Source organism: Microbispora sp. H13382, assembly GCF_014161445.1.
Lineage (GTDB): Bacteria > Actinomycetota > Actinomycetes > Streptosporangiales > Streptosporangiaceae > Microbispora.
Genome location: NZ_JABBXA010000020.1, coordinates 109604 through 164125, shown reverse-complemented (window position 1 = coordinate 164125; position 54522 = coordinate 109604). Strand labels below are relative to the sequence as shown.

The 54522-nt window shown below is 69.1% G+C and carries 60 protein-coding genes, 1 tRNA gene and 1 pseudogene (2 of these 62 only partly in view); 34 read left to right on the top strand and 28 right to left on the bottom strand.

Translation table 11 applies throughout. The features are described 5' to 3' along the window. A protein-coding gene (locus HHX41_RS31660; protein ID WP_169987458.1) for an ABC transporter permease crosses the window boundary here: on the top strand, positions 1 to 784 show its 3' portion. The gene continues 65 nt to the left of window position 1, outside the view; only the last 784 of its 849 coding nucleotides appear in the window; the start codon falls outside the window, past its left edge; the stop codon is at positions 782 to 784. A gap of 6 nt (positions 785 to 790) precedes the next feature. Here HHX41_RS31660 and HHX41_RS31655 read toward each other — a convergent pair whose 3' ends face one another. Further along, entirely contained in the window at positions 791 to 3895 is a 3105-nt protein-coding gene (locus HHX41_RS31655; protein ID WP_182908863.1) for a BTAD domain-containing putative transcriptional regulator, read from the bottom strand. A gap of 88 nt (positions 3896 to 3983) precedes the next feature. On the opposite strand from HHX41_RS31655, the gene HHX41_RS31650 reads away from it, so the two are divergent. Together HHX41_RS31650 and HHX41_RS31645 are read left to right on the top strand one after the other, a co-directional pair. Further along, entirely contained in the window at positions 3984 to 4766 is a 783-nt protein-coding gene (locus tag HHX41_RS31650; protein ID WP_182908862.1) for a hypothetical protein, read from the top strand. Between the two features lie 88 nt (positions 4767 to 4854). Further along, positions 4855 to 5439: a dihydrofolate reductase family protein gene (locus tag HHX41_RS31645; RefSeq protein ID WP_182908861.1), complete on the top strand. Its 585-nt coding sequence runs from the start codon at positions 4855 to 4857 to the stop codon at positions 5437 to 5439. Between the two features lie 41 nt (positions 5440 to 5480). Here the strand turns inward: HHX41_RS31645 and HHX41_RS31640 are convergent, their stop codons facing one another. After that, positions 5481 to 6383: an NmrA family NAD(P)-binding protein gene (locus HHX41_RS31640; protein ID WP_182908860.1), complete on the bottom strand. Its 903-nt coding sequence runs from the start codon at positions 6381 to 6383 to the stop codon at positions 5481 to 5483. A 172-nt stretch (positions 6384 to 6555) separates the two neighbouring features. Here HHX41_RS31640 and HHX41_RS31635 point away from each other — a divergent pair, with 172 nt between their 5' ends. Beyond that, positions 6556 to 6873 (top strand): helix-turn-helix domain-containing protein, encoded by a 318-nt coding sequence (locus HHX41_RS31635; protein ID WP_310742277.1) that lies wholly within the window; start codon positions 6556 to 6558, stop codon positions 6871 to 6873. A gap of 720 nt (positions 6874 to 7593) precedes the next feature. Here the strand turns inward: HHX41_RS31635 and HHX41_RS41220 are convergent. Next, complete coding sequence (locus tag HHX41_RS41220; RefSeq protein WP_259401448.1) at positions 7594 to 7719, bottom strand: hypothetical protein; 126 nt, start codon at positions 7717 to 7719, stop codon at positions 7594 to 7596. A 70-nt stretch (positions 7720 to 7789) separates the two neighbouring features. Beyond that, entirely contained in the window at positions 7790 to 8170 is a 381-nt protein-coding gene (locus HHX41_RS31625; protein ID WP_182908858.1) for a PLDc N-terminal domain-containing protein, read from the bottom strand. Positions 8171 to 8586: 416 nt separating this feature from the next. On the opposite strand from HHX41_RS31625, the gene HHX41_RS42435 reads away from it, so the two are divergent. The 7 genes from HHX41_RS42435 (at position 8587) to HHX41_RS31590 (ending at position 12178) form a co-directional block, all read left to right on the top strand. Beyond that, positions 8587 to 8853, top strand: a complete 267-nt coding sequence (locus HHX41_RS42435; RefSeq protein WP_396795472.1) for an alpha/beta fold hydrolase — start codon at positions 8587 to 8589, stop codon at positions 8851 to 8853. Then, positions 8790 to 9014, top strand: coding sequence for an alpha/beta fold hydrolase (locus HHX41_RS31615; protein WP_182908856.1), 225 nt, complete (start codon positions 8790 to 8792; stop codon positions 9012 to 9014). Before HHX41_RS42435 ends, HHX41_RS31615 begins: the two co-directional genes overlap by 64 nt. A gap of 508 nt (positions 9015 to 9522) precedes the next feature. After that, a complete protein-coding gene (locus tag HHX41_RS31610; RefSeq protein WP_182908855.1) occupies positions 9523 to 10242 on the top strand; it encodes a hypothetical protein in 720 nt (239 codons plus the stop codon). A 273-nt stretch (positions 10243 to 10515) separates the two neighbouring features. After that, the gene (locus HHX41_RS31605; protein ID WP_169953045.1) at positions 10516 to 10761 is read left to right on the top strand and encodes a hypothetical protein; all 246 of its coding nucleotides are present in this window, start codon (positions 10516 to 10518) and stop codon (positions 10759 to 10761) included. Continuing rightward, entirely contained in the window at positions 10758 to 11183 is a 426-nt protein-coding gene (locus HHX41_RS31600) for a PIN domain-containing protein (protein ID WP_182908854.1), read from the top strand. Before HHX41_RS31605 ends, HHX41_RS31600 begins: the two co-directional genes overlap by 4 nt. 192 nt (positions 11184 to 11375) lie before the next feature. Then, a complete protein-coding gene (locus tag HHX41_RS31595) occupies positions 11376 to 11777 on the top strand; it encodes a hypothetical protein (protein ID WP_182908853.1) in 402 nt (133 codons plus the stop codon). Continuing rightward, on the top strand, positions 11774 to 12178 hold the full coding sequence (locus HHX41_RS31590) for a hypothetical protein (protein WP_182908852.1): 405 nt from the start codon (positions 11774 to 11776) through the stop codon (positions 12176 to 12178). The genes HHX41_RS31595 and HHX41_RS31590 overlap by 4 nt, the downstream gene beginning before the upstream one ends. 347 nt (positions 12179 to 12525) lie before the next feature. Here the strand turns inward: HHX41_RS31590 and HHX41_RS42430 are convergent. From HHX41_RS42430 to HHX41_RS31525, 15 genes and pseudogenes are all read right to left on the bottom strand, one after another. Next, positions 12526 to 12633 (bottom strand): annotated as a pseudogene (locus tag HHX41_RS42430) (hypothetical protein); the annotation flags it as partial. Between the two features lie 128 nt (positions 12634 to 12761). Next, positions 12762 to 13739, bottom strand: coding sequence for a cyclase family protein (locus HHX41_RS31585; RefSeq protein ID WP_182908851.1), 978 nt, complete (start codon positions 13737 to 13739; stop codon positions 12762 to 12764). Continuing rightward, positions 13726 to 14508 (bottom strand): IclR family transcriptional regulator, encoded by a 783-nt coding sequence (locus HHX41_RS31580; protein ID WP_169987439.1) that lies wholly within the window; start codon positions 14506 to 14508, stop codon positions 13726 to 13728. The genes HHX41_RS31585 and HHX41_RS31580 overlap by 14 nt, the downstream gene beginning before the upstream one ends. Positions 14509 to 14572: 64 nt before the next feature. After that, positions 14573 to 15661 carry an extracellular solute-binding protein gene (locus tag HHX41_RS31575; RefSeq protein WP_182908850.1) on the bottom strand — a complete coding sequence of 363 codons (1089 nt, stop codon included), beginning with the start codon at positions 15659 to 15661 and terminating at the stop codon, positions 14573 to 14575. A 267-nt stretch (positions 15662 to 15928) separates the two neighbouring features. Continuing rightward, a complete protein-coding gene (locus HHX41_RS31570) occupies positions 15929 to 17068 on the bottom strand; it encodes an ABC transporter ATP-binding protein (RefSeq protein ID WP_182908849.1) in 1140 nt (379 codons plus the stop codon). Between the two features lie 7 nt (positions 17069 to 17075). Continuing rightward, entirely contained in the window at positions 17076 to 17936 is an 861-nt protein-coding gene (locus tag HHX41_RS31565) for an ABC transporter permease (protein WP_211593041.1), read from the bottom strand. Further along, positions 17933 to 18793 (bottom strand): ABC transporter permease, encoded by an 861-nt coding sequence (locus HHX41_RS31560; RefSeq protein WP_169987433.1) that lies wholly within the window; start codon positions 18791 to 18793, stop codon positions 17933 to 17935. The genes HHX41_RS31565 and HHX41_RS31560 overlap by 4 nt, the downstream gene beginning before the upstream one ends. A gap of 96 nt (positions 18794 to 18889) precedes the next feature. Beyond that, positions 18890 to 19675: an SDR family NAD(P)-dependent oxidoreductase gene (locus HHX41_RS31555; protein ID WP_182908848.1), complete on the bottom strand. Its 786-nt coding sequence runs from the start codon at positions 19673 to 19675 to the stop codon at positions 18890 to 18892. A 130-nt stretch (positions 19676 to 19805) separates the two neighbouring features. After that, the gene (locus HHX41_RS31550) at positions 19806 to 20594 is read right to left on the bottom strand and encodes an HpcH/HpaI aldolase/citrate lyase family protein (protein ID WP_182908847.1); all 789 of its coding nucleotides are present in this window, start codon (positions 20592 to 20594) and stop codon (positions 19806 to 19808) included. After that, positions 20591 to 21508, bottom strand: a complete 918-nt coding sequence (locus tag HHX41_RS31545) for a hypothetical protein (protein ID WP_220504593.1) — start codon at positions 21506 to 21508, stop codon at positions 20591 to 20593. Before HHX41_RS31545 ends, HHX41_RS31550 begins: the two co-directional genes overlap by 4 nt. 20 nt (positions 21509 to 21528) lie before the next feature. Beyond that, positions 21529 to 22464, bottom strand: a complete 936-nt coding sequence (locus HHX41_RS31540; RefSeq protein ID WP_182908846.1) for a 3-keto-5-aminohexanoate cleavage protein — start codon at positions 22462 to 22464, stop codon at positions 21529 to 21531. Beyond that, on the bottom strand, positions 22461 to 23387 hold the full coding sequence (locus tag HHX41_RS31535) for a DUF6282 family protein (protein ID WP_182908845.1): 927 nt from the start codon (positions 23385 to 23387) through the stop codon (positions 22461 to 22463). The genes HHX41_RS31540 and HHX41_RS31535 overlap by 4 nt, the downstream gene beginning before the upstream one ends. An 868-nt stretch (positions 23388 to 24255) precedes the next feature. Further along, the gene (locus HHX41_RS42425) at positions 24256 to 24444 is read right to left on the bottom strand and encodes a tyrosine-type recombinase/integrase (protein WP_396795470.1); all 189 of its coding nucleotides are present in this window, start codon (positions 24442 to 24444) and stop codon (positions 24256 to 24258) included. A gap of 23 nt (positions 24445 to 24467) precedes the next feature. Beyond that, complete coding sequence (locus tag HHX41_RS42420; RefSeq protein WP_259401460.1) at positions 24468 to 24887, bottom strand: hypothetical protein; 420 nt, start codon at positions 24885 to 24887, stop codon at positions 24468 to 24470. Between the two features lie 202 nt (positions 24888 to 25089). Then, positions 25090 to 25284 carry a hypothetical protein gene (locus tag HHX41_RS31525; protein WP_182908843.1) on the bottom strand — a complete coding sequence of 65 codons (195 nt, stop codon included), beginning with the start codon at positions 25282 to 25284 and terminating at the stop codon, positions 25090 to 25092. A 308-nt stretch (positions 25285 to 25592) separates the two neighbouring features. Here HHX41_RS31525 and HHX41_RS31520 point away from each other — a divergent pair, with 308 nt between their 5' ends. Next, positions 25593 to 26174 carry a DUF6461 domain-containing protein gene (locus HHX41_RS31520; protein WP_182908842.1) on the top strand — a complete coding sequence of 194 codons (582 nt, stop codon included), beginning with the start codon at positions 25593 to 25595 and terminating at the stop codon, positions 26172 to 26174. Between the two features lie 664 nt (positions 26175 to 26838). Here HHX41_RS31520 and HHX41_RS31515 read toward each other — a convergent pair. Then, the gene (locus HHX41_RS31515) at positions 26839 to 27207 is read right to left on the bottom strand and encodes an SCO4225 family membrane protein (protein WP_182908841.1); all 369 of its coding nucleotides are present in this window, start codon (positions 27205 to 27207) and stop codon (positions 26839 to 26841) included. A 181-nt stretch (positions 27208 to 27388) separates the two neighbouring features. On the opposite strand from HHX41_RS31515, the gene HHX41_RS31510 reads away from it, so the two are divergent. Next, positions 27389 to 28381 carry a site-specific integrase gene (locus HHX41_RS31510; protein ID WP_182908840.1) on the top strand — a complete coding sequence of 331 codons (993 nt, stop codon included), beginning with the start codon at positions 27389 to 27391 and terminating at the stop codon, positions 28379 to 28381. 454 nt (positions 28382 to 28835) lie between these two features. On the opposite strand, the gene HHX41_RS39895 is transcribed toward HHX41_RS31510, so the two are convergent. Together HHX41_RS39895 and HHX41_RS31500 are read right to left on the bottom strand one after the other, a co-directional pair. Then, the gene (locus tag HHX41_RS39895) at positions 28836 to 29387 is read right to left on the bottom strand and encodes a hypothetical protein (protein ID WP_220504592.1); all 552 of its coding nucleotides are present in this window, start codon (positions 29385 to 29387) and stop codon (positions 28836 to 28838) included. A gap of 182 nt (positions 29388 to 29569) precedes the next feature. Continuing rightward, a tRNA-Gly gene (locus tag HHX41_RS31500) sits at positions 29570 to 29640 on the bottom strand. Positions 29641 to 29759: 119 nt separating this feature from the next. Between HHX41_RS31500 and dcd the strand changes: the two genes are divergently transcribed. The 3 genes from dcd (at position 29760) to HHX41_RS31485 (ending at position 32108) form a co-directional block, all read left to right on the top strand. After that, the gene (dcd, locus tag HHX41_RS31495) at positions 29760 to 30335 is read left to right on the top strand and encodes a dCTP deaminase (RefSeq protein ID WP_169987388.1); all 576 of its coding nucleotides are present in this window, start codon (positions 29760 to 29762) and stop codon (positions 30333 to 30335) included. A 156-nt stretch (positions 30336 to 30491) separates the two neighbouring features. Beyond that, on the top strand, positions 30492 to 31109 hold the full coding sequence (locus HHX41_RS31490; protein WP_169987386.1) for a DUF47 family protein: 618 nt from the start codon (positions 30492 to 30494) through the stop codon (positions 31107 to 31109). After that, the gene (locus HHX41_RS31485) at positions 31110 to 32108 is read left to right on the top strand and encodes an inorganic phosphate transporter (RefSeq protein ID WP_182908839.1); all 999 of its coding nucleotides are present in this window, start codon (positions 31110 to 31112) and stop codon (positions 32106 to 32108) included. It abuts the gene before it with no gap. Between the two features lie 55 nt (positions 32109 to 32163). On the opposite strand, the gene mshD is transcribed toward HHX41_RS31485, so the two are convergent. Beyond that, a complete protein-coding gene (gene mshD / locus HHX41_RS31480; RefSeq protein ID WP_182908838.1) occupies positions 32164 to 33054 on the bottom strand; it encodes a mycothiol synthase in 891 nt (296 codons plus the stop codon). A 130-nt stretch (positions 33055 to 33184) separates the two neighbouring features. Between mshD and HHX41_RS31475 the strand changes: the two genes are divergently transcribed. Then, complete coding sequence (locus tag HHX41_RS31475) at positions 33185 to 34972, top strand: bifunctional UDP-sugar hydrolase/5'-nucleotidase (RefSeq protein WP_182908837.1); 1788 nt, start codon at positions 33185 to 33187, stop codon at positions 34970 to 34972. 40 nt (positions 34973 to 35012) lie between these two features. On the opposite strand, the gene HHX41_RS31470 is transcribed toward HHX41_RS31475, so the two are convergent. Beyond that, a complete protein-coding gene (locus HHX41_RS31470) occupies positions 35013 to 35726 on the bottom strand; it encodes a response regulator transcription factor (RefSeq protein WP_182908836.1) in 714 nt (237 codons plus the stop codon). 247 nt (positions 35727 to 35973) lie between these two features. On the opposite strand from HHX41_RS31470, the gene HHX41_RS31465 reads away from it, so the two are divergent. The 11 genes from HHX41_RS31465 (at position 35974) to HHX41_RS31420 (ending at position 42922) form a co-directional block, all read left to right on the top strand. Next, positions 35974 to 36222, top strand: a complete 249-nt coding sequence (locus HHX41_RS31465) for a MoaD/ThiS family protein (protein WP_182908881.1) — start codon at positions 35974 to 35976, stop codon at positions 36220 to 36222. Between the two features lie 201 nt (positions 36223 to 36423). After that, positions 36424 to 37104 (top strand): DUF2993 domain-containing protein, encoded by a 681-nt coding sequence (locus HHX41_RS31460; protein WP_182908835.1) that lies wholly within the window; start codon positions 36424 to 36426, stop codon positions 37102 to 37104. Positions 37105 to 37165: 61 nt separating this feature from the next. After that, the gene (locus tag HHX41_RS31455; RefSeq protein WP_256862628.1) at positions 37166 to 37678 is read left to right on the top strand and encodes a sigma-70 family RNA polymerase sigma factor; all 513 of its coding nucleotides are present in this window, start codon (positions 37166 to 37168) and stop codon (positions 37676 to 37678) included. Continuing rightward, positions 37675 to 38580, top strand: a complete 906-nt coding sequence (locus HHX41_RS39890; protein ID WP_220504591.1) for an anti-sigma factor — start codon at positions 37675 to 37677, stop codon at positions 38578 to 38580. Before HHX41_RS31455 ends, HHX41_RS39890 begins: the two co-directional genes overlap by 4 nt. A 138-nt stretch (positions 38581 to 38718) precedes the next feature. Next, positions 38719 to 39084, top strand: coding sequence for a thioredoxin family protein (locus tag HHX41_RS31445; protein ID WP_259401456.1), 366 nt, complete (start codon positions 38719 to 38721; stop codon positions 39082 to 39084). Between the two features lie 26 nt (positions 39085 to 39110). Next, positions 39111 to 39200 carry a putative leader peptide gene (locus HHX41_RS42070; RefSeq protein ID WP_310742276.1) on the top strand — a complete coding sequence of 30 codons (90 nt, stop codon included), beginning with the start codon at positions 39111 to 39113 and terminating at the stop codon, positions 39198 to 39200. 57 nt (positions 39201 to 39257) lie between these two features. Beyond that, complete coding sequence (locus tag HHX41_RS31440; RefSeq protein WP_182908833.1) at positions 39258 to 39668, top strand: DUF4395 domain-containing protein; 411 nt, start codon at positions 39258 to 39260, stop codon at positions 39666 to 39668. Further along, positions 39665 to 40504 (top strand): sulfurtransferase, encoded by an 840-nt coding sequence (locus tag HHX41_RS31435; protein ID WP_182908832.1) that lies wholly within the window; start codon positions 39665 to 39667, stop codon positions 40502 to 40504. The genes HHX41_RS31440 and HHX41_RS31435 overlap by 4 nt, the downstream gene beginning before the upstream one ends. After that, the gene (locus HHX41_RS31430; protein ID WP_169987368.1) at positions 40504 to 40803 is read left to right on the top strand and encodes a DUF1416 domain-containing protein; all 300 of its coding nucleotides are present in this window, start codon (positions 40504 to 40506) and stop codon (positions 40801 to 40803) included. The genes HHX41_RS31435 and HHX41_RS31430 overlap by 1 nt, the downstream gene beginning before the upstream one ends. A gap of 291 nt (positions 40804 to 41094) precedes the next feature. After that, on the top strand, positions 41095 to 41310 hold the full coding sequence (locus HHX41_RS31425) for a hypothetical protein (RefSeq protein ID WP_182908831.1): 216 nt from the start codon (positions 41095 to 41097) through the stop codon (positions 41308 to 41310). A 307-nt stretch (positions 41311 to 41617) separates the two neighbouring features. Beyond that, entirely contained in the window at positions 41618 to 42922 is a 1305-nt protein-coding gene (locus HHX41_RS31420) for a hypothetical protein (protein WP_182908830.1), read from the top strand. Here the strand turns inward: HHX41_RS31420 and HHX41_RS31415 are convergent. From HHX41_RS31415 to HHX41_RS31405, 3 genes are read right to left on the bottom strand one after another with little or no spacing between them, the layout of a single operon-like run. Then, positions 42876 to 43787 (bottom strand): hypothetical protein, encoded by a 912-nt coding sequence (locus HHX41_RS31415; protein ID WP_182908829.1) that lies wholly within the window; start codon positions 43785 to 43787, stop codon positions 42876 to 42878. The genes HHX41_RS31420 and HHX41_RS31415 overlap by 47 nt on opposite strands. After that, a complete protein-coding gene (locus HHX41_RS31410; RefSeq protein WP_182908828.1) occupies positions 43784 to 44461 on the bottom strand; it encodes a DUF4352 domain-containing protein in 678 nt (225 codons plus the stop codon). Before HHX41_RS31410 ends, HHX41_RS31415 begins: the two co-directional genes overlap by 4 nt. After that, positions 44461 to 45120 (bottom strand): hypothetical protein, encoded by a 660-nt coding sequence (locus HHX41_RS31405; RefSeq protein WP_182908827.1) that lies wholly within the window; start codon positions 45118 to 45120, stop codon positions 44461 to 44463. The genes HHX41_RS31410 and HHX41_RS31405 overlap by 1 nt, the downstream gene beginning before the upstream one ends. A gap of 144 nt (positions 45121 to 45264) precedes the next feature. Between HHX41_RS31405 and HHX41_RS31400 the strand changes: the two genes are divergently transcribed. From HHX41_RS31400 to HHX41_RS31385, 4 genes are all read left to right on the top strand, one after another. Continuing rightward, the gene (locus tag HHX41_RS31400) at positions 45265 to 47193 is read left to right on the top strand and encodes a hypothetical protein (RefSeq protein ID WP_182908826.1); all 1929 of its coding nucleotides are present in this window, start codon (positions 45265 to 45267) and stop codon (positions 47191 to 47193) included. Between the two features lie 219 nt (positions 47194 to 47412). Further along, positions 47413 to 50502: an ATP-binding protein gene (locus HHX41_RS31395; RefSeq protein WP_182908825.1), complete on the top strand. Its 3090-nt coding sequence runs from the start codon at positions 47413 to 47415 to the stop codon at positions 50500 to 50502. Between the two features lie 158 nt (positions 50503 to 50660). Continuing rightward, the gene (locus HHX41_RS31390) at positions 50661 to 51935 is read left to right on the top strand and encodes a MurT ligase domain-containing protein (protein WP_182908824.1); all 1275 of its coding nucleotides are present in this window, start codon (positions 50661 to 50663) and stop codon (positions 51933 to 51935) included. After that, complete coding sequence (locus HHX41_RS31385; RefSeq protein ID WP_169987349.1) at positions 51925 to 52632, top strand: type 1 glutamine amidotransferase; 708 nt, start codon at positions 51925 to 51927, stop codon at positions 52630 to 52632. Before HHX41_RS31390 ends, HHX41_RS31385 begins: the two co-directional genes overlap by 11 nt. 59 nt (positions 52633 to 52691) lie before the next feature. Here HHX41_RS31385 and HHX41_RS31380 read toward each other — a convergent pair whose 3' ends face one another. Next, complete coding sequence (locus HHX41_RS31380) at positions 52692 to 53054, bottom strand: DsrE family protein (protein WP_169987347.1); 363 nt, start codon at positions 53052 to 53054, stop codon at positions 52692 to 52694. A gap of 281 nt (positions 53055 to 53335) precedes the next feature. Here HHX41_RS31380 and HHX41_RS31375 point away from each other — a divergent pair, with 281 nt between their 5' ends. Beyond that, on the top strand, positions 53336 to 53827 hold the full coding sequence (locus HHX41_RS31375; protein WP_182908823.1) for an FABP family protein: 492 nt from the start codon (positions 53336 to 53338) through the stop codon (positions 53825 to 53827). A gap of 397 nt (positions 53828 to 54224) precedes the next feature. Further along, positions 54225 to 54522, top strand: partial view of a Fur family transcriptional regulator gene (locus tag HHX41_RS31370; protein ID WP_169987343.1) — the 5' portion only. The gene runs 116 nt beyond the window's last position; the window shows 298 of its 414 coding nt (coding positions 1-298); it begins with the start codon at positions 54225 to 54227; the stop codon falls past the right edge of the window.

The following is a 54522-nucleotide window of genomic DNA, read 5'->3' as shown; positions in this document are numbered from 1 at the left end:
CGCCCGCACGACGTCCCACACTTCACTGCAGGAGACCTGGGTCCAGACCCTGTCCATGGCGTGGCGTGCCCTGAAGAAGATGCGCCGCAAGCCCGAGCAGTTCTTCGACGTCCTCATCCAGCCTCTGCTGTTCACCGCGATGTTCGCGTTCATCTTCGGCGGCGCGATCTCCGGCAGCGTGTCGGACTACCTCCCGGTGCTGATCCCCGGCATCCTCGCCCAGACGGCCCTGACCGTCTGCATGGCGACGGGCGTGCAACTGCGCGAAGACATGGACAAGGGGGTCTTCGACCGCTTCAAGTCCCTGCCGATCGCGAGGATCGCCCCTCTGGCCGGCCCGATGATCGCCGATTTGATCCGTTACGGCATCGCGTCGGTGCTGACGGTCGTCACCGGCCTGCTCATCGGTTACCGCCCCGGCGGCGGTGTGCTCGGCTGCGTCGGCGGGATCGCGCTCACCGTGATCGCGGGCTGGTCGCTGGCGTGGATCTTCACCTGGCTGGGCACGATGGCGCGTTCCGCGCAGAGTGTCCAGGGGATCTCAATGATGATCATGTTCCCGCTCACCTTCCTGTCCAACGCCTTCGTCCCCGCCGAGACGCTGCCCGGCTGGCTGGAGGCGTTCGTGAAGGTCAACCCGGTGTCGCACGTCGTCTCCGCGGTGCGCGACCTGTTCAACGACGGGGCCGTGACGGCCGAGGTCGGCTGGGCGGTCATCGGCTGCGCGGTAGTCGTCGCGGTCTTCGCCCCACTGGCGGTCCGCTCGTACTCCCGCAAGATGTAGCCGGTGTCAGAACAGCCGTTCCAGGACGGCACGCGCCTCGGCCAGCAGGTCGGGGCCGCGTCGTTCGCCGTACTCCGCCTCGATCCGGGACATGACGCCGGGGGCGATCCGTTCGGCGTGCTCGGACAGGACCGACCACTGCAGCGTCGGGACGAACCGGTTGTAGGCGAACCTGTCGGCGAGCACGAGCAGCCGCACCGCCTCCTCGGCGGGCAGCGCTCCCTTCCGCAGGCCCCAGATGCCCAGCCCGGCGAGCACCATCCCCATCACCGGGTAGTCCGTGTGATCCAGCGTGAAGGCGGTCCGGACTTCGGCCCGCAACGACTCGAAGAGGTCCGCGCCGTCGTCGCCCTCGCCGTACAGGGCGAACGCCGAGAGCGCGACGACCTCGCCCAGGGCGCCCCACCGTGTGAAAGCGTCCTCCGCGCCCGGGACGCACAGGTTCCGCAGCGCCTCTGCGGTCTCGCGGTGCCGCCGCAGTCCCTCGGCGACGTCGCCGTCGGCGAGGGTCAGCTGGGCCCTGGCGGCCGCGACCGACAGGACCTCCCCGTAGGTGCCCTGGGAGGCGAGCGCCTCCAGGTCGTCGACCATGCGCGCGGCCTCGTCGCGGCGGCCCTCGGCGAGCGCCGCCATGGCGAGGGCGGCGCGGATCTGGACGGCGTCGTCCACCGCTCCGAGGCGTTCGAGCACCGGGAGCGCCTCGACAGCATGCCCGGAGGCCGACGCGGAGTCACCGAGGTGCGCGTACAGGCTGGCCAACTGCGTGTGCAGCACCGCCCGGTGCCAGGGACCGCCGTCATCGCCGACGAGTTCGAGGGCGGCTCTGGCCGCTTCGATCGCGCCGACCGGGTCGCCGACGTTCTCCCGGCCGTGGCTCAGCCAGTGCAGCGCGATCCGGCGGATCATGGGGTCGGGATCGGCGGTCAGCTTGTCCAGGCCGTGCTCGGGATCCGACGCCGCTGCGAGCAGGGCGGTCACCGTCGCCCGGAGGGCGGGGTTCGCCGAGTCGGCGCCCAGCCCGGACAGCAGCCGCGCCAACGTCCCGGACTCTCCCAGGGGGACGATCATGGTGTTGAACAGCGCGATGCTCAGGGCCGCCCGGGTCCGGTCGAGGAGCCGGGGCGGCGGCGTCCAGCCGCTCAGGGCGGCGGCGACGGCGGGGGTGAGCACGATGCTGCGCGGATGGTCTCCGCGGATCGACCAGAAGCCGCCCAGAGCCGAGAACAGCATCACGACCGCCTCCGGGTCGGGGTCGGCGAGGGCCTCGCGCAGGATGTCGGAGAGGTTCGTCTCCTCCGCACGCAGCCGGTCCATCGCGTCGACCTGCTCCGGTGAGTACAGCCGGGCGCCGTGCCGGCCGGCGTGACCGACGGCCCACGCGCGTACGGCGGCCCGCGCCTCGTCGGTCTCGCCGGCCGAGTCCAGCCGCACCCGGCCGAACTCCCGCACCGTCTCGAGCATGCGGTACCGGACGCCCTCGGCCGTCTCCACGACGGTGAGCAGGGACTGCTCCACGAGCTCCTCGACGTCGCCGAGAGCGCCGTCGCCGAGCACCTCCTCGGCCGCGTCGAGGGCGAAGCCGTCCGGGAAGGCCGAGAGGCGGCGCAGGGCCCGGCGCTCCCGCTCGCCGAGAAGGTTCCAGGACCAGTCGATCACGGCCAGCAGCGTCTGGTGCCGGGAGGGGGCGCTCCGGTCACCGCCGCGCAGCAGCGCGAACCTGTCCTCCAGCCGTCGGGCGATCTCGGCCGGTGACATCACCCGCACCTTCGCGGCGGCCAGTTCGATCGCGAGCGGCAGGCCGTCCAAGCGGGCCACGACGGCGCGTACGTCGTCCTCGTCGAGGTGCACTCCGGGCCGGGCCGCGGTGGCGCGGTCGCGGAACAGCTCGATGGCGTCACCGGTCCCCAGCTGGGGCAGCGGATAGACGCGTTCGGCGGCGATCGCCAGCGGCGAGCGGGTCGTGGTGAGGACGCGCAGCTCTCGTGTGGTCGCGGTCAGATAGGCGACCAGGTCGGCGACCGCCTCCACCAGATGCTCGCAGTTGTCGAGCACCAGCAACGTCGGGGCCGGGTCGAGCTGCTGGGCGATCCGGGCCCGGACGTCGGCGCGTTGCCGCGGGGTGAGCGTGCGGCGTCCGGTCACCGAGTCGCGGACGCCGAGCGCCGACCCGACCTCGCCGACCAGGTCCTCGGGCGCGGTCACGCCGACCAGTTCGACGAAGTGCACCACCGGCTGCGGGGCCTCGCGGGCGACGGCATGGGCGAGCCGGGTCTTCCCGAGCCCGCCCGGACCGAGGATCGAGACCACCCGGGAGGTGGCGAGCAGGGCCCGTATCCGCCGGAGGTCGTCGTCGCGGCCGAGCAGCGGGGTCGTGTCGAAGCGCACACCGACGCGCACGGGGTTGTCGAGGGCCAGCAGCTCACGATGGACCCGCTGCAGCTCCGGGCCGACGTCGGCGCCGACCCGGTCGCGCAGCTCCGACCGATAACGCTCGAAGCGGTCGAGCGCGGCGCCCGTTCCGCGCACCGCGGCCTCGCTGTGCAGGAGATCGGCGAGCAGCCCCTCGTCCCCGGGGTGGGCGCGCGCGGCCTCCTCGAGCTCGGGCAGGGCGATGTCGTGGTCACCACTGCGGCTCCGGGCCCGGGCGAGCACGACCCGCGCGGCCGCCAGATCGCGTGCCGCGCGCCGGCGCACCTCGGCCAGCGGGCCGCCGCCCTCCGGCGGCAGCGCTCCGACGCCCAGCGCGAGCGCCTCCTCGGCCGCCGCGGCCGCGGCGGCCGGGTCCTCGACGAGCAGCGCCCGCGCCCGGTCCGTCAGACCATGCAGTCGGCCCGCGTCGATTCGATCGGGCGGGACATCGAGCCGGTAGCCGCCCCCCTCCGTGACCAGCGCCTCCGGCCCCACGACCGACCTGGTCCGGGACACCAGGACCTGCAGCGCCTTCGCCGGATTGGCCGGTTCGTCGTCCCCCCACACCTCTGAGACGAGGCGGTCCGCGCTCACGGTCCGGGAAGCGGACGCGAGGGTCGCGAGCAGTGCCTGAGCCCTCTCGCCGACCACCGGCTGCCCCCGCCACCGCACCCCGGCGAGCAGGCTCAGGTCGATCGGCATGGCGCCAGTCTAGGCTTCACCGAGCCGTCCACCCGTTCTCGTTTTACCTATCTGGAGGCCGGACCATTACGCGCGGATCATGTCTGCCATGTGGGCTTCGCTCCGATTCTGGGGGACGGCGCTGCTGGGACTGGCTGCCCTCCCCGTCGTCGTCATGCTGATCGCCGATGGTCCCGTCGCCCGTGACGGGACCATAGTGGAGGCCCTCCGCGCGGGTGTGATGCTGCTGGCGGGAGCGTGGGCGGGCGGGCGGGCCCAAAGCCGGAGTATCGGGCGAATCCTCCTGTTCGGCGGACTGCTGGGCGTGGTCCGGCTGGTGTGCGAGCTTCCGGGCCTCGTCATCGCGTCCGACGAATTGGCCGCGAGCTGGGATTCGTGGCTGCACTACTGGATCTTGGTACCGCAGGTCATGACGCCGCTGCTGCTCGCCACCGCCATCTTTCCTGACGGGCGCCCGGCGCTGCCGATCGCCGCGAAGCTCTCGGTGTTCGCCGTCGTGGTGGCATCGCTCACCGCCGCCACCTACAACTGGCCGCGCAGCGACGGCGGCGCCGGCGGCAACCCGGCGGCGCTGCCGCCGCGCCTCGGCGACGTGCTGCTAGTGATCACACTTGCCGCCGTCCTCGTGGCGATCGTCTGCGTGCTCGCCTCCCTGGCCGTCCGATGGAAGAGGGGCGAGGCGGCTTTACGGCGGTCCCTGCTCCATCCTCTCGCCGCGCTGCTCCTCGGCATCGCGTACCAGCTGCTGCGCCCCGTATTGCCCGGGGTGCCCGGCGACACGTGGGAGGTGTTCCTCCCGATCTACTGCGCCGTCCTGGCCCTCGCCGTACGCCCGCTCGCTCTGGGAAGGCCTGGCTACGGCTTCGGCTGACCTCACCGTCGATCCGGCCGTCCGCCGTTCGTGTAGAGGGTGAGACCGGGGGCGTTCCCGGCGAACCCAACCACGGAGGAGAAACGGCATGGGCAAGGTCGTCGCGATCGAGCATCTGACACTCGACGGCGTCATGCAGGCACCGGGGCACCCCGACGAGGACCTCCGCGACGGGTTCCGGCACGGGGGATGGGCCACCCGGCGCCAGGACCCCGCCATGCAGGAGGCGATGGGCGCGCGGATGACGGACGCCTGGTCCCTGCTGGCCGGCCGGACCACCTACGAGCGCTTCGCGGACTACTGGCCCGCTCAGGAGCCGAACCCGTTCACCGACGCGCTCAACCGCGTACGGAAGTACGTCGCCTCCACCACGCTGACCGAGCCGCTGACCTGGCAGAACTCCACCCTTCTCAAGGGCGGCGCCGCGGACGCGGTAGCCGGTCTGAAAGAGGAACTGGACGGCACCCTCGTGGTGTTCGGCAGCGGAGTGCTGGTCAGGTCGCTGCTGCCGCGCCGCCTGGTCGACGAGTTCGTCCTCCTGATCCACCCGGTGGTGCTGGGCTCCGGGCGCCGGCTGTTCGAGGAGACCCCGCCGGAGTCCTTCGAGCTCGTCGACTCCACGACGACCCGGACCGGCGTCGTCATCGCCACCTACCGACCCGGCGCGAGGTAAGAATGATGACGGCGAGGAGACAGGCCCCTGCCGCGCTGCTGTCAGGTTCGGCTGGGGACCGACTGGTGAGCGCTTTCTCCGACAGCCTGGACGAGTTGGTCTCGTACGTCGCGGGGCCCGGCCGGTAGGAGAGTGGTCAGATCGGTGTCGTGGGCCTCAAGGCATCCGGCGCGGATGTTGGAGAAGATCGAGAGCGTGTGGGTGATCTGGTAAGGGTCCTGGCCGCTGCCGGCCAGTGCCTCGCGCGCTGTGGACAGAGAGATCGGCTGGTAACAGACCGGGCGGTTCAGCGTGTCGCTCAGCACCTCGGCGATGTCCTGACCGCCGACCGCCTCGACGCCCTCCAGTTCGTAGGTCTTGCCCGCGTGCCGGCTGCGGCGGCCCGAGGCGAGGTCGCGCTGGGTCTCCGTGGCGACCCGGACGGCGACCTCGGCCAGGTCCTCCTTCGCCACGATGGACACTCGCCCGGCGCCGAACGCGGCGGCGAAGACGCCGGTCTCGGCGGCCGATGCGGCGGCGGCCGTGGCGAGGCCGGCCGCGACCTCGGCGTACAGGCCGTTGCGCAGGATCGTCACATCGAACGGGGCCGCGGCGAGGCGCGCTTCGGTCCAGCGGTGCGGCAGCGCGATCGTCAACAGGTCGCCCGACCTCGCCAGGCTGGTGTAGACGACATGCCGGACGCCCGCCGCGCCGGCCGCGTCCACCACCGCGCCATGGCGGGCCAGCACCACGTCGTCCTCGGCGTATCCGGCCGAGACGAACACCAGGACGTCAACGCCTCGGAAGCCCTCGGTAAGTGAGGTCGGATCGTCGAAGTCGATCCGGCGTGCGGTTGCCCCGTCGCCCGAGCGAGTGCCGCCGGCCACGTCAAGGCCGTCCTCGGCGGACAGACCACGGAAGATCAGGCCGCCGAGCCCGCCGGAGATGCCGGTGACGAGAATCATTCGAAGCTCCTTGATGTTGGTGCAGGCTGGAACAGCACCCGATCATCCGCGCCCCGCTGCGGCATCGTAAGGAGGCACTTTCGTGTCAGTCACGAACACGGCGGTAATCCCACAGGTCAGCGGCCCTGTTCCCACGGGACCGTGCGGTGATGACGACTGTGGGATCCGCGATGTGCTCGACCGGCTCGGTGATCGGTGGACCGTGCTGGTGCTGGTCGAGCTGTCCAAGGGAACGCGCCGCTTCCGGGAACTGGAGCGGGCGATTCCCGGTATCTCGCAGCGGATGCTCACGCTGACGACCAAACGGCTGTGCCGCGACGGGCTCGTCGAACGGACCGTCTACCCGACCACCCCGCCGCAGACCGACTATCGGCTTACTCCGATGGGCAAGAGCCTGGCGGACATGGTGTTCGCCCTGGCCGACTGGTCCCGCGATCACAAGGACGCCGTCGCCGCGGCCCGCGGCCGCTGGGATCAGGAGCACCTGTGAGTCTCGTGGCGCGATGCCGTCCGCGGGCCGATGAACTCCGCCCGCGACGACCGGCTCGCCTGGGCATGGTTCCCGTCCACTGAGGCAGCTAGGACGGGAACACCGGGCTGATCGTCACCGCCAGGGGCGCCTCCGTGAGGCGCTGGCCGTTCGGCTCCGAGCACTACGCGACCACGATGAGCGCCGCTGTTGACGACCTTCTGGCCGGTGGTTACGACTGCTTCTATCCACCTCAGCAGAGCTGCGACCGGCCCCAGTCGAACGGCTACTTCCGGGTCGCCCTCCGTAGTGATCAGATCGTCTCGGCCCAGTTCGGCATCGGCAGCCTCATCGAGTCGGGCCGACAACGACACCCGCTCAGCGAGGAGTTCCCGCACGGCCTCAACTTTCTCACCGAGGCGGTTCGCTCTTACCGAAGCGGTCCGCCGTCCGGTCACCGAGCGCATCGAACAGTCCCGGCGATCCGGCACCAGCTTCACCGGCATCGTGGCCGGAACGGTCGTGATCATCGACGCGCGCCGGGGCACTGCCGAGGGAGATGATCTCGTGGCGTAATTCGACATCCAGATCGGCGCACCGCTGGCCGCGACTTTATCGCGCAGGCCGGAGCAGGACATCGGACCGCTGATAGCGTCGCGGCTCCTCATGGATGAACACGTTGCTGTTGCGGGGAGCACTCACGCGCCCTTCCCCTGATGTGCGGACCGGGCCCGCGACGGGTCAGGAGGAGTGGATCTCGGAGTCCGGCCAGGTCCCGTCATCGGTGAACTGCGAGCCCCAGTAGTACGGGTTCACCTCGCGGAGGGTGCGGGCGCTCCAGCCCGCCTCGCCGGAGCCGCCGGGCACGGCGACCTCGACGTCGGGTCCCCATAGGGCCAGGCGCTCCTGCGGACCGGGCTCGACCCGTAGCGAGTCATTACTGGTCTTGGTTCTTCTCCGCCTGACGCTGCTGCTCGCGATGGGCGCGGCGCTGCTCCTCGGCCCGCTCCCGGCAGCGGCGGAGGAACTCATCGTCGTCGTCGGGGTTGGAGGGGACGAACCGGCCCGGCCGGTCGTACTCGGGGAAGCGTCCGCTGTTGCCCTTGTACGGCAGCCCGCCGGGCCGCGTCACGCTCTGCGGCCGACCCAGGACCAGCCACAGGATCGATCCGACCTCGGGGAGGAACAGGACGATAATGATCCACAACCCCTTGGGCAGGTTGCGGCAGTCCTCCTCCGCTGTGACGATCACGTCGATCAGGCAGAAGATCCATAAGGCGAGCAGAACCAGGCCGAACCCGCCGTAAATGAGGGGCATCCCGAATCCTCCCAGTGTCAGACGCGCAGAGCGTAGTGGATCCGATCTTCGTCTGGCGCGGCTTTCCCGATACGTGATCTTTTCCGATGCGGCGCAAAAGCGTGGAGCGGGTGACGGGAATCGAACCCGCGCTGTCAGCTCGGGAACAGGCTACTGATCTTGCCCACTTGAGCTGGGAAAACAGAGGGTTCAGGTCAAGGCCGGTCGAGTGACCGTGAGTCCCCGCGGCTCTCCCCTGATCGTCAACCGAACGGGCACGCGAGCGTCCTTCCGCTCTCTTGCCGAGCCGGTACTCGTGGGGAGCGCTCCTACCTGGCGCGGAGCTGTGCGCGGAAAAGCAGTGGCGGCTTGCCGAACCGGGGTGTTAGAAGGGCGCCGTACAAAGGGCGGCGGCGGGAGAGGCTGGCTACGTGGGGATGATCAGTAGGGTTGTGGCTGGGGACGTGCCGATCGCGGCGGAGGACCATGGGGGAAACGGCAGGGACGTTCTCCTTCTCCATGGGGGAGGACGATCCCGCAGGGATTGGGATCCCTTCGCGGGGCTTCTCACCAGCAACGGATTCCGTGCGGTCTCGATGGATCTCCGTGGGCATGGGGAGTCCGGTGAGGCGCCGTGGTCATGGGACGAGGCGCTCGCGATGTCGCTGCCGTTGCCGAGGAGTATGGACTTCACCGGCCTATGATCGTCGGGCATTCGCTCGGGGGTATGTTCGCCGCGTTGTGGGCCGGCGAACATGCGGAGTGTCCGCTGGCGGTGAACCTTGATGGTCATGGCAATCCGACGCGGCCGGACCAGTTCTTCGGCCTCGATGAGGTCTCGGCAGCCGATGCCTGCCGGGGATGACCGGGTTCCTGGCGGAGATGGGCCGAGGGCTTCCGGAGGGGTTCCTTCAGGTCATGAGGGAGATAGACGCCCTGGACCTGTTCGCCGTCTAGCGCGCTGTGCGTTGTCCGCTCCTTGTCGTCAGCGGTGACGCTTCGGCTTTCGCAGGTATTTTCCCGGAGCATCTCGTCCCGGCGTGGAACGCCTACTGCCTCTGGATCGAAGGGCAGCTAGCATCGGTCACTCGGGAGCTGCCTCTGGTTCGGCACGTGTCACTGGGGACAGGGCATGATCCTCATATTGAGGATCCCAAGATCCTGCTGAGTATTTTGATCAAACACCTGGATCAGGGCCAGGAGAAGTGGAACGGGTGACGGGAATCGAAACCCGCGCTGCCAGCTTGGGAATAGGCTACTGATCTTGCCGTGCTGAGCTGGGAAAACAGGGGTGCAGGTCAGGGCTGGCCGAGTGACCGTGAGTTTCCCTGATTCACCGCTGATCGCCCTCCGTTCTGGCACGCATCTGGCACGTGATCAAGGTCGTGACCTGGCCGCTTCTCTACCTGGTCTCGCGTTGGTCATTCAAGTCGAGCAGGGAGACAATTCCTGACGTGTACTCCATCTATCAGGAAGGAAGCGAAGCCGGGCGGTTCGCAGCCCAGATCTACCGGGGGCTGCGTGAGGGCGACCTTCGCGCCGAGCCGTTGGTCGAGCTTGCGTGCCTAATGGAGGAACTTGATGCAGGCCGCGCTCCGGTGAGAGAGATCCTAGAACGCCCGACAGCGGAGTTGACATCTGAGGAAGTGGCCCATCTCGGGCGGGACCTGCTTAGGGTGACAGGCTTCGATCAACTATGGGCCACGCTGGAGACAGCAGTGAAGGTCGTGGAAAACGAAGTCCGCGCCTCAGGTATCGATGTGGTGCTGACGATCGTGATCCCGGACTGGGATGACAGCGGCTGCGCGAGGGTGGAGTGCTGCGGCGGTTGTGGCGGTCCTGCCATCTGGCCGAGCAGCGGACGAGACGTCGACGTCGCCCTTGTCGAGATCGCAGACGCAGTTCAGGACGTCGTGATGGAGCACATCTGGGGAGTGTGGCCGACCTGTCCCGAGCACCGGCTTGGCTTACATGCTGCCTTGGTGGAGGGCACCGCAGTATGGCAATGCGCGGGCAAGGGCCTCCACACTGCGGCTGCCATCGGTGACCTTGGCCTGAGTGCTCGCCAAAGGCATTCTCGCCGTTCGAAGTGAGGAGATGCATGAGGCTCGGTCATATCCAAGGCCATACGTTGGTCTGGGCCTTCTCGCTTGGAGCGGGTGACGGGAATCGAATCCGCGCTGTCAGCTTGGGAAGTCTTGCAAGATGATGCGGCTTGAGCTGCGAAAACGGTGACCTGGGCGTATGCCGATCAAGTTACCGCGAGTCCCCGTCCCCGCCCCGTGGCTGCCCGATGATCGCCGACTGCACGGGCACCCCGCGCCGCGTCCCTGCCGCTAGCGATATCGCGAGCGTAGACTCGGGGCATGAGCGCCGGGCATGCGCATGAGGAGCTTCATCACCTGGTTGACCGGCTGTCGCCGGACCAGGCAGGTCGGCTGCTGCGGTTGGTCAAGACAGACCCGGAACTTGCTGAGGCCGCGAACGAAGATCTATCGGAACCGGTACGGCGTCGTCGGCTGTCGATCGCGGGGATCGGCGCATCCGGAGAGGGCGATCTGTCGGAACGGGTCGAAGATCTGCTGGCGGAGCGATTCAATCGGTCGGTGTGACCGCTACGCTCCTGGACACAGGGCCGCTGATCGCCGTTGTCGACCGCGATGACAAGCACCATGCCTCGTGTGTGCGTCTCCTGGAGCAGTTAGCAGGGCCGTTGCTCCTTCCTTCGACCATCCTGATCAAGGCTGCTTGGACGATCAACAGGCATATGGGACCGGCCGTACATGCGCAGTTCCTTGATCTCGTCACGGAGGAGTTCGAGCTGGTCGATCTGTTTGCCGCTGACGTACGACGTATGGCCGAACTCGTCCGGCTATACAAAGATGCTCGTCTCGACCCTGCCGATGTGTCTGTGGTCGCAATCGCCGAGCGTCTGGAAATCACACAAATCGCGACGATCGACCGGCGCGATTTCGGCCTGATCCGGCCCCGGCATGTGGCGGCGTTCAGGCTGCTGCCGGAGGTGCTCGCTTAGCTCTTGGAGCGGGTGACGGGAGTCGAACCCGCGCTGTCAGCTTGGGAATTGCATGGATCACGCCTCGTAGGCCCGCTGAGCTGGTCGTCACGCCTGTCAAGAGTGACCGTGATTGACCCCTCGTCACCCTGTCTAATTGCATGCTAATTGCACGGTGATCACGGCGTGACGTGGAGATGGGACGCTTCTTCGATGGATTTCTCGGAGTTCGCCGCGGTGAAGCAGCGGGTGATGGGCGAGTCGTTCCCGAGCGCCGGGGATGACCTGGACGGCATGGCGATTGACTTCGATGCTTACCTGTGGCACTCGCCGCTGATCAAGGAGGTGTCGGTTCGCCGTACCGGCGATACGAACAACCTGATCACCGCCACGTGCCAGGCGGTGCCGGGATGTTCGATGGTGGAGCTCGCGGCGGAGCTCGAACGGGTCTGGTTGCGGGATCTCAGATACTCGGCCTTCGAGGCTCACGTGATCACTGCGGGTGAGCGGGGAGTTCACCTTGATGCAGTGACACAGATCGCCCCGGGCGGCTTCTACGTAACGGGCTCCATCCTCGCTGAGACGGCGCAGTCGGCCACGGGAGAGACAACATGACGATCTCTTTCGACGGGACCTTCTACCGCGTCACGGATCCCGAGTTCGAGATGGTCATTGCAGCCTGGGAGGGGTACGAGCCGGACGCTGCTGACCAGGCAGACGCGACAATCACCTTCCGCGACGGCTCGCGCCGGTATGCGACCTTCATGACCCTGGACGCAATCCAACAGATCATGGACAAGGATGCGCGTACTGGTGAGTGCCTCGATGGCCGGTACTTCTGGTGCTCAGACTTGATCGTCATCAGGGGCGTCGGGTTCGAAGGCATGGCGGCCGCGATCCGAGACCTGGTCTCCTCGAGAGGCATCGAAGGAGCATGTGGCCTGCTCGACCCGATTGATGATGACGAAGAGAAATCAACGCCTCGGGAGAGCCCGGGACGAGAGTGGAGCGGGTGACGGGAATCGAACCGGACCAGTAACAGGGTTCTCACCTGCGGGTTTGCTGTTCAGGCTGGTGGCGTCTACCGGGTTGAGCCGGGTTCTGTGGCGTTCTGCCTACTCCTGCCGGTCCGGTGTGCCCGCGTGGGCACACCGATGATCTCACTCAATGAGGAAGACGCGAGCCGTCAGGACGCCGGGGCCCTGCGGGCGGCGCTCGATCCGCCCCGCATGGGCACGGCTCGGCCCGATCGCCGACCTCCATATCGGTTATATGCGGTACGGCGAGCGGCTCACCGGTGCGCGGCCGGTCTCTCCCCGGCCTGAGCTCAACCCGGGCGCGAAACGGTCTGACGGCGCGCGGCCTACGGGTGGGCGTCCAGGGCGATGTACTTCTCCTCGAGGAATTCGAGGATGCCGTCGAAGCCGCCCTCCCGTCCGAGTCCGCTCTGCTTCACGCCGCCGAGGGGCGCGCACCCCGGGCTTCCCGCGGTTCAAGGGCCGGCGCCGGTTCGACACGATGGAGTGGCCCAAGGACGGCGACGGCTGCCGGTGGGACTCCCAGCCCGGCCACCCCTCGGCCACCTACGTCCGGTGCTGATTACTTGATCGCGAGCGCGTTCGGCGGCGAGCCCACCCCGCCGACGAGGTTCAGCGGCTTGCATGTGAGGAAGAATTCGTAGACTCCGTCGGCGGCGCAGTCGGCGGCGAGGTCGTCGAGCTTCCACAGTTCGCCCATCGCCATGCCGAGCAGCGCGATGAGCGGGCGGTGCAGCATTCCGCTGTGGTCCACGCCCCGCTCCGGAGGCCGGTCGTGCTCGGACCGGAAGTCGGACTCGAGCACGGGGTCGGCCTCGACGGCCGGGTTGTCGCCCGCGACGAGCGCGATCTGGCGGTCCCAGAGCCAGCGCAGGATCGACTCCCGCTGGGCCAGCCCCGGCGACTTGTTGCGCCGGTTGAACTCGACGCGTTCCTCGGTCGACTTGGCGACGTAGTTCTCGGCCCACCCGGTGCGCAGCAGTAGCAGGTCGCCGCCCTGCCAGGTGACGCCCTGCGCCGCGGCGATCGCGTCGAGGGTCACGTCGTCGAGCGCGATCGTCTGCTCGCAGTCGTACGGCCGGCCCTCCCGCTCGAAGAAGCGGGGCACGTCGAGCAGGACGCCTCGCCCCGCGATCCCCGACTGCGCCCAGTTGTGGATGCCGAGCGCCGTCGAGCCCTCGTTGTTCTCCTCAGCCGGAAGCCCGCCGTAGAAGCCGTGCCTGGGATGCCCGATGTGCCGCAGCGCGTCGAGCTGCGAGGTGGACTGCAGGTAGAAGGAGTCGAGCCAGTCGTCGCGGTGGAACTCGTTGTTGGCGAAGACGTGGTGCTCGGTCCGCCGCCTGGTCCCGGTCGGGTACGGCTCGAAGGCGTTGACCGGGTAGTCGAGGTTGAACCGGCGCCCGGTGCGGACCAGGCGGGCCGCCGCGGCCACGCGCTCGGGGGTCAGGAGGTTGACGGTGCCGAGCTGGTCGTCGCGTCCGAAGACGTCCCAGCTCGACCCGGCGACCTCGGCCTCGGCGAGCTCGTCATAGTTCGGCAATACGTTTCCTCTCTTGGCCGCCGCCCAGTTCGTCGCTGAGCATGGCGGCGGTGCTAAGGAGCTTGGTGAGGGCCGGCGATCCGGGCGAGAGGTCGGCCATCTGGTCGGCTCCGAGCACCGCCACGGTGGCGCAGATGCCGTACTCGTCGTACACGGGCGCCGCCGCGGCGAACAGGCCGTCGGGGTGGCTCGTGATGCTGTAGCCGTTTCGCCGGGCCATGTAGACCCCCGCCTCCAGCTCCGACCGCCTGGCGGCCGACATGCCCTCGGTGGCGCGTTCGAACGCCTGCTGGTCCTTGCAGGCGAGGAAGACGCGCAGTTGCGAGGAATTGTGGTCGAGTTGGGTGCCGGAGTGGACCGTCACGACGAGGGTGCGGCTGAGGTCCTCGTTGACGAGCGCCACGACCGGCCCCCGCGCGCCCCAGACGCCGAGCACCGACGTCATGCGCACGGTGGCGGTGAGCTCCGCCAGGTACGGCGGCGCGATCTCCACGACGCGCCGCCGCCCCAGGGCGTAGATCCCCAGCTGCACCATCAGGCCGCCCAGGACGAAGGTGCCCCTGCGGTGCCCACGCTCCAGAATGCCCGCAGTAACAAGCGAGGCGCAGTACCGGTACGCCGTCGTCCGGTTCAGCCCCAGCCGATCGGCGACGTCCGCCGCCGTGAGCTCGGTCGTATGCGGGCCGAAAAGCGCGCAGATCTGCCCGACCCGCTGGACCGCCTGGATGTCGGAGCCGGAGGCCTCGCCGCTCACGTCAATGTTCGTCATGGCTGAACTCTAGTTCACATGGAGAACTTGATAGTGGACGCGAGGTGAGCGTGTGAGACAACTCTCAGCTCACCAGCCAGTTGTTGAGCTTGGTCGTGACCTCGTCCCAGTGCTGGGAGTACCACTCGATGTCCTGGACCACGGTCTTGCCGGTGTTCGCCGGCCCGTAGACCTCCACGGCCTTGCCGTTGTCGGTCAGGTTCGGCTTGGCCTTGAGGTTGACCGGCACGGTCCCCAGCATCTCGGTGATCTTCGCGACCGGCCCGGGCTGCACCAGCGACCGCAGGAAGTCCTGCGCGGTCTCCTTGTTCTTCGAGCCGAGCGGCACGGCGAGCGCGTTGACCGACACCACGGTCGTGTCCCACACGATCTTGATGTTCTTCTTCTCGTTCAGCAGCGCGATCAGCCGCGAGTCGGACAGCAGGAACATGTCGACCTGGCCGGAGGCGGCCGCCTGCTGCAGCGCGCCCACGTTCGGCGCGAAGAGGGTGTCCTTGCGGATGGTGGCCCACTTGTTCAGGGCGCGGTCGACGTCGAGCGGGTAGAGCTTGTCGGGCGCGACGCCCTCGGCGAGGAGCGGGTACTCCAGGATGCCGTTCTGCAGGTTGGTGATGACGCCGCGCTTGCCGGGGAACTTCGCCGTGTCGAAGAAGTCCGCGAGCGTCTTCGGCGCCGTCGCCGGGTCCGGGAACTTGTCGGCGTTGTAGGCGAACGGGCTGGCGTTCCCGAAGTTGCCGACGTAGCACTCGCCGATCGCGTTGGGGACGAAGTCCTTGGTGTTCAGGTCGCCGAGGTTCAGCTTCTCGAACAGCTTCCCGCAGTGCTGCGTCGCCGCGGCGGGCGCCACCGAGACGACGTCCCACTGGACGACGCCGGAGGTGACCTGCGCCTTCACCTGGGCGACGTCGGCCGGCGAGGAGTTGACGAAGGTGACGTTGGGGTGCGCCGCGGTGTAGGGCTCCTGGAACGCCTTGATCTGCGCGTCCTGGCCCGATCCGCCGTAGGAGACGTAGGCGAGCCGCACCTGCCCGCCGGCCGCGTCCGAGCCCGCGTCGCCACCGCCGCCGCCACCGCCGCCGCCGCAGGCGGCGAGCAGCAGCATGGCCGCGGTGAGACCGGCGCCCGCGAGGACGGTTCTTGATCGAGATTTCATGATCTTACCTCTCAGAAGGAGTCAGTCGCCAAAATTGTTCGCAATGCGAGCAATAGACCCCGAGATGCGCACACGGTACCCGAGTCGCGTCCGACAGGTACAGAGTCCGCATCGAGATCGTTTATATTTGTGCGAAAAATGCAATGTGAGTTCACGATGCGGTCTTAGCGGACGTCAGAGGGCATGCGAAAGAAACGCGCCGCGAAACCGACGACGGCCGCGTTTCCCGGCGCTTCAGGCGAGTGGAATGACGGAAACCCCCGGCGGTCAGGCCGCGACGATCCGCTGCGCCCCCGGTCGCCACCAGGCCACGATCTCGTCGCCGATGGCGTAGTCGCCGCGCAGCGGGCTGACCCGGGTACGGCCCGGCAGCCCCCGCCCGCCCATCGCGAGCAGCAGCGTCCGGTACGAGCCCATGTACTCCACGTCCCGGACGACCGCCCGCACGGCGTTGGCCCCGGGCGGCACCTCGTCCCGGCGGGCCGCGACCTCGACGTCCTCGGGCCGCACCACGATCGCGCTGCCCGCGCGCACGCCGGGATGCGCGGCGACGGTGGCGGGATCGACGCCCCAGCTCTCGCCGTCCCAGACGATGCTCCTGTCGAGAGCCGCCTGCCCGAGCTCGAAGACGTTCGAGTCGCCCAGGAACCGCGCCGTGAAGAGGGTCTCCGGCTCGGCGTACAGCTGCTGGGGCGTGCCGATCTGCTCGATGCGCCCGTTGTTGAACAGCGCGATGCGGTCGGAGAGGTTCATCGCCTCCTCCTGGTCGTGCGTCACGAAGACGAACGTGGACCCGACCTCGCGGTGGATGCGCCGGATCTCCGCCTGCAGCGCCGAGCGCAGGTTGCGGTCGAGCGCGCCGAGCGGCTCGTCCAGCAGCAGCGCCCTGGGCTCGAACACGATCGCCCGCGCCAGCGCGACCCGCTGCTGCTGCCCGCCCGACAGCTGCGAGGGGTGGTTGTCGTCGCGCCCGGTGAGCTGCACGAGCTCCAGCACCTCGGCGACCTTCCGGGCGATCTCCCGCTTGGGGACCTTGCGCTCCCGCAGCGGATACGCGACGTTCTGCGCCACCGTCAGGTGCGGGAACAACGCGTAGTTCTGGAACAGCATGCCCAGGTTGCGCCGGTGCGGCGGCACGTCGCTCACGTCGGTCCCGTTGAGCGCGATCGTGCCGGCGGTGAGCGTCTCGAACCCGGCGATGAGGTTCAGGGTGGTCGTCTTCCCCGAGCCGCTCGGCCCGAGAAACGTCATGAACTCGCCGGGCCGGATCGTCAGCGAGATGTCGTCCACCGCCGGGGCCGCGAGCCCGAAGTCCTTGGTGACGCGGTCCAGGCGGATCTCGGTGCCGCTCGGAGTCCCGGGCGACGATCCGGTGGCCTTCACCGTCGTCGAAGGTGTCGTCGTCATGGTTCTCCTATCGGCGGCGAGCCCTGCCGCGGAGCAGCTGGGGCAGTAGGAAGATGATGGTCACGGCCACGACCATCAGGCTCGACGCCGCCGAGATCGTCGGGTCGATCTCGACGGTCACGCTGTTGTACATCTGCACGGGCATGGTCTGGAACACCGGCGACCGCAGGAACAGCGCGAGCACGACCTCGTCGAACGAGACGATGAACGCGAAGATCGCGCCGGTCAGGATGCCCCGGCTGATCAGCGGCATCGTCACTCGGACGAACGCGCGCGACGGCGAGGAGCCGAGCGACGAGGCGGCCCGCAGCAGCTGCGGGTCGAAGCCGCCGAGCGCGCCCGTAACGGACACCACCACGTACGGCACGGCGATCGCCGTGTGCGCCAGCACGTACCCGAGCACCGTGCCGGTGAGCTGCCAGCCGAGGAAGGCGATGTACACCGCGACCGCGACGACGATCGCCGGGGCGACGATCGGCACCATCAGCAGCGTCCGGACGAACCGTGCCACCCTCCCCTGCATCCGCGACAGCGCCACCGCGGCGGCGGTCCCCACCGTCGTGGCCAGCACCGCCGTGAGCGTCGCGACCAGGAACGAGTTGCTCAGGGAGTCCAGCCAGATCGGGTTGGTGAAGAAGTTCTCGTACAGCCGCCAGGTGAAGCCCCGCGGCGGGAACTCGAACGTCGCCGCGTCGCTGAAGCTCATCGGGATGACGAACAGCGTCGGCAGGATGAAGAAGATGACGACGACCCCGCCGAACGCCTTGAGCCACCACGGGATCGGATCGACCTTCGTGTACCGCCGGCGTCCGATAGCCGGGCCACTGGCCGTCGCCGGGCTGCTGGTCATCGCTGGGCTGCTGGTCATCGACGGCCTTCCGTTCGACCGGCCGCGACCACACCGATCGCGGACATGGTGCCACCCATCCGGTTCGCCCACGCCACGAGCACGAGCGTGACGACGAGAACGAGCATGCCGAGCGCCCCCGCGGCGGCGAAGTCGAGCAGCAGGGTGGTGCGCTGCGCGAGCAACTGGGCGACGAGCGACTCCTGCGGCGACCCGAGCAGCGCCGGGGTCACGTAGAACCCGAGGCTGAGCGTGAACACCAGGATCACCCCGGCCATCACCCCGCCCCGGGACAGCGGCCAGTACACCTTCCAGAACGCCGCGGTCGGGGAGGAGCCGAGCCCCCGCGCGGCGAGCAGCAGCCTGCGGTCGATGGCGCCCAGGGTGCTGAACAGCGGCAGCACCATGAACGGCAGCATCACCTGGGTCATCGCGATCGTCACGCCGACGGTGGTGCCGTAGAAGACGACGTCGTCGGCCCCGAAGAACTCGAACAGGCTCTGCACCGGCCCGCCGTCCTGCAGGATGATGATCCACGCGAAGTTCCGCGCCATCACCGACGTCCAGAAGGGGATCAGCACGATCACCAGGAGGATGCCGCGCGCGCGTGGGCTCACCCGGGTCATCAGGTACGCGTACGGGTACCCGATCAGCAGGGCGGCGGCCGTCACCGTGGCGGCGGTCACCGCCGTGCGCCAGAGCACGGTCAGGGTCACGCCGTCGGTGAAGAGGTTGCTGTAGTTGCTCAGCGTCCACCCGGGGGTCGAGACGCTGCGGATCAAAGTGTCGGCCAGCGGCACCAGCAGGATCCCCGCCAGCAGGGCGAGCGCCGGTACCAGCAGGGGCCAACTCGGCCATCTGATCTTGTTCGAGGACATCCTCGTCCCCCTCCAGCTTGTACGGCTCAGGCGGTCAGTAAAGCAAGCCGTTGTTCATATAACAATTACTGTGTCCGTATCGTGAACATTCAACGGCTAGGCGCTGTACCCGCCGTCCACCGGCAGGACGACGCCGCTGATCTGGCTCGCGCGGTCGCTGAGCAGCCACGCCGCCGCGTTCGCCACCTCGATCGTCGTGCCGGCCTTCCGCAGCGGGACTGCGGCGACCCGGCGCTCCACGGCCGCCGGGTCGTCCTGCCGCCACTTGACGAACATCGGCGTCTCGGTGGGGCCGGGGGCGATCACGTTGACCCGGATGCCGAACGGCCCGTTGTCGTGCGCCGCCGTACGGGTGAAGCCGATCACCGCGTGCTTGGTCGCCTGGTACGCGCCGAGGCCCGTGTTGCCGCGGAACCCGCCCACGCTGCTGGTGTTGACGATCGACCCGCCCTTGTCACGCATGGCGCGGATCTCCTCGCGCAGGCACAGCCACACGCCCTTGACGTTCACCGCCATGATCCGGTCGAAGTTCTCCTCGGACACCTCGTCGAGCCGGCCGAGCTGGTTGATGCCCGCGTTGTTGAACGCGCCGTCGAGCCGGCCGTACCGGGCGAGGGTGTCGTCGACGAACCGCGCGACGTCGGCCCCGACGCTGACGTCCCCCACGGTGTAGGCGACGTCGTGACCCGCGGCGGTGAGCTCCTCGGTGAGCGCGGCGAGGGTGTCCCGCGACCGCGCGGCGACCATGACGGAGGCGCCCTCCTCGGCGAAGACCCGTACGGAGTCGGCCCCGATGCCGGTGCTCCCACCGACCACGAGGACGACCTTCCCGGCGAGCAGCCCGGTTCCGGGCGCGGGGCGCGCTCCTGGGTTGTCGGACAAGATCTCTCCCTCTCAGTTTTACAATTGGGCTAAATGGTGCATAACCGCCGATCCGGCGCTGACCCCGGGGTGGCGGGAAAGTGTCCGTCGAGCGGGGTGGTCGTCGGCGCCGGACCCGCGGACGCGCGGCTCAGCCCTCCTGGCCGGCCGCCCGTCCCTCGCGCACGGCGGCCGCGGCGGCCGACCCGAGCAGGCCGGCGTCGTTGCCGAGCATCGTGAAGGAGTACCCCGCGTCGATCGCGGCCCGCACCGACCGCCCGGTCGCCGCCCCGGCGTTGCCGATCGGCTTGCCGGCGGCGGCGCACGCCTTGATCGTCTGGCTGATCAGCTCGACCACCCGCGGGTCGTCCTCCGTCGTCTCCTCGGAGGTGGACAGGTCGGCGGCCCCGACGAGCAGCGCGTCCACCCCAGGCACGGCGGCGATCGCGCCCGCCGACCGGGCCGCCTCGGCGCTCTCGATCTGCGCGATGAACACCGCCTCCTCCTGGCCGTAGCGCAGGTACTCGGCGCGGTCCATCGCGCCCCAGGCCCCGGCGCGGCTCGTCGAGCCGACGCCCCTGGCGCCCAGCGGCGGGAAGCGGATCGCCCGCACGCCCGCCTCCGCCTGACCGACCGTGTCCACGTGCGGCAGCATGATCCCTTCGGCCCCGGCGTCGAGGACGCGCTGGGCGATGCCGCCGTCCAGGTTGGGGATCCGGACGATCGGCGCCATTCCCAGGTGGTTGGCGGTGCCGATGAGCCGGTACGCCGTCTCCAGGTTCATCGCCGAGTGCTCCAGGTCGATGACCACGAAGTCGAACCCGGCCAGTGCGAGCAGTTCGACGCTCTCCATCACCGGCAGCTTCACCCACGTGCCGAGGGCGGGCCCGCCGGCCCGGGCCAGCGCGGCCCGGAACCGGCTGGTGCGCGCCGTGCTCATGGCGCCGGGTACTCGTCCGCGTTGAGGATCCACCCGGGACGGGCGGAGAAGTCCTTGCGCGGCGGCGAGAAGATGTCGATCAGCTGCTGGTACGGGCCCACGCCCTGCGTGGTGTGGATCGCCGGCGGCGGGATGACGGTCAGCGACGGCGTGCCGACGCGGCCGTGATCCTCGGGCCGCCATTGGGTCGAGTCCGGCCCCCAGGGGTACTGCATGTGGTGGACGAACTCCCCCTTCACCCCCAGCGAGAGCTGTTCGAAGTCGTCGTGGGAGTGTGGGGAGAGCTTGAGCGGGTCCCTGGGGGTGGGCTCTTCCGCGAGGAAGTTCACCATCAGATTGGTGGTACGGAAGATCCGGCCGAACCGCCCCTCGGTGATCGGCGTCTCCGCGAGCCGGTGGACGCGCAGCCGGAAGCCGTCCACCGGGTCCGGCCACGGCACCAGCGGGGCGCAGCGGGGGTCCGGCTCGGCGTAGGCGGCGGCGTTGAGGGCCGCGTCGCGCAGGTCCTCGGCGACGGAGGAGAACACCCGGATGATGGGCCCGTCGGTCAGCGCCTCGATGAGGCTGTCCCCCGGCGGCACCACCACGAACGCCTCCTCGGCCACCTCCCGCGTCTCGTCCCCGGCGATGACCCGGATCGAGGCGCTGTCGGAGTACAGCAGGACGGCGTACTCGTCGGGCTGTCCCGCACGCGTGAAACGATCGCCGGCGACGGCGTCGGTCCACGCAAGCACGACGTTCTGCCCGCGGGCCAGCCAGGTCCGGCTCCCGCCCGGGCCGGTCTCGGCGGGCGCGAACTCGGAGAACTCCAGATACTGGGCCGCCCGGATGGGGGTGGACGGATCGACCGCCGTCTGCGCGGCCGGGGCGTTCGCCAACTGGGACCGGAGGTCGTCCTTGGCGTACATCGTCATGTGGTTGCCTCTCGTAGCCGTTACAGCGTGATGTTCTTCGCGCCCTTGAGTGCCAGCATCCGGCGGGCGTCGGCGGGCGTCGCGATCTGTTTGCCCAGGTCGGTGAGCACATCCCGGACCTTCCGCACCTGCTGCGCGTTGCTCGTCGCCTTCTCGCCCTTGCCGATGTAGAGGTTGTCCTCCAGGCCGACGCGTACGTGACCGCCCAGCCAGGCGCTGTGCGTGCAGAACTGCATCTGGCTGCGCCCGGCGGCGAAGGCGGAGAAGTGGTAGTCGCCGCCGAAGAGCTTGTCGGCGATGGCGACCATGTGCGTGAGGTTGGCGTGGTCGGCCCCGATGCCGCCGAGGATCCCGAAGACCCCCTGGATGAGGAACGGCGGCTTGGCGAGCCCCCGCTCGGCGAAGTGGGCGAGCGTGTAGAGGTGCCCGATGTCGTAGCACTCGTACTCGAACCTGGTGCCGCCCCGTTCGCCCAGCTCCCGCAGCGCGTACTCGATCTGCGCGAAGGAGTTGATGAACGGGTGCCCGTAGGTGTTCTCCACGTAGGGCTTCTCCCACTCGTACTTCCAGTGGGTGATCCGGTCCGCGATGCCGGAGAAGACGAAGTTCATCGACCCCATGTTGAGCGAGGCGAGCTCGGGGCTGAACCGGGTCGCCGCCGCGAGCCGCTCCTCGATCGTCATCGACGACGCCCCGCCGGTCGAGATGTTGATCACCGCGTCGCTGCCTTCGACGATCGGCGGGATGATCTTCTCGAAGACGCTCGGCTCGAACGCCGGCCGGCCGTCCTCGGCATGCCGCGCGTGCAGGTGGATGATCGCCGCTCCCGCCGCCGCCGCGGCGAGGGACTCCTTGACGATCTGCTCCGGCGTGATCGGCAGGTGGTCGCTCTGCGACGGCACGTGAACCGATCCCGTCACCGCCGTACTGATGATCACACGGTCGGTGTCGATCACGCCGGTTCCTCCTCCAGCCCCAGCAGGAACGCGGGATTGGCCGCGATCATCCGGCGGACGTCCTTCTCCGGCACGCCGTGGTCGAGCAGCGCCCCCACGAGGTAGATGTAGCCGTCGACGGGCAGCGGGTTGCCCTTCTGCCCCAGGTCGGAGGAGATGACGGTCCGCTCGGGGCCGACCCGGTCGATCCAGTTCACGAGCTGCTCGATGGGCCAGCCGATGGCGGTCACCTCGGGGTGGTACATGGCGATCTCGTGCTCGATGTAGGCGCCGTAGCGCATCAGCTCCTCGATGTCGTCCTCGGACGCGCCGATGATGAAGTCGGGGTGCTGGACGAGCAGGCGCCGCACGCCCTTGCTCTGGGCGACCTTGAACAGGGCCTTCATCGAGTCGACGTCCAGATGCCCGCCGGTGAGCAGCGTGTCGGTCTCGGCGACGATGTCGACGACCGCGGCGGTGTCCGCCGACACGTTCCCGGACTCGTCGAAGATCGACACCTCCGATTCGAGCAGGTCGATGGCGGCGGCGGGGAACTCGCCGCCGTGGTGGTGGTGATCGATGTGCTGACGGGCGCACGTCGTCGGCGCCCAGACGCACCGCCCGCCCATCCGCAGGCTCATCGCTACGGCCGACCGGTTCATGCCGCCGACCTCGCTGTTGAGCGCGACCCCTCCATACACCGGCGTGGGCGCGTCCGCGAGCCAGGTGCTCATGGCGAGCAGGTCCATGACCGTGTTGTGGTGGTGCGACTTGACGAGGATCGCGCGCATCCCGATGCGCGCCCCGTCGTAGGAGGCCTCGACGTGGTTCAGCCGTCGCGGGAAGGGGCTGGGCCCCGAGTGGCAGTGCAGGTCCACGGCACCGTTCAGGACCTTCAGTACGGCGGGCGAGACGGGCTTGGGGTCCTCGGCTGCAAGCAACATGATCTCCATAAGTGCGGAGTACGAACTGGCTGTTCATATTACGGAACACAACTGTCCATGTCTACGTTGTGTGAGACGCCGATCGACCAGCGCCCACCGCACCGGCGGCCCGCACATCGTCGCTGGTCAGCCCGCCTTGCCGAGCGCCGCGCAGTCGCCGTTATCTGCGCAAGGACTGACAGCCCGCACGCCGAACAGGCTCCTGGCGCGCCTTGCGGCCCGCACCAGGACTCACTTTTCACGATCCGGACCGATGCACTGCATCGCGAACTTACGACGGATCGGCTGGGCATGACAGGCCTCCCGCGAGCGGAGGGATACTGTCGTAGGCGACGCGGCCTGGGGAACCCGCTGCGAGGGGCTCGGCGATGTTGAGTGCCAGCGTTCAGGCCAGAAAAGGCGAGCAGGATGCGGGCCGGCCTCAGCTCCGCGGGCTGGACGCCGCGGAGTTGCATGTGACGTATGCCGACCAGGAGGCCGATGACCGACAGGTCGACGCTTGGCCCTACGAGGGGAGCCAGCCACGGTGCCCAGTCGCAGGCCGAGAGCCCAGCAGTTGCTTGCCGAAGGAGAAGGTGAAGGTGAGCCTGGCAATGGCCACCATGGTCGTGGTGACGGTACGGCGGGCGAAGCCCGCGGTTGTTACCGGCTGCCCTTCTGGCAGCGGATCCTGTTCCGGCCCAGGGCCAGCCGTGTCCGCTTCACCTTCATAAGCGGAGGGCTCGCGCGCGGGGCGCTCTCCACGCTGGGGAGCACCTGCTTTCTCGTCGTTCGTCGGTTTTCTGGGTAGCGCGCTCGCCGCCGCACCGTCGGCTATGGCCGACCCCTTCGTATCGTCTGAGATGAATGTCACCAGGTCTCCGGGCTGTCAGGCGACGGCCCGCAGGGAACCCGTGAGTGCACGGTCGATGGCGTCGATGAGGTCCTGGTCGACGTAGGGGAGCAGGTGGCCGTACCGGTCGATGGTGGTGGTGATCGACTTGTGGCCCATGCGTCGCTGGATCGCGGCGAGCGGGATGCCTTCGGAGATCAACCAGGCGACGTGCGTGTGTCGCAGGTCGTGGATCCGGGGGCGCGTGGTCAGGCCGCGGCTACACGCGTCGTCGATCGCGGGAATCCAGCGGCGGTCATAGAAGGAGGAGTGACGCCACCACGAACCCGTGGGGGAGTTGAAGACGAGCGCAGGCCGGTGCCGACGAAGACGGTGAGCATGTCCCGCACGTCCGGCTTGGCGCACGCGCGGATCAGGGCGAACTCCTGCTCGGTGAGGAAGACCATCTCGTCGCCGCCCTCGCCGTCATCCAGACGGGGCAGGCGGGTGCGCGCTGCTGGGTTGGAGGTACGCAGCGGGGGATCGGCCTCGACGGCGTCTTGGAGGATGGCGAACAGGATCCCGTGCAGGTTCTGGATGGTCTTTGGCGCCAGCGGGCGGCGCAGCCACTGCTTGGCATTGACGGGGTCGGCGACGCCGTGCTGGAGGGTGTTGACCCAGGTTCGCACGAGGGTGCGATCGATCGCGTTCCTCGCGGATGTCCAGGTCGCCGAAGGTCGGCAGGATGTGGTTGCGCAGATCGCGCTCGTAGTCGTGGCGGGTCCGCTCCTCGATGCCCGACAAGCTGGCTACGAAGGTCATCGCGTAGTCGCGGAACGGGATCGGCTCGACCTCGGGCTCGGCGGCTGCCGGCTCCGGAACTGCGGGGGGTCAGCCGTACCCGCGGATCCATCCCTCGGGCCAGAGGTGGCCCGCGGCTTCCACCGCGAGTTTGAAGGTGACGGCCTGTGCCTTCTGTTCGAAGGTCTCCGACTGCCAGGCGCCGTCACTGATCCCGCCGAGCCTCCAGCGGGCTCGGCAGCTGATCTTCTTTCCCTTGCCGGGACGCTTCTCGATACTCGCCACCAGGCAAGTGTCAGCAGGCCGTCAGTGATCCCAAAGGGAATCGCCGGAAGACGGATGTGCCCAAGATGTGCCCAGGCGATCACAGCGATCAGAATGGGATCAAGGGATACCCAGGTCAAGGGCTATGTGATAGTGGAGCGGGTGACGGGAATCGAACCCGCGCTGTCAGCTTGGGAATCGTATGGATCACGCCTCGTAGGACGGCTGACCTGCGCTTCGGGTCGGTCGTGGGTGACCGTGGTTGACCCCTCGTTCCCGAGGTTAATGGCACGCTAATGGCACGACGATCAACAGATGAGGTGTTGCGGATGGCGTTTACCTACGCCGACGTTGCCTGGCTGGCCGAAGACGACGAGCTGGGCGATCTGTGGTGCCTGACCTTCGTGCGTGGAGTCAGCGAGGTGGAGGCGCTTCGCCGACTGGGTGCCGACCAGGAGAGCTTCCGGCCACTCACCTATGACGAGTTGATAGACGATGGCCTCTTTCCCGAGACGGTGCTCGCGGGGCGAGTGGGCGACTGGACGGTGCTCATCGAGGAGAACGGGTGGACGTGCACGGAAGCGGACAAGGCGCAGGCCCTCTCGGCCGGGACCGTGGCCGTGGCGGTGCTGCGGCACGACTACGCATCCGATGACTTCGTCTACGCGGTGGACGGGGAGTTGGTCACGCATTTCAACCCCAAGATTCCCAGATGGCGGCACGGGAGTGATCCCGATCGGCTCAACGACCTGATGAGGCAGGTGGGCCTTGATCCCGACGACGTACCCGGAACCGGTGCTGAGGCACCGTCGTCCGCGTCCGGAGCGCTTCTCCTCGCAGCCCGGTTGACCGGCGTGGTGCTGACCCCGGAGATTGTTAAAGGGCCGCTCATGAGTGGCGTCGTTGGCTGATCCGTCCACGATGCCACGTCCGACGGCCAGCCTGGAAAGGCCGGCACCACATTCCGCTGCCCGGAATGTGCCCGCGCTGCAGCACGGCTCGAACTCAAACCTGCGGATTAAAAGCTCGGCCGATCATGGTTCCGGACAGTTCAATGCAGGTCAGCGCACGTGCGTGGTCTGATCTGAACGGCTCTGGATCACTTGGAACTGCAACCTGAAATGCAACTGAGCGCCCAAGGTAATTCCGAGCGCATTGCGGATCTTGATGTGAGGGCTTCGCGATCATTGGTCCGATCGGCGGGACTTCCGAACGTGCGCCCACACGATCTTCCCGTGCTCCAGCCAAAGAACAGCTCCGGCGATCAAGAGCGCGAAACTGGACACGTAACCCCACAAGCTGCCGCTCGTAATCAGGTCGTACGCTCCAAGAATGATCAGGAACGGGCCTCCTATGAAGGTCCACCAGCCCGTCCAGAAGTCGCCGGGCTGGCTACCCGGTAACCGATTCGGTCCGCCGACAGGGAAAGTCACGTCACCACGGTAACGAGGCGAGGGGCGACAAATTATGCGCAACCTGCGCACGCCTCCACCCTCCCGATCGTCCCGCCCGCCGTCGTCCTCCCCTGACGGGCGGGACGACGGCGGGCGGGACGATCGGGCTCACCTCAGCCAGCTACGGCCCCTCGCGCGACGAGTCGCGATCACCCCGGAGCTGGAGACCCCCGCCGGAGGCCTTGTTCTTTCTGCGTCCGCGCGCGATCAGCCAGAGGAGCCATGCCTGAAGCAACCCGGCGACGGTGAATATCAGCAGGGAGACCAACGGGTCGGGGAGCGGCAGGAACATGAGGAGTTCCGAGGTCGGAGAGGTGACCGCGAAGAGAACGAGTGCTTCCAGACCTTGGCTGCCCGGTTGACGTGTGGCGATCTCTACGTAGACGGTCGCGGCGATGACGATCAGCACGTACGGGCCGACGATCAACGCGGCGAAGGTTCCGCGCTCGTATCGGGAAACGTAGCGGGTCAGTGCTCGCAGGGGTCGCATAGTCATCACCTTCTACGAGCGCCGGTGACTGCTCATGAGTCCAGATACTCGGGTGGCGCTGAGTGCGGTACCTGGTTCGGCGGCGCTGCGCTCCCGGTGCGGTGAGCCGGTAGGTACGGCGTGACGAGAGTGCGGCGGGCGGGCGACGGGCCGCAGTGCGGCGGCGCGGAGCGCCGTCGCCTTGACGGCCATAATTCGGCAGTGGCGGGCCGACCTGCTCGGCAACGGCGTCTCGGTGTCGGTCGCGGCCAAGGCGTACCGACTGCTGCGGGCCGTGCTGATGACGGCGGCCGAAGAGGACCACATCATCCCGCGCAACCCATGCCGGATCCGCGGGGCCGGCGACGAGCATGCGCAAGAGCGTCCGGTTCTCACTGTCGCTCAGGTCTTCGACCTGGCGGACCGGGTCGGCCGTCGTCCTGTCGGCAACGTCCGCAAGCTCAAGAACGGGGCGTACCGGCTCCGCTTCCAGCGGCACGGCGAGATGCGCACCCACCCCGAGGTGTTCCGGACTCGCGCGGACGCCGAACGCGCGCTCTGGGCGATGGGCATGGATGGGCGGGCCGATTGCGTCCAGGACAGACGCTTCCGCGCCCTGGTCCTGCTCGCCACCTTCGCGAGCCTGCGATGGGGTGAGGTGAGCGCCCTTCGTCGCAGTGACCTCGACCTGGACGCCGGGACCGTGCGTGTTCGGGCGGCCTTCATCGAGCGCTCCACCGGGGAGCTGGCTCTCGGGCCGCCCAAGTCCAAGGCGGGTCGGCGAGTGGTCGGCATCCCGCAGGGCATCGTTCCGGCCCTGCGGGAGCACCTGGCGACCTACGTCCAGGACGATCCGGGCGCGCTCCTCTTCCCCGGTGCGAAAGGCGGTCCCCTGCGGCGTAGCGGCTTCAACACCCGTACGCGCTGGGTGGACGTGGTCAAGGAAATGGGTCTCCCCGGCCTCCACTTCCATGATCTCCGTCACACCGGCAACATGCTCGCCGCCGAGTCCGGCGCGGGCCTCAAGGACCTCATGGCCCGGATGGGTCACGACAACGTCCGCGCCGCGATGATCTACCAGCACGCCGTAGGGGGCGCGGACAAGACGATCACGGACGCCATCGACCGGCAGATCACTCGACGCGATGACGACGAGGGCGACGGCCCGGCCGGGCTGCTGGCTCCGGTGAGCTGACCAAGGGCTAATGGCACGCTAATGGCACGCGAAGATCAAAGCGCCTCGAAAACAATCAAGGCCCGGGTCTGGATTTCTGTCCTGACCTGGGCCTTCGTACGTGGAGCGGGTGACGGGAATCGAACCCGCGCTGTCAGCTTGGGAAGTCTTTCAAGATCAAGCCATCTGAGCTGGGAAAACGCTGACCTGGACCTATGGCGGTGGAGTCACCGTGAGTCCCCGCTGCTTCCCGCTGATCGCCAACCGAACGGGCACGCAACGGGCACGACTGGACCATGCGCAGTCGGCGCGGCCTCACGAAGCTATGAGTCGGCTGCCACGGGTGACGTGATCTCGATGACGCGTGCCGTTTCGGCAGTTGGCCGCACCTCATGCATTGTGATCAAGCCGACTGGTGGCGATAAGGCCTCCTTTGTTGACCACCTCGACTGCGCGAGTGATCACGCGGTCCTGGTCAGCAGTACACCCGCCACTCCTCGTCAGGGATGGCGCCCTCTGTCACGTCGCAGACACAGTCGGCCCACTCGCGGGCAACGAAGACCGGACGGGTGAGGAGGAAATCTCCGGCGCGTTGCGCGCGCAGCACGAGCCCGAGCTGGTCAGCTCCAAAATCTCCGTACTGAGAGGAGCGGACCGCCTCCCCTAGCCCTTGCGACAGCAGGTAATCAACGAACTGATCCGCCAGCTCGGACGGCACACGTCCAACCAGTCGAAGGCCGTCCATCGTGACTTGGGGACCGTGATGCGCATCGATCGCGATGCAGGACAGGCGTCCGGACTCTGCGTAGTACGTCGTAAGGGCCTGTCCGTGAGAGGTGGGCAGATGGAACCATCGATAGCGCACTCCCCATCTATCGGTGCCTCCTCCAGAAGAGACACCCGGATGCAGCGCAGCTGCCACTTCCTCGTAGCTCATTCCGAACCGCAGTGGTCCAACGCTCGCCAGCGGTGTGAAGTCCCACTGCAGTCGTTCGGTGTCGTTCAGAACGACGCCTGCTGGTTTCATGGACCCGCTCCCAATGCTTCTGTCAACTCAGCGCGCAGCCGCAACCTACCGCGCGGTGTTGGCAGCGATCTTCTGGAAGGTGAGGTTGAGCGTGCAGGGGTCACCGCTGGTATGCGTAGAGCCCCGAAAACAATCAAGGCCCGGGTCTGGATCTCTGTCCTGACCTGGGCCTTCGCACCGAGAGCGGGTGACGGGAATCGAACCCGCGCTGTCAGCTTGGGAAGCTGATGTTCTGCCATTGAACTACACCCGCGTGACGGGCTGTGGAGCCCGTCGCTGCCCCTACTGTAGCGGATCCGGGGCGTGCTCCTGCAGCCCCGACGCGAAGATCCGCGACACCCGCCGCTGAAATGGCCTACTAGCCTTGCATCCGTGCTGCTTTCCGATCGTGACCTTCGTGCCGAGATCGAGTCGGGCAGGGTGAAGCTCGACCCGTACGACCCGGCGATGATTCAGCCGTCCAGCGTCGACGTGCGACTGGACCGCTACTTCCGGGTGTTCGAGAACCATCGTTACCCGCACATCGACCCCGCGATCGAGCAGCCCGATCTCACCCGGCAGGTGGAACCGGACGGCGACGAGCCGTTCATCCTGCATCCGGGCGAGTTCGTGCTCGCCAGCACGTACGAGGTGATCAGCCTGCCCGAAGACATCGCCTCGCGGCTGGAGGGCAAGTCGAGCCTGGGCCGGCTGGGCCTGCTGACGCACTCGACGGCCGGCTTCATCGACCCCGGCTTCGAGGGACATGTCACACTCGAACTGTCCAACGTCGCCACGCTGCCGATCAAGCTGTGGCCCGGGATGAAGATCGGGCAGCTGTGCATGTTCCGGCTCAGCTCGCCCGCCGAGTTCCCGTACGGCTCGGACCGGTACGGTTCGCGCTACCAGGGGCAGCGGGGGCCGACCCCGAGCAGATCGTTCCTGAACTTCCACCGCACCAAGATCTGAAGCGTCTGAGGCAACAAGTGTGTCACGGGAGCCGTTCTGGGCAGCGGGAAGGGGAAGAGTAGGTTACAAGCGGGCTTGTACGGCCTGAACTTCGCATTTCCACTGGTAACCCGTACCCTTCTCTGCGGACCGTCCCCGCACATCTGGAGAAACGACGTGCGCCTGCGTCTCACGCCCCGTGAGGACAGCTACTACGACTTGTTCGCCGACTCGGCGAACAACCTCGTCACCGCATCGCGTCTGCTGGTCGAGATCATCAGCGACGGTTCGGACCGGGAGGCTCTGGCCGAGAAGATGCGCGCCTGCGAACACGCGGGCGACGAGCGCACTCACGCGATCATGAACCGGCTCAACGAAAGCTTCATCACGCCCTTCGACCGTGAGGACATCTACCGCCTCGCGTCGAATCTCGACGACGTGATGGACTACATGGAGGCCGCGGCCGACCTGATCGTCCTCTATCAGATCGACCACCTGCCCAAAGAGGTCGTACGTCAGGTGGAGGTCCTCGAACGGGCCGCCGAGCTGACCGCGGACGCGATGCCGCGCCTGCGCGGGATGCAGCACCTCAACGAGTACTGGATCGAGATCAACCGGCTCGAGAACCAGGCCGACCAGGTCTACCGCAGGCTGCTGGCGAAGCTGTTCAGCGGTGAATACGACGCGCTGACCGTGATGAAGATGCGCGAGGTCATCGAGCAGCTCGAGCTCGCGGCCGACGCCTTCGAGCACGTCGCGAACACGATCGAGTCGATCGCGGTCAAGGAAAGCTAAGTGGAGCTCGCGCTTGTCATCGGCGTGGTCGTCATCGCGCTGGTGTTCGACTACACGAACGGTTTCCACGACGCCGCCAACGCCATCGCCACCTCCGTCTCGACCCGCGCTCTCACGCCGCGGCTGGCGCTGCTCATGGCCGCGGTCATGAACTTCATCGGCGCGCATCTGGGCACGTCGGTCGCCTCGACCGTGGGCAAAGGGATCATCGCTCCCCCGGACGGCAGGCACGGCCTGATCATCGTCGGCGCCGCGCTGATCGGGGCCATCGTCTGGAACCTCATCACCTGGTACTTCGGCCTGCCCTCGTCCTCCAGTCACGCTCTCATCGGCGGCCTGATCGGCTCGGCCCTGGCCGCGACCGAGGCCGTGAAATGGGGCGGGGTGGTCGAGAAGGTCGTCATCCCGATGGTGCTGTCCCCGGTCGTGGGCTTCTTCCTGGGCGCGCTCATCATGATCGCGATCTTGTGGATCTTTCGCAAGGCCAATCCTCATAAGGCGGGCAAAGGGTTCCGGTACGCCCAGACGGTGTCCGCGGCCGGGATGGCCCTCGGCCACGGCCTGCAGGACGCGCAGAAGACGATGGGTGTGATCTTCCTCGCTCTGGTCGTCGGAGGGTACGTCCCCCAGGACTCGGACATCCCCGAGTGGGTCATCACGGCGTCGGCGCTGGCGATCTCCCTCGGCACCTACGCCGGCGGCTGGCGCATCATGCGCACGCTGGGCCGCAGGATCATCCACCTCGACCCGCCGCAGGGCTTCGCGGCCGAGGCGGCGGCGGCCGGCGTCCTCTACACGGCGGCGATCGGGTTCGGCGCGCCGATCTCGACCACGCACACGATCACCAGCGCCATCATGGGCGTCGGCGCCACCAAGCGGCTGTCGGCCGTGCGGTGGGGCATCGCCGGCAACATCGTGACCGCGTGGGTCCTGACGATCCCGGCGGCGGCCGTCGTCGCCGCGATCGGCTACTTCATCCTCAATTTCATCCTCGGATAGAGGACGCTCCTCCACAGACGGGCCGGCCCCCGGAAGGGGACCGGCCCGTCGGCGTTCACCGCCGGTACATCACGTCGGTCTTCCACCGGGTGAACCCGAGCGACTCGTACAGCCGGACCGCCGCGGTGTTCTCCTCGTCCACGTAGAGAATGACGTGACCGAGGCCGAGCGCCCGCAGGTGCGCGAGCCCGGCGAGGGTCAGCGCCCGGCCGAGGCCCGTGCCGCGCTCGCCGGGCGCGACCCCCACCACGTAGACCTCCCCGACCGGCTCGTCGCCGTCGTGCACCTTGGTCCAGTGGAAACCCGCCAGCGCGTCTCCCCGTACGGCGAGGAAGAAGCCGGCGGGGTCGAACCACGGCTCCCGCTCCCGCAGTTCGAGGTCGTCGAGGGTCCAGGAGCCCTGCTCGGGGTGGGTGGCGAAGGCCAGCGCGTTGAGCGAGAGCCACGCCTTCTCGTCGCGCCCGGGCTCGAACGCGCGCAGCCGTACGCCCTCCGGGAGGGCGGCGGCGGGCAGGGGCTCGGCCAGCGGGCGGCGCATCTGCCACAGCGACCGCACCCGGGCCAGGCCCGCGCTCGCGGCGAGACGGGCGGCGCCGGGCAGGTCGCCGTGCGCCCACAGGCGCAGCCGGCCCCCGCTCGCCTCCAGCGCGGCGCCGAGCAGCCGCCGGCCCAGGCCGCGCCGGCGGTAGGCGGGATGCACCACGAGTTCGCCGCTCGGCCCTTCCTCGGGGTCCGCCGGATCCAGGTGGGCGAAGCCCGCGACGTTCCCGTCCTCGTACAGCAGTACGGCTCTCGCGCCCGGCTCGGCGCCGTGGCGCACCTGAAGCATCACGTGCTCGTTGAGCGGACCGACACCATCGGCCTCGGCGGCCGCCTCCACCAGGGCGAGCACCGCCGCCACCTGCTCGTCATCGAGCCGTTCCGTGATCTCCACGCGTACGTCCATGTCTGGCACGATAGGTGAAGGTCAGGCGATTCTCGTACCGGGCTTCGGCAATAGACGCCATGCGTTCCCTCCCTGAATCGTTATCTCTGCGCAATTTCCCGCTCAGGTCCCCGCTCTACTGTCGAGGGTCATGACCCGAGCATCCCTGACGCGACTGGCCGTCGCCGGCGCCGCCGTGGTGGGCGTCGCGGCCCTCACGATGGGCACGGCCGCCGCATCTCCCGCTCCCCAAGCCGGCAAGCACGACAAGAAGCCCGGCCCTTCCGTCCCCGTACGGTTGCTGACCATCAACGACCTCCACGGCAACCTCGAGCCCCCGACCGGGTCCAGCTCCCGGATCCTCGACCCGAACGGCGCGAACACCGACACCGACGGCTCGCTGACCGGCATCGCCGGTGCCAAGTACTCGATCGCGGGCGGTGCCTCCTACCTGGCCGCCCACCTCAAGCAGCTGCGCGACGCCAACACCCTCCTGGTCGGCGCGGGCGACCTCATCGGCGCCTCGCCGCTGCTGTCCGCCGCCTACCACGACGAGCCGACCGTCGCCCTGCTCGACAAGCTCGGCCTGACCGCCTCCTCGGCCGGCAACCACGAGTTCGACGAGGGCATCGACGAGCTCAACCGCATCATGAACGGCGGCTGTCACCCGGTCGACGGCTGCTCTCCCGCCGGTGAGTGGAAGGGCACGAGCTTCGACTACCTCGGGGCGAACGTGCTCAAAGAGGGCAAGGGCGACTACGCCCTGCCGCCCTTCTACGTCAAGAAGATCAACGGAGTGAAGATCGGGTTCATCGGCCTGGTGACCCAGACCACCCCGAACATCGTCACCGCCGCCGGCATCAAGGGCCTGCAGTTCACCGAGGAGGTCGCGGCGGCCAACAAGGTGTCGAGGGAGCTCGCCAAGCACGGCGTCAAGGCGCAGGTCGTGTTGGTCCACGAGGGCGACAACATCACCCCGAACCAGGACCCCAGCTCATGCCCGGTCGTTCCCGGCAACGGCTCGCGGATCGCCACCGGGCTCGACCCACAGATCGACCTGGTCATCAGCGGCCACAGCCACCAGGCGTACGTCTGCAAGGTGAAGGACCCGGCCGGTCAGGACCGCGTCTACACCCAGGGCTCGTCGTTCGGCCGCGCGATCACCCAGATCGACTTCCGGGTGGACCGTAAGACGAAGGACATCGTCCGCTCCAGCGTCGTCGCCAAGAACAACGTGGTGACGCGCACCGTCACCCCGGACGCCGACACCGAGGCGTACATCAAGACCTGGCAGGAGCGGGTCTCGACCGTCGCCAACAAGCCGATCGGCCAGATCACGGCCAACATCGGGCGCGGCGGCAACGTGGGCGAGACCCCGCTCGGCGACCTCATCGCCGACGCGCAGCTGGAGGCGACGAAGGACGGCGGCAACGCGGAGATCGCGCTGATGAACCCGGGCGGGGTCCGCACCGACCTGACCTACGCGCAGAGCGGCTCCGAGGGCGACGGCGTCGTGACGTACGGCGAGGCCTTCCAGGTGCAGCCATTCAACAACCTCATGCAGGTCGTCACGCTCACCGGGACCCAGCTGAAGGCGCTGCTGGAGCAGCAGATCTGGACGGTCGACCCGGTGACCGGCGGCATCACGCAGCGAATTCTCCAGCCGTCCGCGTCGCTGACCTACACCTTCGACACGACGAAGCCGGTGGGCTCGCGGGTCTCCGACATCAAGATCAACGGCACCGCGGTGACCGACGCCCAGCAGATCCGGGTGGCCGCCAACAACTTCCTCGTCGGCGGCGGCGACGGCTTCTCCGTCTTCACCCAGGGCACGAACCTGTGGAGCGGCCCGCTGGACATCGACGCGTTCGTCGCCTACATGGGCGCGCACTCGCCGATCGCCCCGCCGGCAACCGGCCGTATCAACCTCGTCAGGTAACCAGGCGAAACGCGATGGCCCGCCCCATCGGGGCGGGCCATCAGCGGCGAGCCGGTTCGGCCTCGTTCTGCTGCTCGCCGCCGCGGTCGGGGACGAAGCGGTAGCCGACGTTGCGGACCGTTCCGATGAGCGCCTCGTACTCGGCGCCCAGCTTGGCCCGAAGGCGCCGTACGTGCACGTCCACGGTCCGGGTGCCGCCGAAGTAGTCGTAGCCCCAGACCTCCTGCAGCAGCTGGGCCCGGGTGAAGACCCGGCCCGGGTGCTGGGCGAGGTACTTCAGCAGCTCGAACTCCTTGAACGTGAGGTCCAGCGCGCGCCCGCGCAGCCGGGCCGTGTAGGTCGCCTCGTCGATCGTCAGGTCGCCGCTGCGGATCTCGTCGGGAACCTCCTCGGCGGCGGCCAGCGCCAGCCGCCCGACCGACATGCGCAGCCGGGCCTCGACCTCCGCCGGTCCCGCGGTGTCGAGGAGCACGTCGTCGACACCCCACTCCGCCGACATCGCCGCCAGGCCGCCCTCGGTCACGATCGCCATCAGCGGGGACGTGACGCCGGTCGTCCGCATCAGCCGGCACAGGCTCTTGGCCTGCACCAGCTCGCGGCGCGCGTCCACCAGGATGGCGTCGGCCGGGGGCGTGTCGATCAGCGCGGAGGCCTCGGCGGGCGCGACCCGCACCGAGTGAAGCAGCAGTCCGAGTGCCGGGAGCACCTCCGCCGACGGCTCCAGAGCGTTGGTCAGCAGGAGCAGATTGCTCACATGAGCCTCCTCGCACCATGTCGGCTCGGCGCCGTTTGCAGCACTGGAAACCGCGACAGCCGTACAAACACGTAAGGACCCGGGGGCCACATCGCCCGAGTCCATTAATTCGTAGGGTAGCCCACACGAAGTTTGCGTCCAATGAGCGTCACCCGTGTGAACAACACGTCACGTGGTTTACCGCCGTAACGTGACGGTGACGGAGAGCTTCCGGCGGGTGGCGGAGAATCGAGGGGAGCGGCGCGTCATGGCCAGGGGAACGATCCGCTACTGGGCGGCGGCGAAGGACGCCGCAGGCGTGCCGGAGCAGGCGTTCGATGCCGAGACACTGGGGGACCTGCTCGCGCAGGTCTCACGCGACCCGGCCGTCGAGCGCGTGCTGCGCCGGTGCTCCTTCCTCGTCGACGGCGCCCCGGCGGGTACGCGCGATCCGGCGGCGATCGACCTGCCCGAGGGTGCCGTGGTCGAGGTTTTACCCCCCTTCGCCGGGGGATGAGCAGCACGTGCCTCTCCCGTCAATCTTCGCCCCTCGCGTCGCCCAGAGCGGCACCTCGCCGCGTTGTCATCGTCGCCCGTAGCCTCCGCTACGGCCTCCCCCTCCGCCTTGCGATGCACCACTCTGGACACCGCTCGTTCCGGGCGAATCTTGCCGGTCAAGGCACTACTCTGATCACAAAGGCGCCTTCGGAGGAGTCGGATGCGCAAATTGGTCGTGGCCATGGCTCTGCTGGCCATCGTGCTCGTCGTGCTCGACCGGGTCGCCGTGGTCGGGGTGCAGCGTGAGATCGCCCGGCAGATCGAGGCGAAGTACGACCTGGCGCAGGCGCCGTCGGTGCAGGTGAAGGGCATACCGTTCCTCACCCAGGCCGTCTCGGGCCGCTACGAGGAGATCGCCATCGGCATCGGCAAGGTGGAGCGGGAGGGCATCCAGCTCGAGCGCATCGACGCCACGCTGTACGGCGTCACCGCCCCGCTCTCCGATCTGATCCAGAACGCCGCGACCACCGAGATCCGGGCCGAGCGCGTGACGGGGACCGTGGTCATCTCCCGGGAGACCCTGTCGGCCCGCGCCCCCCGCGGCATCAAGGTCGAGGGCGCCGGAGACGACGCGCTCCGCGTCTCGGGCAACGTGACCGTGCTCGGCAACCAGGTGCCGGTCACCGCCGACCTGAAGATCCAGGTGGTGCAGGGCGGGATACGGCTCACGCCCACCGACGTGAAGATCGCGGGTGGCATCCCCGTGCCGAACGCCGAGCGGCTCATCTCGTTCACGGTGCCGGTGAAGAACCTGCCGCTCAACCTCAGGATCACCCGCGTGACATCGACGAGCGAAGGGCTCGCGGTGCAGGGCACCGCGTCCGATGTCCCCCTCCGCTGAGGGCCCGCGTGACGATCGTCACACCGCTGAACCGTCAGGTCCCGGCGTACGTGATGAGGATGTGAGTCCAGCCGGAACCGCCGACGAGGAGCTCATACGCGCACTTTGGGAGGATCACGGAGGGCCGCTGTACGGCTACGTGCTGCGGTTGACCGGTGATCCGGGCAGGGCGGAGGACGTGGTGCAGGAGACGTTGCTTCGGGCCTGGCGGCATCCCTCCGGGCTCCAGGGGCGCCCGGTTCGCGCGTGGCTGTTCACCGTCGCCCGCAACCTCGTCGTCGACCAGCACCGGGCCCGCAAGTCCAGGCCGCAGGAGACGGGGGACGAGGCGCTCGCCGTGCTGCCCGCCGACGACGAGCTCGAACGGGCCGTCGAGTCGTGGGGGGTGGCCGAGGCGCTGGCCTCGCTCAGGGCCGAGCACCGCGAGGTGCTCCTCGAGACGTACTACCGGGGGAGATCGGTGAAGGAGGCGTCGGAGATCCTCGGCATCCCGCCGGGAACGGTGAAGTCGCGGACCTACTACGCCCTCCGGGCGCTGAAACTCGCCCTGGAGGAACGGGGGCTGGCGCCATGACCTGCGAGGAGGTGCGGATCTCGCTCGGCGTGTACGTGCTGGGGGCGCTCGACGCCGAGGAGACCGCCGAGGTCGAGGCCCACCTGGAGACCTGCCCGGCGTGCCGGGCGGAGCTGGCCGAGTTGTCCGGCCTGCCGCCGCTGCTGGCCCGCGTGTCGGCCGAGGACATCGAGCGCGCCGCCGCGCCGCCGCGCGCCGTGCTCGACGGTGTCGTCGCGGGTGTTTCCAAGGGTGTTCCCGGGGGCGTGGTCGCGGCGGCGCTCCCGCCGGTCCGCGGCAAGCGTCCGTTCCGCGTGCTGCTGGGGCTCGCCGCGTCCGTCGTCGTCGCGGCGGTGGGCGGCACGGCGTGGTTGTCCGCGGCGCAGGACGCGTCGGACGGCACGACGTCGGTCGCCGCGGCGCCGGCCACGCAGAGCGACGTGGACGGGGCCGCTGACTCGGCGGCCGCCGGCCAGGCGCCCGCGGCGGAGCAGGACGTGCCGCAGGAGCAGCGGCTTTTCGACCTGAAGGAGTCGGCCGCGTCGTCGCCGGGACCCGAGCGGTCGCCGGGCGCCGTGGCGAAGAAGGTGGAGGATCCGCCCGCGGAGGCCACCGTCACCGCGCCGGCCGAGGCGCGCGGGCGCAGCGGCGACGCGCGCATCGCCGTACGGCTCGTCCCGTACGACGGCGGGACGCAGGTCGTCGCCAGGGTCGCGGGAGTGCCCGCGGGCACGGTCTGCACTTTGCGCGTGGTCGCGAAGGACGGCACGGTCTCGGCCCTCGGCAGCCGGACCGTGGGAGCGGGCGAATACCGCGGGCAGAAGATGGTCCTCGAAGGCTCGACGGCGTTGCGGCCAGGCCAGATCGCCCGCATCGAGCTCGCCGACTCGGGCGGCCACGTCCTGGTGACCGCCACGCCGTGACCTTCCCGTGATCTGGTACGGGAATCAGCCTTACCGGGCGTACGGTTGCACACCGTGATGGCAGGTGTCTCGACCCTCGTGGCCACGCTCGTCCTGGGCGTGGTCATCGGACTGGTCCTAAGGCGGCGTGACGGGAGGATGCGGGCCGTGGAACACGCCCCGGTGACGAGCGCGGATCTCGGCGCCGACCTCGGCGAGCGCGCCACGCTGGTGCAGTTCTCGACCGCGTTCTGCCAGCCGTGCCGGGCGACCCGCCGGGTTCTGGGCGAGGTGGCCGCCATGGTGCCCGGCGTCCGGCACGTGGAGATCGACGCGGAGTCGCGCCTCGACCTGGTCAGGCGCTTCGATGTGCTGCGCACCCCCACCGTGCTCGTCCTCGACGAAGCGGGCAACGTCGTGAAGAAGGCGTCCGGTCAGCCGCGCAGGGCAGACGTGATCGCCGCCCTCGGCGCGGCCGTGGACGGCGCGTCTCATGGGCCGTCTCATCCATCGGACAAGGTGTGACAGATGCCGAGACGGAAGGTACTGTCATGACCATGACTCCCACGACAGAGCTGCTCACGAAGCGGCGCGCGGTGGACTTCTGCCGCGTCGCGACCTCGCTCTGTCGCATGGCCTGAGGGTGATTCCTGCGGCTTCGTGCCGCGTTCCAAGAATCCTTCAGGAGCATCCCCACGATGCAGATCGACCCTCGTGGCCCGCGTTTCGGCGCGGCCGTGACCAGCCTGGTCCTCGCGGCCGTACTGGTCACGCAGAATCCCTGGCTCCTCGCCGCGCAGGCGGTCGTCTTCGCGCTCGGCGCCGCTGACGCGTCGCCGTACGGGCTGGTCTTCCGCCGGTTCGTACGGCCGAGGCTGGGGCCGCCGGCCGAGACGGAGGACGCGGCGCCGCCGCGGTTCGCGCAGGCCGTCGGACTGGGGTTCGCGATGGTGGGACTGATCGGATTCGCGGCGGGGATCACCGCACTGGCCTTGGGTGCGACAGCAGCGGCACTGCTGGCCGCCTTCCTCAACGCAGCGTTCGGCTTCTGCCTGGGCTGCGAAACGTACCTGCTCATACGCCGTCTACAACCTGGGAGAATCCAATGAGCCGCTCCGCCGTTCTGGTGGACGCCGACTGGGTCGAGGCCAACCTCGACACGCCGGGTGTCGTGCTCGTCGAGGTCGACGAGGACACCAGCGCCTACGACAAGGGTCACATCCGCGGTGCCGTGAAGATCGACTGGAGGACGGACCTGCAGGACCCGGTCCGCCGCGACTTCGTCGACAAGGCGGGCTTCGAGGCCCTGCTGTCGGCCAAGGGCATCGCCAACGACGACACCGTCGTCCTGTACGGCGGTAACAACAACTGGTTCGCGTCCTACGCCTACTGGTACTTCAAGGTCTACGGCCACGGCGACGTCAAGCTGCTCGACGGCGGCCGGAAGAAGTGGGAGCTGGAGTCCCGCGAGCTGGTCGAGGACGTCGTGGAGCGGCCGGCCACCCAGTACGTGGCCTCGGAGCCGAACAACGACATCCGCGCCTTCCGCGACGACGTCGTCGCCGCGATCGGCAAGCAGAACCTGGTCGACGTGCGCTCGCCCGACGAGTTCACCGGCAAGCTGCTCGCCCCGGCCCACCTGCCGCAGGAGCAGGCGCAGCGCGGTGGCCACGTGCCCACCGCCCGCAACATCCCGTGGTCGAAGGCGGCCAACGACGACGGCACCTTCCGCTCCGACGACGAGCTCCGCGAGCTCTACTCCGGCGCCGGCGTGGACCTCGCCAAGGACACCATCGCCTACTGCCGCATCGGCGAGCGCTCCGCGCACACCTGGTTCGTGCTGCACGAGCTGCTCGACCAGCCCAACGTCAAGAACTACGACGGTTCGTGGACCGAGTACGGCTCGCTCGTGGGCGTGCCGATCGAGCTGGGGGAGGCCCGCTGATGACAACCCAGGGTTGCGCTGCTCCTGAGCAGACCGTCGCGCTGCCGGCCGGCATCGACCTGGCCAACCAGGCCGTGATCCAGGGCGTCGTGTCCGGCGCCGGCACGGCGTACGCCCGCCTGCTGGACCACAGCGGCGAGTTCACCGGCGAGGTCGTCGTCTCCGACGAGGGCATCTTCCGCTTCTTCGCCGCTCCCGGTCAGTGGACCGTCCGCATCATCGCCGGCGGCGGTGTCACCAAGGACGTCCCCGTCGAGGCCAAGCTCGGCGAGGTCGTCCAGCTCTCGGTCGCCGTCTGATCCACCGCTTCACAGAAGGCCGGTGCGTTCCCGCGAACGCACCGGCCTTCGCTCTATTGGTGGAAACGTGCGCGTCTATATTTTCTATAGACGCACGCAATTTCATGGTTGCGCTCATTTCTCCCATAAGGCAGCATTAGGGTTATGTTCTCACTGAGAAGGGGGAAGTGAGTGAGTATGTTGAGAAAGGGGGTGCTGGCGATATTAGGGGCAACCCTAATCGCGGTTCCGGTTGTCGAGACCGCCACTGCCGCCAGTGCCGCTACGGCTGCTACGACTGCCGAAATCCAGTTGAATCACCAGTTCTGGCAATGGGTCTGCAGTTCACGGCTGACGGCGAGCGATCTCCAGGACATCCGCTACTCGCTGAGGTCATGGGGCGGCCAGGCCAGCATCATCGCCGGCTGGCCGGATCGGGAACTGCGAGCCGCTCTCAACCGGGGATGCGACGCGTACCTCAGGTACGGGCGCGTCGACAGGGCCAACAACGCCCTGTGGGGCGGCTGAGGTAGCCCTCGCACCGCCGGCGTCGCAGATAAACAACACCGTCCGGATATGCGGATACAAGTGTTCGCGGAGAATTCCCGATCCTTGATTTCTGCGTCGAAATGAATCGGACCCGAATATGAACCATCGTGGAGCGCCTGGCCGCCCGGGCGGGGTCTCCCCTGTCGAAAAGCGGTCAAGTCACCGTCGGCGGTTCGTGCCGGGTCCGATTCGCGGTAACCGGCATCGTCTGATGTCGTCCTGTAATGGCCGTTCCTGCTGATGGGGCAAGTCGCAGTGTCGAGGGCTTGCCGATACCATGCGGCAGGTGTCCGGAACGTCCGCACTGCCCGCCCCCCGCAGGTTCGCCTGGATGCTGTCGCCGTACGCGCTGCCGTTGAACGCCCTGCGGATCCTCGCGAAGTGCGCCCTCCCGCTGATCCTCTGCTTCTCGGCCGGACGGCTGGTGCGCTGGGCGCTGCTCCTGATGGCCGCGACCATCTCGCACGGCTCGTGGTACCAGGCCCGCCTTGTGGTGGTGATGTTCCTCTTCACACTGGTCGTGATGACGTCGCTCGCGACGACCGTGGGCATGCTGTACGTCATTCGCGAGGCGCTGCTGGAGACCCAGGCCAGACGCGCGGCCGGTGAGGCCAAGGAGAGCCTGCCGAACGCCCTCAACCGGACCGCGCTCGTCTTCGCAGGCATCTACACGACCTGGGGATTCGTCGCTGACGACGCCCGGGATTTCGCCGGCATCGACATCATGCGGCAGCCGGACCGGTTCGTGCTGGACGCCGGCAGCGGCGACGACAGCGGGGTCGCGCGCGGGCTGCTCAACCTCGACCCGAAGGTCTCCCTGGTGGCGATGGCGGCCGCCTACCTGGTGAAGTGGTACTTCGGCCGCCGCCACGAGGCGAAGGAGGGCCGCTTCTCCGGCGTGCTCGCCACGTTCGGGGAGCTCGCGTTCGCGTTCTACGGGCTCAACGCGATCGCCGCCGCCGTGGGGGCACGCTCCGACTGGATCGGCCAGCGGTCCGTCGTCGCCGCCTGGCACGACTTCGCGGCCAAGGCCGAGGAGGGCGTGCCGGGGTGGAAACAGGTCTCGGAGTGGCTGAGTGACGTCTGGCCGCACGTGATCGACGCCCTCGCCATCCCGCTCGCGTGGCTGACCGTCGGCATCCTCGTCTACGGCGCCTACGCGGAGGACACCCGGACCACGATCAGGGGAACCCGCCTGGAACAGGCGGCGGTCCACCTGGGGCGCACCCACAACTGGACGCGCCTCGCGCTCGCCAAGCTGAGCGCCGGCTGGACCGCCCGCTGGATCCCGCTGCTCAACTCCCTGCGCCTGACAGTGCGTGGGGGCGCCCCGCTGTTCGGGCTGTTCGCCCTCTGTTATGTCGGATTGCACATCGGCGGCGACTATCTCATCAGGGCGGGCCGCTACCTCACCGCGAGCGAGGAGCCCTACCTGTGGTTCGCGACCGGTGAACCGGTCGTCTATGTGGCGGACCTGATCGTGACCCTCGTCACGATGTGCCTGATCGCCGCCACCTTCGATCTCGCCGCGACCCGCCGCAGGCTCACCGGCGGAACCGGAGAACGTGATCGTCCCGTTCCGTCGGGGTGAAGACGTCCTTCATGAAATCCTCGGCCGACTGCTCGGGCACGTCCCGGTAGCCGCTCGGACGGAGGGTGACCTCGACCTCGTCGGCCACGGAGGGCGGAACCACCCCCATCATCTCCAACCGATACGGCGTGCCGATCTTGTTCTCCTTCACATCGGGGGGCGTCTCGTCGTTCACCTTCTCGACCTGCCAGGTGCGCCCGGCTCTGTCGGTGAACTTGACCTCCGCCGGAGCCCCGTGACGAATGGCGCCCTCGGCGTCGAGCGCGGTCCTGGTCGCCACGACCTTGAGCCACTGGCGGTCGGACCGCTCCGGCTTGCCGGTGGGGTCCTTGATCTTCTCCACGGTGACCCGCCACGACACGTGCTGCCATACTCCCGCGTGGCCGGGCTGCACGACATGGACGGTGTCGTCGGGGCGGCCGTACTTGTAGGCCTGGTAGCCGAACAGCGTGGGGGCGCCGACCGCGAGCACGATGGACAGCACGGTTCCGCCCACCAGCAGGCCCGTACGCCGGGCGGGCGCCGGGGGCGCCGCAGCGGCCGGCTCCGCGGGCGACTCGGCGGGCGGGGGAGTGGGCGCGAGCGCCGCGGGAGGCGGCTGCCGGTTCGTCCGCAGCGCCGGGAAGGGCTGCGTGGACCTGTCCTCCCCTTCGGGCTCCAGAGGCGGCCATACGCGCAGGTCCGTCGGCGGTTTCAGCGTGCCGGGGATGGGCACCGACGGCGGCGCCGTCGGCCTGGGCCGGGGAATCGGCCCGTTGTAGGTGATGTCCGTGAAGTCGGGCGGTTGCTCGGCCGGTGGGGCGAACCAGTCGCGGGCGTCGGGGCCGTTCCTCGGCGGCGTTCCGTCCATGGGCGTCTCGGTCATCGGCTCACGCTCACGAGTGAGTGGTAGTCCTCCGCCTGCGAGATCAGCCGGTCGGCGGCCGCGCCGGACAGGCCCAGGTCGATCTGTGCCTCGGGCGCGTAGACGTCGGGAACCAACGGGGTGTTCGGAGGGATGAAGACGAGGCCGGCGCCCGGCACCGCGTCCTTCGGCACCTCGAAGACGAGTAGCCCGCTGGACCAGAACCCCGGCTGGATGTACTTGTTGAACAGTGTCAGCGCGGCGTTGACCTTGTCCGTCGGCTGATAGCGCCGGCCGTCGGCCGTCAGGAGCAAGGGAGGGCTGAGCTCGCTCAGCCGCATGGGCTCGCGCGTGCTCGTCGCCGAGACGTCGACCAGGAGGAACAGGTTGCCCGTGGCCACCTTGGTCACCTTGTTGGAGTAGTCCGTGGTGTCCACGGCATGGGCGGCCGTGACCGACAGGACCTTGACGGTGAAACGCTTGGTCTCCACCGTCTCGCCGATCCGGCCCTTGTAGGTCAGGTAGGAGGTGCGCTGCTCGAAGGACATCGAGAGGTTCTGCTGTGCGTAGACCGCTGCCGCCGCGAGCACGATCCCGGCGACTGCGGCGGCCGCACGCCGCATAAGCCCACGCCGGGGTGGCTTGCGGGCCGCGGCACGACGGGTGGTGCGGCGCTCCGCATGACTGACCGCCATCAGGCGCTCTCCTTCCGCACGGGAAGGGTGATCCGGGCGGTCACCTCGGGCTCGAACGGCCCCTCGCCGTCCTTGCGCTCACCCTTGAGCAGCCAGTAATGCGTCTGGTCGCGCAGGCCGATCTTGTCGTACTCGAACGAGCCCACGTCGAGGCTGATCTCGGGGGGCACGGTCGCGGTGGGCTCGAGGTCGTACTTCACCACGACCGTGGTGGTGATGCCGGGATGCAGTTGGTGGCTCTCGACGCCGAGGCTGAGCACGGAGACCTGAGGGCCGTACTTGGTCTTGATCTCCGGGCGGGTCCGCAGCAGGGAGCTGGCAAAGGTCGTGCTTTGGGAGAAGCCCTTTCCCGGCTCCGGCATGACGCCGACCGATGTGGTCTCCTTGCCCATGTTGGCGACCTTGAGGACGAGCTCCAGATAGCGCTTCGTGGTGCCGAAGTCGCCCTTCTCGGTGGTGTCGATCGCCTTGATGAACTGGGTGTGGAACTGCCCCTGGTCGATGGTGTCCCCGGGCGAGACCGTGGCCGGGGGCTTCTCCGGGGCCTCTGCGAAGCCGCCGAACGCGGCGGTGACGCCGATGCCCACCACGGCCAGCGCGGAGGCGACCGGGACGAGGACCGGGCGTCGTCGGCGGGCGCCATTGGGGGATGACGTCATGGCAGTCGATCGTAGTACGACCACACTTGCCCCATTGGTCGCATTGGTTCGGTCCCCGGGCGGAAATACGTCCGAATGGCGAGAAGCCCGCCCTGACAGGGCTTCCAGCTCCTACGCTGTGACGGAGGCGGACATGGAGGGCCCGTGGGCGACCCGCACCCCGAGCATGCCCAGTTGCAGGCGGACCGGATCTACCTGGGCTGGCAGTACGCACTGCTGTACCCGGATCCCGGGCCGCCGCCGAAGCGACCGGCCAGGGAGGACGTCACCGAGCCTCCGGTGGACACCGAATGGGTCCACCGGGAGCGGCTGCAGAAGGACCTGCTCAACCGCCCGGTCAAGATCTTCCGTACGTTCATGGCCGTGGTGGCCGCGGGGATCCTGATCCTCGGCGTGACCGGGCTGCTCACCTGGTCGTTCGTGATGCTCGGCCTGGTCGCCGCGGGCGGCGTGGCCGCCATCTGCACCTACGCCATCCGGCAGGGCGACCGTACGGTCAACGAGCGGCTCGACGAGCGCCGCCGTAAGGCGCTGCGGGAGCAGGAGCGCCGTCAGCGGGAGATCGTCACCGCGCAGGAGGAACACGCCGCGAAATACCGCGACTGGGCCGAGAAGAAGAGCCGCTTCGACCAGCAGATCAACTGGTACGCCGTGGCGGTGCCCGACGAGATCGACCGCGTCGACGTGGCCGGGGGCACGCTGACCGGCTGGTCGGCGCTGGTGACGCTGATCGGCGCGACGCGCCTCTACAGCGGCGGGCACCTGACCGTGCTCGACCTGTCGGAGGGCGCGATCGCCAAGGACCTCATCGAGCTGGCGCGCCGGGGCGGGGACGACCCGCTCGTCTGGGTGCTCCCGGTGGACCTGCCCCGGCTCGACCTGGGCTCGACGCTCAAGCCGGAGGCGTTCGCCGACGTGCTCGCCCACGTGGTGAGCGTCAGCGAGGAGACCAGCAGGGACATCGGCTTCGACAACGCGATCCTGGAGCGCGTGCTGGAGGTCCTGGGCGAGAACGCCACGATCAGCCAGGTCACCGCCGCCCTGCGGGCCCTCGCGCAGGTGGGCGACCCGCGCGACGACATGAAGTGCGGCCTGCTCACGGCGACGCAGCTCGAACGCATCGGCACGCTGTTCGGCCGGGGCGTGGCCGACCGGGTGGTCATCGAGCGGGCCTGGGCGCTGGAATCCCAGCTGCGCAAGCTGGAGACGCTGGGCTCGGAGGCCGTACGGCTGCCGCCCGCGCGGCTGCGGGTCGTCAGCATGGACCGGCAGGCGGGGGTCTTCGGCAACCGGGTGCTCGGGACGTACGTCGCGACCGCGCTCACGCACATCCTGCGCCAGTCGCCGGCCAGCGAGCGGCCCTGGTATCACACGATCATCGTGGCGGGCGCGGACAAGCTGCGCGGCGATGTGCTCGACCGGCTCATGGACGCTTGTGAGACCTCGCGCACCGGGCTCGTGCTGACCTACCGCAGCCTCACCCCGACCGTACGGGAGCGGCTCGGCCGGGGGCACGCGGCGGTCGCGTTCATGCGCCTGGGCAATGCCGAGGACGCCCGTGTGGCGAGCGAGCACGTCGGCACCGAGCACCGCCTGGAGCTCGCCCAGCTCACCGAGACGTTCAGCTCCACGGTCAACGGCCCGAGCGGCTTCTACACCTCCACCGTCGGCGAGAGCCGTACGGAGGGGGAGGAGAAGGGCGAGGGCGACCTGCGGGAGGACATCACCGAGTCGACCGAGTGGGGGCGGCGCGCGCCCACGGTCGCGGACGGGGTCCTGCAGCGGTCGCGGGAGTTCCTGGTCGAGCCGCACCAGCTGCAGCAGCTTCCCACGACCTCCGTGATCGTCACCTACTCGACGGCCGAAGGACGCCAGGTGCGCCTCGCGGACGCGAACCCGGCGATACTCACCTTTCCCAAGACGACGCTGGGGGAGTTCGAGGAGATCCGGCGGGCGGCCCTGGCGCCTGCGGAGCCCGAGCCCGAGCCGGAGCCGGAGGAGCCCTCGCTGCCCGACGTTCCCCCCAACCTGGGCCCTCCACCGCCCCGCCTCGACTGGCGCAAGCGGCCATGAGCAGGCCCGCGTCCGCTGCCCGACGTGCCCCCGCTGCGCTTCCCCACGGTGGGCCCTCCGCCGCCCCGCCTCGACTGGCGCAAGCGGCCATGACCGCTCCCCAAACGTCGCATGCGGCCATGACACCGTCCGTTGCCGGTAAGGGCATCGTCAACACGGCTGTGCGCACGTGATCCTTGATGGAGTCTCTCCCCTGTTCGTCGTCAATCGAGGGGTCTCATGCACGCGTTCCCCCTGAGCGGGCCGTGGTACCGGATCCAGGCCATCACGGCGCCGTCGCGTAGTTCGTCCGCGGAGTGGGACTTCGTCACGGTGCTCCCCGCGGTCCTGTCCGCCGCGCAGCGCAACCGGCCGTTCGTCATCGGCTGGCTGTCGCGGGGTTCGGGTGCGCCGCTGGAGCTCATCACCAACGCGGGGCCGCTCACACCGCCCAAGCCGCCGCGGCGCGCGGCGACGGCGCCCGAGCCGCCGGTCACCGGTCCGCAGCCGCTGCTGTTCCCCGGCGGCGCGCGCGGCGTGGAGATCGGCGACGAGTGGCTGGCCGACCTCGCCGACCTCGTCTGGACGCCGTGCCCGGGCCGGCAGGCGCCGCCGCTCTACGGCAGGCGCGAGCCGGAGCCCGACGAGACCAAGCGGCCCACCTTGTTCGAGTCGACGCTGGTCACGCTCATGTCCCGGCCGTTCGCGTGGGTGGTGGTCGCCGAGCCGACCGACCTGCTCGACGCCGAGGTGGCCCATCTGCGCACCCAGCTCAACGTGCTGCGCCAGTACGGCGACGCCTCGGAGCGGTCGCGGTTCGACGCCGAGCGGGCCGAGCGCAGGATGCAGGAGCTGGACGCCTTCCGCGAGGCAGGGCTGTGGAACGTCCGGGTGCTCGCCGGCGCGGCCGGTCCCGACGAACTGCGCCAGATCGCGCCGGTGCTGGTCGGCTCCGTGGAGATGAGCCACCACCCCTACCGGCTGCGCAGCGCGATGTCGCTGCCCGCCCTGACCGGCGACGGCACCTGCGAGTCGGTCTACGGCTTCGGCGAGGCGCTGACCGTCGACCTCCAGGATTCGGCCGACGGCGCGGCGGCGCCGTTCGCGGCGACGGCCGGGGCCCTCGCCGCGCTCGCCGGGCTGCCGCGCCGCGAGGTGCCGGGCGTCCGGGTGCTCGACGCGGGCTTCTTCGACGTGACCAGCGAGGCCGAGGTCGAGGGCTCGGCGGAGACCGTCGACCTCGGCGCGATCGTCGACGGGCAGGACCGCGCGGTCGGAACGTTCCGGGTGCCGCTCGCCACGCTGAACCGCCACGCCTTCGTCACCGGCGCCACCGGCTCGGGCAAGTCGCAGACCGTACGTCACCTGCTGGAGCAGCTCACCAAAGCGGGCATCCCGTGGCTGGCCATCGAGCCGGCCAAGTCGGAGTACGCCGCGATGGCCGGCCGGGTCGAGCACCTCGCGCCGCTGACCGTCATCAACCCTTCGGCGCCCGACAACGTGCCGATCAGCGTCAACCCGCTCGCGCCCGAGCCGGGCTACCCGGTGCAGGCCCACATCGACATGGTCAGGGCGCTGTTCATGGCGGCCTTCGACGCCGAGGAGCCGTTCCCGCAGATCATGTCGCTGGCGCTGCAGCGCGTCTACGAGGCCAACGGCTGGGACGTGGTCACCGGCGGCGGCATCCCGGGGGCCGCCGTGCAGCCGGCCGTGCCGACCCTGGAGCAGCTCCAGCAGCACGCGCTGGAAGTCATCCAGGAGATCGGGTACGGCAACGAGGTCCAGGCCGACGTCGAGGGGTTCATCAGCCTGCGCCTGCGCAGCCTGCGGGTGGGCAGCGCGGGCCGGTTCTTCGAGGGCGGCCACCCGGCCGACATAGGCGGCCTGCTCCAGCGCAACGTCGTGCTCGCCATCGAGGACGTGGCCAACGACGAGGACAAGGCGTTTCTCATGGGCACGCTGATCATCCGCATCGTCGAGCACCTGCGGATGCGCGCCCGCTCCGAACCGCGGGGCGAGGACGGCGCGGGCGGCCTGCGGCACGTCATCGTCATCGAGGAGGCCCACCGGCTGCTGCGCGACCGGGGCTCCCAGCGCGCCTCCACGCACGCGGTCGAGCTGCTGGCCGGGATGCTCGCCGAGATCAGGGCGTACGGCGAGGGCATCATCGTGGCCGAGCAGATCCCGACCAAGCTCGTCTCCGACGTCGTCAAGAACACGGCGCTGAAGGTGGTGCACCGGCTCCCGGCCGAGGACGACCGGGCGCTCGTCGGCGCGGCGATGAACCTCAGCGAGGACCAGTCGCGCCAGGTGGTTTCGCTCCAGCCGGGCTTCGCCGCGGTGTTCGCCGACGGCATGGACCGCCCGCTGCGCGTCCAGGTGCCGCTGGGCGAGGACCGCGAGCGTGAGACGCTCGGCCCGGTGCCGCCGATCTGCGGGCGCCGCTCGGCCGCCTGCGGGCGCGAGTGCCGTACGGGGAAGGCCTGCACGCTGGTCGAGCTGCGCGAGGCCGACCTGCTCGCGGTGGCCCCGGAGTGGGCGTGGCTGCGGATCTGGACCGACACGGTCGTCCTGGCGTTCGTGACGAACCGGTCGCTGCCCGGCGTGCCGCGCGTGCTCGCCGACATCTGGGCGGAGCTGCCGGCCAAGCGGCGCGAGTGCCTGCTGGCCACGCTGGTCGAGCGGTCGGTCTCGCGCCGCGCCTGGTCGCTGCGCACGTGGTTCGACCCCGCGCTGCTCACCGAGAAGGCCGCCGAGGTCGCCGCCGGACTGCTCGCGGCCGGCCAGGCGGACGGCGCGGAGGGCGACCCGCCGATGCGGGCGGGCGACCGGCCGGGCGCCGCCTGGGTCATCCCGCAGGTCCGCTGGCTGCACGAGGTGGACCGGTTGTTCCCCTTCGGCCATCCCGCGCCCAACCTGCGCAGTCCCGCCCCGGCGATGGAGTATCCGCTGTTCGGCACCGACCCCGCCGGCCGGCCGTACCCCCACCAGGGGGTCAACGGCGCCGAGCCGGCCGAGGGCGGGGTCGCGGTCGGCGTGCGCACCGAGTTGCTCGGCCACCGCGCCAAGGCGCTGCGCCACCACCCGCTGTCGATGGAGGTGGACCGCAACCGCGCGCTGGCCTGGCGCGTCATCCTGGGCGACGACGAGCACGAGGGCATCCAGCGTGACGTGACGACGGTCGCCATCGGGGTCGAGCCGCGCGAGCGGGTCAAATACGTGGCCCAGACGATGAGCGCGGGCTGGCTGGAGACCGTGCTGTCCTGGCCGCGCCGTTTCGTCCTGCCGTTCGACGGCGACACCCCCGCCGAGCTGTCCTTCGGCGCGTGATCTCGTAATTGGTCGCACGCACTACCCCTGACCTGGGCCCGAGCACTCCGTGATCATGCACAAACCTCGGCCGTACGCGTCCTGCCTGGGCGAAAGCCGTACGTGATCTTGCAGATCCGCGGAATCGCCCGCGTCAGGAGGGGCATTAGGATCGCGGCATGAGTCAGCTTCCGTTGCGGGCGCAGCTCGCCAGCGCCCTTGGCCGCACGGCCGCGACGCTGTCCAGGGCCACCGGGCGTGGCGACGGCTCGGTGATCGGCGGCAGGGTCGGCCTCATGCTGGAGCCCGACCTGCTGCGCAAGCTCGCGGCCGACCGCAAGCTCGTCCTGGTCAGCGCCACGAACGGCAAGACCACGACGACACGCCTGATCACCTCGGCGCTGCAGGAGGTCGGCGACGTGGCGACGAACGCCTTCGGGGCCAACATGCCCGCCGGGCACGTGTCGGCGCTCGCCTCCAACAAGGACGCGCCGTACGGCGTGCTGGAGGTCGACGAGAAGTACCTCCCCGAGGTCCTCGACACCACAGAGGCCGGCATCGTCTGCCTCATGAACCTCAGCCGCGACCAGATGGACCGGGCCGCGGAAATCTGGCTGCTGGCCCAGAAGTGGCGCCGCGCGCTCGCCGGCCGGCCCACCCACGTGATCGCCAACTGCGACGACCCGCTGGTGACCTGGGGCGCCTCCACGGCCGCCCAGGTCACGTGGGTGGCCGCGGGGCAGCGCTGGCGCGAGGACTCCTGGTGTTGCCCCGAGTGCGGCGGCCCGCTCGACCGCGCCGGGTTCGGCAACGGCGGTCAGGGTCTCACCCCGGCCCAGCTCGCCGACTCGCGCTGGGCGTGCCGTGAGTGCTCCTTCCGCAGGCCGGAGCCGAGCTGGGTGCTCGACGGGGAGTACGTGACCGACCCGCGCGGCCAGCACTGGCGCCTGGACCTTCAGCTCCCGGGCCAGGCCAACCGGGCGAACGCCGCCGTCGCGCTGGCGGTCGCCGCGACGCTCGGCCTCGATCCCGCCCGGGCGCTGCCCAGGCTGCGTACGGTCACCTCGGTCGCCGGGCGTTACACGACCGTCGAGCGGGACGGCCGCTCGCTGCGGCTGCTGCTGTCCAAGAACCCGGCCGGCTGGCTGGAGGCGTTCGACGTCGCCGACCCGGCGCTGCCGATCATCCTGTCGGTCAACGCCCAGGGGCCGGACGGCCGCGACACCTCCTGGCTGTGGGACGTCGACTACCGCATCCTGCGCGGCAGGCCCGTCCTCGTCACCGGCGAGCGCCGCCTCGACCTCGCACTGCGGCTGGCCGTGGCCGAGGTGCCCTTCCAGCTCTGCGACTCGTTCGAGCGGGCGGTGGCGGCGCTCGCGCCCGGCAAGATCGACGTGATCGCCAACTACACCGCGTTCCAGCAGATCCGAGCGGAGTTCGGCCGTGCAGTCTGAATTGTCCATCGTCTGGATCTATCCCGACCTGCTCAGCACGTACGGGGACCAGGGCAACGTCCTGGTGCTGGAGCAGCGGGCCCGGGCCCGGGGCATCCGGACCAGGACCGTCCACGTGCGCTCGTCCGACCCCGTGCCGCAGCAGGGCGACGTCTACCTGATCGGCGGCGGCGAGGACCGGCCGCAGATCCTCGGGGCCGAGCGGCTGCGCCGCGACGGCGGCCTGCACGCCGCGATCCAGCGCGGTGCGGCCCTGCTGGCGGTCTGCGCCGGTTACCAGATCATGGGCACGGTGTTCGGCGGCGAGGAGGGCCAGCCGGTGCCCGGCCTCGGGCTGCTGGACATCAGCTCGGGCCGCGGCGAGCGGCGCGCGGTCGGCGAGCTGGCAGCGGAGGTCGACCCCGCGCTGGGGCTGCCCACGCTGACGGGGTTCGAGAACCACATGGGTGTGACGAGGCTCGGCCCCGGCGTGCGCCCGCTGTCGCGGACGATCGTCGGCACCGGCAACGGCGACGGCACGGAGGGCTGCTACGCGGGCCGCGTCGTCGGCACCTACCTGCACGGCCCGGCGCTCGCGCGCAACCCCGCGCTGGCCGACCTGCTGCTGAGCTGGGTGACCGGACCGCTGCCGCCGATCGACGACAGCTGGTATCAGGCGCTGCGCGACGAACGCCTGCGCGCGGTGCTGCCCAGCTGACGCGGTGCTACCCAGCTGACGCGGTGCTGCCGAGCTGACCGGCCGGTGAATCCGGCCGGTCAGTAGATCAGCGCCTGCACGCCCTCGCCCAGGGCCTCCTCGACGAACGTGGAGGCCCCGGCGATGCGTACGCCGTCGATCACGTCGTCGACGGTGATGCCCCTGCGGGCCGCGCACTGGGTGCACAGCGTGACCCTGCCGGCCGCGAGCACGGCGTCGAGCATGTCCTCCAGCGGGGCGGCCTCGGCCAGAGTGAACTCCTTGGCCCGTCCCGGCAGCGCGAACCACGAGGACTCGCCCGTCAGCCACAGCGAGACCGGGACTCCGCTCGCCAGCGCGGCCGCCGCGACCGTGAACGCCTGGTTGCAGCGCTCCGGGGCATCCGCCCCGGCCGTCACCTTGATCACCAGTGATCGTGCCATATTCGTGCCCCTCCCGCCGATCTTTGCCCCGTCGCGTCGCCCAGAGCGGCACCTCGCTGCGTTGTCGTCGTCGCCCGTAGCCTCCGGCTACGAGCTCCTCCTCCGCCTTGCGATGCACCACTCTGGACACCGCTCCGTCCGGGCAAATCCCGGCGGTCGCGGCACTGAGAGCCTAGTCCGCCGGGATCGGCGCCGCGCTGCGGCCTGCCGTACAAGTTGGGCAATCCGCACATGCCGCGCATGGTGCGAGGGGCCGTTCGCGCGGCTCTAAGCTCGTGTCCATGGACGTACATCCCGACCTCGAGCCGATCGCCTTCCTCCTAGGCCGCTGGGAGGGGGCCGGGGTGATCGGCTATCCCACCATGGAGAGCGCCAACTTCGGCCAGGAGATCGTCTTCGGGCACAACGGGAAGCCGTTCCTGACCTATCAGAGCCGCACGTGGCTGCTCGACGCGGAGGGCGCCAAGGTCCGGCCCCTGTCCACCGAGACGGGGTTCTGGCGGATCCAGCCCGAGCGTCAGATCGAGGTGTGCCTCGCGCACCCGACCGGCATCGTGGAGATCTACGTGGGGGAGGTCGTCTTCCACAAGATCGAGCTGCGTACGGACGTGGTGGCGCGGACCACGACGGCCAAGGAGTACAACGCGGGCCACCGGCTCTACGGCCTGGTCGACGGCAACCTCATGTACGCCTACGACATGTCGGCGATGGGGCATCCGCTGCAGTCGCACGCCTCGGCGGAGCTCAAGCGGGTCGGCGACTTCGAGGAGTAAGGGGAAAAGAAAGAACCCCGGGCGCGCTCCGCCTCCTGAAGAGGCGGGCCGGCTGGACCATGGCCGGGGACGGAAGTCGTCCGCGGCCGCCGGCTGCCCGGGGTTCCGGTGTCTGTCGAGGATTCGCCGGGACGTCGTACGACATCCAGACGGAAGGCCCAGATGGACGAGTCCTAGCGGACAGCCACCTCGCTAGCCCAAGAATGATCAACCATTGTTTGGACCACCTCCCTTCTGCGTGCCTTCACGCTATGCGAGCGGCGCGGGCGCGGGCAAACGATTAATCCGGCGAACTTCCCTCTCCTCCTGCGACTGCCGGGGAGATGCACCCCCGGCACGGCCATGGAGTGCTCCCTTGTAGGGCATGTTTCGTCGGGCACGACCTAAACTCTGGGGCATGGCCGAGACTTGGCACGAGGAGCTGCGGGCGCGCGGCTACCGGATCACCCCCCAGCGTCAGCTCGTGCTGGAAGCGGTCACCGAACTCGGGCACGCCACCCCCGAGGACATCTGTTCGCGCGTGCAGCGGACGGCGAGGGGTGTCAACATCTCGACCGTCTACCGGACCCTGGAGCTGCTGGAGGAGCTCGGGCTGGTCACGCACACGCATCTCGGGCACGGCGCCCCCACCTATCACCTCGCCTCCGAGGCCGACCACGTCCACCTCGTCTGCCGGGGCTGCGGCGAGGTGACCG

What these genes read in the sequence shown, in the direction of transcription:
- HHX41_RS31655 (WP_182908863.1), bottom strand. Translation starts at nt 3,895, where the DNA reads ATGCCGATCGACCTGAGCCTGCTCGCCGGGGTGCGGTGGCGGGGGCAG.
- HHX41_RS31650 (WP_182908862.1), top strand. Translation starts at nt 3,984, where the DNA reads ATGTGGGCTTCGCTCCGATTCTGGGGGACGGCGCTGCTGGGACTGGCT.
- HHX41_RS31645 (WP_182908861.1), top strand. Translation starts at nt 4,855, where the DNA reads ATGGGCAAGGTCGTCGCGATCGAGCATCTGACACTCGACGGCGTCATG.
- HHX41_RS31640 (WP_182908860.1), bottom strand. Translation starts at nt 6,383, where the DNA reads ATGATTCTCGTCACCGGCATCTCCGGCGGGCTCGGCGGCCTGATCTTC.
- HHX41_RS31625 (WP_182908858.1), bottom strand. Translation starts at nt 8,170, where the DNA reads ATGCCCCTCATTTACGGCGGGTTCGGCCTGGTTCTGCTCGCCTTATGG.
- HHX41_RS42435 (WP_396795472.1), top strand. Translation starts at nt 8,587, where the DNA reads ATGATCAGTAGGGTTGTGGCTGGGGACGTGCCGATCGCGGCGGAGGAC.
- HHX41_RS31615 (WP_182908856.1), top strand. Translation starts at nt 8,790, where the DNA reads ATGGGACGAGGCGCTCGCGATGTCGCTGCCGTTGCCGAGGAGTATGGA.
- HHX41_RS31605 (WP_169953045.1), top strand. Translation starts at nt 10,516, where the DNA reads ATGAGCGCCGGGCATGCGCATGAGGAGCTTCATCACCTGGTTGACCGG.
- HHX41_RS31595 (WP_182908853.1), top strand. Translation starts at nt 11,376, where the DNA reads ATGGATTTCTCGGAGTTCGCCGCGGTGAAGCAGCGGGTGATGGGCGAG.
- HHX41_RS31590 (WP_182908852.1), top strand. Translation starts at nt 11,774, where the DNA reads ATGACGATCTCTTTCGACGGGACCTTCTACCGCGTCACGGATCCCGAG.
- HHX41_RS31580 (WP_169987439.1), bottom strand. Translation starts at nt 14,508, where the DNA reads ATGACGAACATTGACGTGAGCGGCGAGGCCTCCGGCTCCGACATCCAG.
- HHX41_RS31575 (WP_182908850.1), bottom strand. Translation starts at nt 15,661, where the DNA reads ATGAAATCTCGATCAAGAACCGTCCTCGCGGGCGCCGGTCTCACCGCG.
- HHX41_RS31570 (WP_182908849.1), bottom strand. Translation starts at nt 17,068, where the DNA reads ATGACGACGACACCTTCGACGACGGTGAAGGCCACCGGATCGTCGCCC.
- HHX41_RS31565 (WP_211593041.1), bottom strand. Translation starts at nt 17,936, where the DNA reads ATGACCAGCAGCCCAGCGATGACCAGCAGCCCGGCGACGGCCAGTGGC.
- HHX41_RS31560 (WP_169987433.1), bottom strand. Translation starts at nt 18,793, where the DNA reads ATGTCCTCGAACAAGATCAGATGGCCGAGTTGGCCCCTGCTGGTACCG.
- HHX41_RS31550 (WP_182908847.1), bottom strand. Translation starts at nt 20,594, where the DNA reads ATGAGCACGGCGCGCACCAGCCGGTTCCGGGCCGCGCTGGCCCGGGCC.
- HHX41_RS31545 (WP_220504593.1), bottom strand. Translation starts at nt 21,508, where the DNA reads ATGACGATGTACGCCAAGGACGACCTCCGGTCCCAGTTGGCGAACGCC.
- HHX41_RS31535 (WP_182908845.1), bottom strand. Translation starts at nt 23,387, where the DNA reads ATGTTGCTTGCAGCCGAGGACCCCAAGCCCGTCTCGCCCGCCGTACTG.
- HHX41_RS31520 (WP_182908842.1), top strand. Translation starts at nt 25,593, where the DNA reads ATGGCGTTTACCTACGCCGACGTTGCCTGGCTGGCCGAAGACGACGAG.
- HHX41_RS31515 (WP_182908841.1), bottom strand. Translation starts at nt 27,207, where the DNA reads ATGCGACCCCTGCGAGCACTGACCCGCTACGTTTCCCGATACGAGCGC.
- HHX41_RS39895 (WP_220504592.1), bottom strand. Translation starts at nt 29,387, where the DNA reads ATGAAACCAGCAGGCGTCGTTCTGAACGACACCGAACGACTGCAGTGG.
- mshD (WP_182908838.1), bottom strand. Translation starts at nt 33,054, where the DNA reads ATGGACGTACGCGTGGAGATCACGGAACGGCTCGATGACGAGCAGGTG.
- HHX41_RS31475 (WP_182908837.1), top strand. Translation starts at nt 33,185, where the DNA reads ATGACCCGAGCATCCCTGACGCGACTGGCCGTCGCCGGCGCCGCCGTG.
- HHX41_RS31465 (WP_182908881.1), top strand. Translation starts at nt 35,974, where the DNA reads ATGGCCAGGGGAACGATCCGCTACTGGGCGGCGGCGAAGGACGCCGCA.
- HHX41_RS31460 (WP_182908835.1), top strand. Translation starts at nt 36,424, where the DNA reads ATGCGCAAATTGGTCGTGGCCATGGCTCTGCTGGCCATCGTGCTCGTC.
- HHX41_RS39890 (WP_220504591.1), top strand. Translation starts at nt 37,675, where the DNA reads ATGACCTGCGAGGAGGTGCGGATCTCGCTCGGCGTGTACGTGCTGGGG.
- HHX41_RS31445 (WP_259401456.1), top strand. Translation starts at nt 38,719, where the DNA reads ATGCGGGCCGTGGAACACGCCCCGGTGACGAGCGCGGATCTCGGCGCC.
- HHX41_RS42070 (WP_310742276.1), top strand. Translation starts at nt 39,111, where the DNA reads ATGACCATGACTCCCACGACAGAGCTGCTCACGAAGCGGCGCGCGGTG.
- HHX41_RS31440 (WP_182908833.1), top strand. Translation starts at nt 39,258, where the DNA reads ATGCAGATCGACCCTCGTGGCCCGCGTTTCGGCGCGGCCGTGACCAGC.
- HHX41_RS31435 (WP_182908832.1), top strand. Translation starts at nt 39,665, where the DNA reads ATGAGCCGCTCCGCCGTTCTGGTGGACGCCGACTGGGTCGAGGCCAAC.
- HHX41_RS31430 (WP_169987368.1), top strand. Translation starts at nt 40,504, where the DNA reads ATGACAACCCAGGGTTGCGCTGCTCCTGAGCAGACCGTCGCGCTGCCG.
- HHX41_RS31415 (WP_182908829.1), bottom strand. Translation starts at nt 43,787, where the DNA reads ATGACCGAGACGCCCATGGACGGAACGCCGCCGAGGAACGGCCCCGAC.
- HHX41_RS31410 (WP_182908828.1), bottom strand. Translation starts at nt 44,461, where the DNA reads ATGGCGGTCAGTCATGCGGAGCGCCGCACCACCCGTCGTGCCGCGGCC.
- HHX41_RS31405 (WP_182908827.1), bottom strand. Translation starts at nt 45,120, where the DNA reads ATGACGTCATCCCCCAATGGCGCCCGCCGACGACGCCCGGTCCTCGTC.
- HHX41_RS31395 (WP_182908825.1), top strand. Translation starts at nt 47,413, where the DNA reads ATGCACGCGTTCCCCCTGAGCGGGCCGTGGTACCGGATCCAGGCCATC.
- HHX41_RS31390 (WP_182908824.1), top strand. Translation starts at nt 50,661, where the DNA reads ATGAGTCAGCTTCCGTTGCGGGCGCAGCTCGCCAGCGCCCTTGGCCGC.
- HHX41_RS31380 (WP_169987347.1), bottom strand. Translation starts at nt 53,054, where the DNA reads ATGGCACGATCACTGGTGATCAAGGTGACGGCCGGGGCGGATGCCCCG.
- HHX41_RS31375 (WP_182908823.1), top strand. Translation starts at nt 53,336, where the DNA reads ATGGACGTACATCCCGACCTCGAGCCGATCGCCTTCCTCCTAGGCCGC.